45 protein-coding genes (1 of these 45 cut by a window edge) are annotated in these 54,921 nt (G+C 57.7%); 29 read left to right on the forward strand and 16 right to left on the reverse strand.

Annotation, left to right across the window (positions count from 1 at the left end; all coding sequences use genetic code 11):
* From gltA to H663_RS31320, 7 genes are all read right to left on the reverse strand, one after another.
* On the reverse strand, positions 1–310 hold the start of the coding sequence (gltA, locus tag H663_RS31290) for a citrate synthase (protein WP_053173950.1). Its footprint begins 989 nt before the window's first position; the window shows 310 of its 1,299 coding nt (coding positions 1–310); the start codon lies at positions 308–310; the stop codon falls past the left edge of the window.
* A 42-nt stretch (positions 311–352) separates the two neighbouring features.
* Positions 353–661 carry an FAD assembly factor SdhE gene (locus H663_RS31295; protein ID WP_053173951.1) on the reverse strand — a complete coding sequence of 103 codons (309 nt, stop codon included), beginning with the start codon at positions 659–661 and terminating at the stop codon, positions 353–355.
* Positions 661–1,365 (reverse strand): succinate dehydrogenase iron-sulfur subunit, encoded by a 705-nt coding sequence (locus H663_RS31300; RefSeq protein WP_053173954.1) that lies wholly within the window; start codon positions 1,363–1,365, stop codon positions 661–663. The genes H663_RS31295 and H663_RS31300 overlap by 1 nt, the downstream gene beginning before the upstream one ends.
* A gap of 63 nt (positions 1,366–1,428) precedes the next feature.
* Entirely contained in the window at positions 1,429–3,234 is a 1,806-nt protein-coding gene (gene sdhA, locus H663_RS31305; protein ID WP_053173956.1) for a succinate dehydrogenase flavoprotein subunit, read from the reverse strand.
* Between the two features lie 53 nt (positions 3,235–3,287).
* On the reverse strand, positions 3,288–3,653 hold the full coding sequence (sdhD, locus tag H663_RS31310) for a succinate dehydrogenase, hydrophobic membrane anchor protein (RefSeq protein ID WP_053173957.1): 366 nt from the start codon (positions 3,651–3,653) through the stop codon (positions 3,288–3,290).
* A gap of 31 nt (positions 3,654–3,684) precedes the next feature.
* Positions 3,685–4,116 carry a succinate dehydrogenase, cytochrome b556 subunit gene (gene sdhC, locus H663_RS31315; RefSeq protein WP_053173959.1) on the reverse strand — a complete coding sequence of 144 codons (432 nt, stop codon included), beginning with the start codon at positions 4,114–4,116 and terminating at the stop codon, positions 3,685–3,687.
* 130 nt (positions 4,117–4,246) lie between these two features.
* Positions 4,247–5,068: a GntR family transcriptional regulator gene (locus H663_RS31320; protein WP_240620496.1), complete on the reverse strand. Its 822-nt coding sequence runs from the start codon at positions 5,066–5,068 to the stop codon at positions 4,247–4,249.
* Between the two features lie 207 nt (positions 5,069–5,275).
* Between H663_RS31320 and H663_RS31325 the strand changes: the two genes are divergently transcribed.
* The 6 genes from H663_RS31325 to H663_RS31350 all read left to right on the forward strand — a co-directional run bounded on the left by H663_RS31325 (position 5,276) and on the right by H663_RS31350 (position 11,590).
* Positions 5,276–6,262 (forward strand): malate dehydrogenase, encoded by a 987-nt coding sequence (locus H663_RS31325; protein ID WP_053173961.1) that lies wholly within the window; start codon positions 5,276–5,278, stop codon positions 6,260–6,262.
* Positions 6,263–6,372: 110 nt separating this feature from the next.
* The gene (locus H663_RS31330) at positions 6,373–7,299 is read left to right on the forward strand and encodes an HpcH/HpaI aldolase/citrate lyase family protein (RefSeq protein WP_420844049.1); all 927 of its coding nucleotides are present in this window, start codon (positions 6,373–6,375) and stop codon (positions 7,297–7,299) included.
* A gap of 29 nt (positions 7,300–7,328) precedes the next feature.
* The gene (locus H663_RS31335; protein ID WP_240620497.1) at positions 7,329–8,012 is read left to right on the forward strand and encodes a hypothetical protein; all 684 of its coding nucleotides are present in this window, start codon (positions 7,329–7,331) and stop codon (positions 8,010–8,012) included.
* 34 nt (positions 8,013–8,046) lie between these two features.
* The gene (gene acnB, locus H663_RS31340) at positions 8,047–10,638 is read left to right on the forward strand and encodes a bifunctional aconitate hydratase 2/2-methylisocitrate dehydratase (RefSeq protein ID WP_053173966.1); all 2,592 of its coding nucleotides are present in this window, start codon (positions 8,047–8,049) and stop codon (positions 10,636–10,638) included.
* 188 nt (positions 10,639–10,826) lie between these two features.
* On the forward strand, positions 10,827–11,099 hold the full coding sequence (locus tag H663_RS31345; protein ID WP_053173968.1) for a type II toxin-antitoxin system TacA family antitoxin: 273 nt from the start codon (positions 10,827–10,829) through the stop codon (positions 11,097–11,099).
* Positions 11,096–11,590 carry a GNAT family N-acetyltransferase gene (locus H663_RS31350; protein ID WP_053176732.1) on the forward strand — a complete coding sequence of 165 codons (495 nt, stop codon included), beginning with the start codon at positions 11,096–11,098 and terminating at the stop codon, positions 11,588–11,590. The genes H663_RS31345 and H663_RS31350 overlap by 4 nt, the downstream gene beginning before the upstream one ends.
* A gap of 29 nt (positions 11,591–11,619) precedes the next feature.
* Here H663_RS31350 and H663_RS31355 read toward each other — a convergent pair whose 3' ends face one another.
* The 6 genes from H663_RS31355 to H663_RS31380 all read right to left on the reverse strand — a co-directional run bounded on the left by H663_RS31355 (position 11,620) and on the right by H663_RS31380 (position 16,164).
* The gene (locus H663_RS31355; protein ID WP_053173970.1) at positions 11,620–12,210 is read right to left on the reverse strand and encodes a 2-hydroxychromene-2-carboxylate isomerase; all 591 of its coding nucleotides are present in this window, start codon (positions 12,208–12,210) and stop codon (positions 11,620–11,622) included.
* 17 nt (positions 12,211–12,227) lie between these two features.
* On the reverse strand, positions 12,228–12,977 hold the full coding sequence (locus H663_RS31360; RefSeq protein ID WP_053173972.1) for an SDR family oxidoreductase: 750 nt from the start codon (positions 12,975–12,977) through the stop codon (positions 12,228–12,230).
* A 9-nt stretch (positions 12,978–12,986) separates the two neighbouring features.
* The gene (locus H663_RS31365) at positions 12,987–14,144 is read right to left on the reverse strand and encodes a saccharopine dehydrogenase family protein (RefSeq protein ID WP_053173974.1); all 1,158 of its coding nucleotides are present in this window, start codon (positions 14,142–14,144) and stop codon (positions 12,987–12,989) included.
* 334 nt (positions 14,145–14,478) lie between these two features.
* On the reverse strand, positions 14,479–14,877 hold the full coding sequence (locus tag H663_RS31370; RefSeq protein ID WP_240620502.1) for a tetratricopeptide repeat protein: 399 nt from the start codon (positions 14,875–14,877) through the stop codon (positions 14,479–14,481).
* Between the two features lie 163 nt (positions 14,878–15,040).
* A complete protein-coding gene (locus H663_RS31375) occupies positions 15,041–15,484 on the reverse strand; it encodes a hypothetical protein (RefSeq protein WP_240620498.1) in 444 nt (147 codons plus the stop codon).
* On the reverse strand, positions 15,481–16,164 hold the full coding sequence (locus H663_RS31380; protein ID WP_083451239.1) for a glutathione S-transferase N-terminal domain-containing protein: 684 nt from the start codon (positions 16,162–16,164) through the stop codon (positions 15,481–15,483). Before H663_RS31380 ends, H663_RS31375 begins: the two co-directional genes overlap by 4 nt.
* A 358-nt stretch (positions 16,165–16,522) precedes the next feature.
* Between H663_RS31380 and H663_RS31390 the strand changes: the two genes are divergently transcribed.
* The 5 genes from H663_RS31390 to H663_RS31410 are packed head-to-tail and all read left to right on the forward strand — an operon-like array spanning position 16,523 to position 22,164.
* Complete coding sequence (locus tag H663_RS31390) at positions 16,523–18,052, forward strand: acyl--CoA ligase (protein WP_053173982.1); 1,530 nt, start codon at positions 16,523–16,525, stop codon at positions 18,050–18,052.
* Positions 18,053–18,102: 50 nt separating this feature from the next.
* The gene (locus tag H663_RS31395; protein WP_053173984.1) at positions 18,103–19,107 is read left to right on the forward strand and encodes a Bug family tripartite tricarboxylate transporter substrate binding protein; all 1,005 of its coding nucleotides are present in this window, start codon (positions 18,103–18,105) and stop codon (positions 19,105–19,107) included.
* An 8-nt stretch (positions 19,108–19,115) separates the two neighbouring features.
* A complete protein-coding gene (locus tag H663_RS31400; RefSeq protein WP_053173986.1) occupies positions 19,116–19,634 on the forward strand; it encodes a tripartite tricarboxylate transporter TctB family protein in 519 nt (172 codons plus the stop codon).
* Positions 19,634–21,154, forward strand: coding sequence for a tripartite tricarboxylate transporter permease (locus tag H663_RS31405; protein ID WP_053173988.1), 1,521 nt, complete (start codon positions 19,634–19,636; stop codon positions 21,152–21,154). Before H663_RS31400 ends, H663_RS31405 begins: the two co-directional genes overlap by 1 nt.
* Complete coding sequence (locus H663_RS31410) at positions 21,151–22,164, forward strand: 2-dehydropantoate 2-reductase (RefSeq protein WP_053173990.1); 1,014 nt, start codon at positions 21,151–21,153, stop codon at positions 22,162–22,164. Before H663_RS31405 ends, H663_RS31410 begins: the two co-directional genes overlap by 4 nt.
* On the opposite strand, the gene H663_RS31415 is transcribed toward H663_RS31410, so the two are convergent.
* Together H663_RS31415 and H663_RS31420 are read right to left on the reverse strand one after the other, a co-directional pair.
* Positions 22,147–23,040, reverse strand: coding sequence for a fumarylacetoacetate hydrolase family protein (locus tag H663_RS31415; RefSeq protein WP_240620499.1), 894 nt, complete (start codon positions 23,038–23,040; stop codon positions 22,147–22,149). The two genes, H663_RS31410 and H663_RS31415, sit on opposite strands and share 18 nt — an antisense overlap.
* A 1,237-nt stretch (positions 23,041–24,277) precedes the next feature.
* A complete protein-coding gene (locus H663_RS31420) occupies positions 24,278–24,733 on the reverse strand; it encodes an Lrp/AsnC family transcriptional regulator (protein WP_053173994.1) in 456 nt (151 codons plus the stop codon).
* 283 nt (positions 24,734–25,016) lie between these two features.
* Between H663_RS31420 and H663_RS31425 the strand changes: the two genes are divergently transcribed.
* The 4 genes from H663_RS31425 to H663_RS31445 all read left to right on the forward strand — a co-directional run bounded on the left by H663_RS31425 (position 25,017) and on the right by H663_RS31445 (position 31,721).
* Entirely contained in the window at positions 25,017–28,589 is a 3,573-nt protein-coding gene (locus H663_RS31425) for an indolepyruvate ferredoxin oxidoreductase family protein (RefSeq protein WP_053176736.1), read from the forward strand.
* 266 nt (positions 28,590–28,855) lie between these two features.
* Positions 28,856–29,311 (forward strand): ferritin-like domain-containing protein, encoded by a 456-nt coding sequence (locus tag H663_RS31435; RefSeq protein WP_053173997.1) that lies wholly within the window; start codon positions 28,856–28,858, stop codon positions 29,309–29,311.
* Positions 29,312–29,596: 285 nt separating this feature from the next.
* Entirely contained in the window at positions 29,597–30,559 is a 963-nt protein-coding gene (locus H663_RS31440; protein WP_053176738.1) for an MBL fold metallo-hydrolase, read from the forward strand.
* 166 nt (positions 30,560–30,725) lie between these two features.
* Positions 30,726–31,721, forward strand: coding sequence for an aldo/keto reductase (locus tag H663_RS31445; protein WP_053173998.1), 996 nt, complete (start codon positions 30,726–30,728; stop codon positions 31,719–31,721).
* Here H663_RS31445 and H663_RS41615 read toward each other — a convergent pair.
* A complete protein-coding gene (locus H663_RS41615) occupies positions 31,685–32,059 on the reverse strand; it encodes a DUF2917 domain-containing protein (RefSeq protein WP_165803904.1) in 375 nt (124 codons plus the stop codon). The two genes, H663_RS31445 and H663_RS41615, sit on opposite strands and share 37 nt — an antisense overlap.
* Before the next feature lie 194 nt (positions 32,060–32,253).
* Here H663_RS41615 and H663_RS31455 point away from each other — a divergent pair, with 194 nt between their 5' ends.
* From H663_RS31455 to H663_RS31520, 14 genes are all read left to right on the forward strand, one after another.
* Positions 32,254–33,711, forward strand: a complete 1,458-nt coding sequence (locus H663_RS31455; protein ID WP_053173999.1) for an aminotransferase-like domain-containing protein — start codon at positions 32,254–32,256, stop codon at positions 33,709–33,711.
* A 143-nt stretch (positions 33,712–33,854) separates the two neighbouring features.
* Positions 33,855–34,118 (forward strand): type II toxin-antitoxin system Phd/YefM family antitoxin, encoded by a 264-nt coding sequence (locus tag H663_RS31460; protein ID WP_053174001.1) that lies wholly within the window; start codon positions 33,855–33,857, stop codon positions 34,116–34,118.
* Between the two features lie 3 nt (positions 34,119–34,121).
* Positions 34,122–34,571 (forward strand): type II toxin-antitoxin system VapC family toxin, encoded by a 450-nt coding sequence (locus H663_RS31465; protein WP_053174002.1) that lies wholly within the window; start codon positions 34,122–34,124, stop codon positions 34,569–34,571.
* Positions 34,572–34,632: 61 nt separating this feature from the next.
* The gene (locus H663_RS31470; protein WP_053174003.1) at positions 34,633–35,817 is read left to right on the forward strand and encodes an FAD-dependent monooxygenase; all 1,185 of its coding nucleotides are present in this window, start codon (positions 34,633–34,635) and stop codon (positions 35,815–35,817) included.
* 135 nt (positions 35,818–35,952) lie between these two features.
* Positions 35,953–41,274 carry a DEAD/DEAH box helicase gene (locus H663_RS31475; protein ID WP_053174005.1) on the forward strand — a complete coding sequence of 1,774 codons (5,322 nt, stop codon included), beginning with the start codon at positions 35,953–35,955 and terminating at the stop codon, positions 41,272–41,274.
* Positions 41,271–44,117: a helicase-related protein gene (locus tag H663_RS31480; protein ID WP_053174007.1), complete on the forward strand. Its 2,847-nt coding sequence runs from the start codon at positions 41,271–41,273 to the stop codon at positions 44,115–44,117. The genes H663_RS31475 and H663_RS31480 overlap by 4 nt, the downstream gene beginning before the upstream one ends.
* Positions 44,118–44,135: 18 nt before the next feature.
* On the forward strand, positions 44,136–48,512 hold the full coding sequence (locus tag H663_RS31485) for an Eco57I restriction-modification methylase domain-containing protein (RefSeq protein ID WP_053174009.1): 4,377 nt from the start codon (positions 44,136–44,138) through the stop codon (positions 48,510–48,512).
* Positions 48,513–48,515: 3 nt separating this feature from the next.
* The gene (locus H663_RS31490) at positions 48,516–49,685 is read left to right on the forward strand and encodes a HEPN-associated N-terminal domain-containing protein (RefSeq protein WP_083451240.1); all 1,170 of its coding nucleotides are present in this window, start codon (positions 48,516–48,518) and stop codon (positions 49,683–49,685) included.
* A 188-nt stretch (positions 49,686–49,873) separates the two neighbouring features.
* Positions 49,874–51,172, forward strand: a complete 1,299-nt coding sequence (locus tag H663_RS31495; RefSeq protein WP_053174013.1) for an AAA family ATPase — start codon at positions 49,874–49,876, stop codon at positions 51,170–51,172.
* A 14-nt stretch (positions 51,173–51,186) separates the two neighbouring features.
* Complete coding sequence (locus H663_RS31500; protein ID WP_205872717.1) at positions 51,187–51,696, forward strand: hypothetical protein; 510 nt, start codon at positions 51,187–51,189, stop codon at positions 51,694–51,696.
* Between the two features lie 83 nt (positions 51,697–51,779).
* The gene (locus H663_RS31505) at positions 51,780–52,403 is read left to right on the forward strand and encodes an RNA ligase family protein (RefSeq protein WP_240620500.1); all 624 of its coding nucleotides are present in this window, start codon (positions 51,780–51,782) and stop codon (positions 52,401–52,403) included.
* Between the two features lie 159 nt (positions 52,404–52,562).
* A complete protein-coding gene (locus H663_RS31510) occupies positions 52,563–53,630 on the forward strand; it encodes a hypothetical protein (RefSeq protein WP_133240010.1) in 1,068 nt (355 codons plus the stop codon).
* Positions 53,631–53,813: 183 nt separating this feature from the next.
* Complete coding sequence (locus tag H663_RS31515; RefSeq protein WP_133240011.1) at positions 53,814–54,518, forward strand: DUF262 domain-containing protein; 705 nt, start codon at positions 53,814–53,816, stop codon at positions 54,516–54,518.
* A gap of 91 nt (positions 54,519–54,609) precedes the next feature.
* Positions 54,610–54,921, forward strand: a 312-nt coding sequence (locus tag H663_RS31520; RefSeq protein WP_133239963.1) for a transposase family protein, incomplete at its 3' end; no start/stop codon positions are given.

Genomic DNA, 54,921 nt, shown 5'->3' on the forward strand with positions numbered 1-54,921 from the left:
GCTGGCCCACGGGCAATTCGCCGTTGAGCAGCAAGTAGCAGGTGTCCAGGTAGTCGGCCTTGTTGGCCAGTTGCTCGATGGGGTAGCCGCGGTACAGCAGCTCGCCTTTGTCGCCATCGATGTAGGTGATGGCCGATTGGCAAGAAGCCGTGGACAGGAAACCCGGATCGTAGGTGAACATGCCGCTTTGTGCGTACAGTTTGCGGATGTCAATGACGTCTGGACCGATGTTGCCTGAGTACACGGGCATCTCGATGCTGGGGCTGCCGTTGGTGAACGACAGGGTGGCTTTGTTATCAGCGAGTTTCATGGTGGGTTTCCTCAAAATATCCAGGTATGAACCGTTTCAGGCTCACGCTCTCAGCATGTCCAGGACTTCGCACACCTCTTCGGTGTTGATCTCGGGCTGTAGCGCCTTACGGCGCAACAGCAAGTCCATGAGATCGTTGTCTGACAGGTCCATCAGCACATACATGCCCCGGGCCTGGCCAACCGTCAACTTGTCTGCATGACGGTTGAAGAAGCGCTCGATGAACAAATCGTTCTCGAGCAGCCCGCGCCTGCTGCGCCAGCGCAGCTTGCTCAGGGACCGCTCGCTCAAAGGGGCGAGGCGGTCAGCGCCAAGCAGGGACGCGTCTTCCAGGATCGGGGTAACAGTCATCAGGCAGCGCGGCGAACCATCATCTCTTTGATCTTGCCAATGGCCTTGGTGGGGTTCAAACCCTTGGGGCAGACATCGACGCAGTTCATGATGGTGTGGCAGCGGAACAGACGGTAGGGGTCTTCCAGGTTGTCCAGGCGCTCAGCGGTGGCTTCGTCGCGGCTGTCGGCGATGAAGCGGTAAGCCTGCAGCAAACCGGCCGGGCCCACGAACTTGTCGGGGTTCCACCAGAAGCTGGGGCAGCTGGTCGAGCAGCTGGCGCACAAGATGCACTCGTACAAACCGTTCAGCTCGTCGCGCTCTTCAGGGCTTTGCAGGCGCTCGGTCTCAGGCGGGATGGTGCTGTTGATCAGGTAGGGTTTGATCGAGTGGTACTGCTTGAAGAACTGGGTCATGTCCACGATCACGTCGCGGATCACGGGCAGACCGGGCAGGGGTTTCAACACGATGGTGCCGGGCAGCGTGTTCATGTTGGTGAGACACGCCAGACCGTTTTTGCCGTTGATGTTCATCGCGTCAGAACCGCACACGCCTTCGCGGCAAGAGCGGCGGAAAGAGATGGTGGGGTCCACGGCCTTGAGCTTCATCAGGGCGTCGAGCAGCATGCGTTCATTGCCGTCCAGTTCGACCTGGATGGTTTGCATGTAGGGCTTGGCGTCCTTGTCAGGGTCGTAGCGGTAGATCTGGAAAGTGCGTAGGGTCATGAAAGAACTCCTGGTGTATTCGGGTGATGGACCGCCACTGGAAGTGAGTGGTCCAGGCAATCTTTAGAACGTGCGGACCTTGGGTGGCACAGAGTCCACAGTCAGGGGCTTGAGCTTGACCGGCTTGTAGGTCAGGCTGTTCGACTGGCTGTGCCACAGGGTGTGTTTCATCCAGTTGGCATCGTCGCGGCCCAATGGGGCAACGGCGTCATCCACTGGACGCTCGTAGTCGCTCACGGTGTGGGCACCACGGCATTCGTGGCGGGCAGCAGCAGACACCATGGTGGACTGCGCGGCTTCGATCAGGTTTTCCACTTCCAGGGCTTCGATGCGGGCAGTGTTGAACACTTTGGAGGTGTCCTTCAGGCCAATCGCATTGACGCGCTCACGGATGGCAGCGATCTTTTGCACGCCTTCGTCCATGGAGGCTTGGGTGCGGAAGACGCCAGCGTGTTGCTGCATGGCCGCACGCATGTCGTTGGCCACGTCCTGGGCGTATTCGCCGCCACGGCCTTCGAGCTTGTTCAGGCGGCTCAGGGTGAAGTCTGTGGCGTCCGCGGGCAGTGGCTTGTGGGCCTTGGTCTTGCTGGCGAAGTCGACGATGTGGTTGCCTGCGGCGCGGCCAAACACCAGCAAATCGAGCAGCGAGTTGGTGCCCAGGCGGTTGGCCCCATGCACCGAGACGCAAGAGCATTCGCCCACGGCATACAAACCGTTGACCACGGCGTTGTGGTCGGTGGCATTTTGCGTCACGACCTGGCCATTGATGTTGGTGGGAATACCGCCCATCTGGTAGTGGATGGTGGGCACCACCGGGATAGGCTCACGTGTGATGTCGACGTTGGCGAAGTTGACGCCGATTTCGTACACCGAGGGCAGACGCTTGTGGATGGTTTCCGCACCCAGGTGGTCCAGCTTGAGCATGACGTAGTCTTTGTTGGGGCCGCAGCCACGGCCTTCCTTGATTTCCTGGTCCATGCAGCGGGACACGAAGTCACGCGGTGCCAGGTCTTTCAGGGTGGGCGCATAACGCTCCATGAAGCGCTCGCCATTGCTGTTGAGCAAGATCGCGCCTTCGCCACGGCAGCCTTCGGTCAACAACACGCCCGCACCGGCCACGCCGGTGGGGTGAAATTGCCAGAACTCCATGTCTTCCAAAGGAATGCCGGCGCGAGCGGCCATGCCCAGGCCGTCACCCGTGTTGATGAAGGCGTTGGTGGAAGCGGCATAAATGCGGCCTGCGCCACCGGTGGCCATCAGCACGGTTTTGGCGTGCAAGACGTGCAGGTCGCCAGTTTCCATCTCAAGAGCTGTCACGCCCACCACGTCGCCTTCGGCGTCACGGATCAGGTCCAGCGCCATCCACTCGACGAAGAAGCTGGTTTTGGCGGCCACGTTTTGCTGATACAGGGTGTGCAACATGGCGTGACCGGTGCGGTCAGCCGCAGCGCAAGCGCGTTGCACCGGCTTTTCGCCGTAGTTGGCGGTGTGACCGCCAAACGGGCGCTGGTAAATTGTGCCGTCTGGATTGCGGTCAAACGGCATGCCCATGTGCTCCAGGTCATACACGACCTTGGGCGCTTCGCGGCACATGAATTCGATGGCATCCTGGTCGCCGAGCCAGTCGGAGCCCTTGATGGTGTCGTAGAAGTGGTAGTGCCAGTTGTCGTCGGACATATTGCCCAGCGAAGCACCAATGCCTCCTTGGGCTGCCACAGTGTGGGAACGGGTGGGAAACACTTTGGAGAGGACAGCCACATTGAGGCCCGCGCGGGCCAGCTGCAGCGAGGCACGCATGCCCGAACCACCGGCGCCGACGATCACGACGTCAAACTTGCGGGTGGTGATGTTGTCTTTGGTATAGCTCATGGTTTAACTTGGTTGGTGTGATTTCAGCGCAATGACAGGCGAGGGCTGACGCCTCACAGGCGCCACAGGGCCTGAACAGCCCAGCCGGCACAGCCGACCAGCCAGACGAGGGTGAAGACGTGCAAGACCAGGCGCACGGCCAGGGGCTTGACGTAGTCCATCCAGATGTCACGCATGCCCACCCACACGTGGTACAGCAGGGAAAGGATCACGCAGAAGGTCAGGACCTTCATCCACTGGGACGCAAAAATGCCAGCCCACTCTTCGTAACCGATAGGGCCAGCGGTGAAGATCACCTGAGCCAGCAAGATGACGGTAAACAGGGCCATCAGGGTGCCGGTCACGCGTTGTGCGAGCCAGTCACGGAAGCCATAGCCAGCACCGGTCACGATGCGTTTGGAGCCGTAGTTCACGGACATAGTTCAGTTTCCTTTGTTGTTATGGGGCAGATCAGTACAAACCAAACATCTTGGCGCCGAGCACGGCGGTCAGGCCGATGCTGAGCACCAAGGTGGCGATGGCAGAGGATTTGCCGAACTCTTTGGTCACGGCATGGCAGATGTCCATGTACAGGTGACGCAGGCCAGCAATGAAGTGGTGCAGGTAAGCCCAGATCAGGGCCAGTGCGATCAGCTTCATGAACCAGCCGGGCACAAAGCCGATGCCGACGTTGAAGGCAGCCGAGAACTTGGCAAATGAAATTTCGGATGTGATCGAGTTGTCAAACATCCAGATGATCAGGGGCATCAGCAAAAACATCAGGAAACCGCTGATGCGGTGCAAGATGGACACGATGCCAGCCAACGGCAAACGGTAAGTCGGCAAGTCTTTCAGGGCGTTGATGTTGCGGAATTCTGGCCGCTTTTTGGCGAGTTCAGTCATGTAAGCACTTTCTGGGAGGTAACTCGGTTGTAATTTTGAATGACAAACCGTCGGATTCTATTGCAACGCAGCAAACTGACATGAGCATTTCAGGCGAGTATTGAAAAAAACGTTCAACCGTGCTTTTTTGTCAGTTCAGCGCATTGCGGTAATGGTGACTGTCGGTGCGGTAGATGCCCCGGCGCAACTCCATGGGCGTGTCGTTGTAGGTGTAGGCAATGCGCTCGACGCTCAAAAGCGGGGAGCTGTTGGGGACTTGCAGCAGCTGGCTCTGGGTGTCGTCGGGCAAAACAGCTCGGATTTTTTCGTCAGCCCGCACCATGCGCACGCCAAATTCGGTTTCAAACAAGGCATACATGGGGCCATGGTAATCGGCCAGGCGCTCGGCCGTCAGACCCTTGAAGGGGCCGCCGGGCAGCCACAGGTCTTCCAAAATGGTGGGCACGCCTGCAAAAGACAGCACCCTGCGAACCTGCAAAACGGCATCACCCGCCCGTAAAGCCAGCGCCCGTGCAATTTCGGCCGAGGCCCGCAGTCGCTTGCAGTCCACGATCACGCGCTGCGCGGGGCCTTCGGTGTTGAGGTCGCCCCCCTGGTCGGGCACGAGTTTGAGAAAGCGGTACTGCACATGCTGCTCGGCATGGGTGGCCACAAAAGTGCCTTTGCCTTGTCTGCGCACCAGCAGGTTGTCGCCAGCCAGTTCGTCGATGGCTTTTCGCACCGTGCCCTGGCTCACCCGGTAGCGCGCTGCCAATTCCATTTCGCTGGGAATCGACTCGCCGGGCTTCCATTCACCTGTTTGCAGACTTTGCAGGATCAGGCCCTTGATCTGCTGGTACAGCGGACTGAACGCCGGGGCAGGCGTGGGCAGGTCTGCCGCAGGAAGATTGGAATCGGTCACGTTGAAGCTGGGGTGTGTTGAGGGCTTGTCCGGCATGTCGGTCAGGTGCATGTCAGGTATGACATCATATCTTATATAAGACATAAGACAAATTGACGAGTCAGGGTTTTCGCGGGTACACTTGAAGGCTGTTTGCTTGCGTGGGGTCTCCGTTGAGAGGCTGTTTTGCGCAAGTCCGGTGCGCCGGACAGACCGGCCGATATGTTTGTCGGCCAAGGACTGCGACCCTTGTTTTCAATACTTCTGGAGTTTTCCACCATGAGCAAAAAGCCCGTCCGCGTTGCCGTCACCGGCGCAGCAGGTCAAATCGGTTACGCACTGTTGTTCCGCATCGCCTCCGGCGAAATGCTGGGTAAAGACCAGCCCGTCATCCTGCAATTGCTGGAAGTGCCCGTCGAAGGCCCCCAAAAAGCGCTCAAGGGCGTGATGATGGAACTCGAAGACTGCGCGTTCCCATTGTTGGTCGGCATGGAAGCCCACGGCGACCCCATGACCGCCTTCAAGGATGTGGATTACGCTTTGCTGGTCGGTTCGCGCCCACGCGGCCCCGGTATGGAGCGTGCCGAGTTGCTGGCCATCAACGGTGCCATCTTCACCGCTCAAGGCAAGGCCCTGAACGCTGTCGCTTCGCGCAACGTTAAAGTGTTGGTCGTGGGCAACCCCGCCAACACCAATGCCTTCATCGCCATGAAGGCCGCTCCGGACCTGAAACCCGGCAACTTCACCGCCATGCTGCGTCTGGACCACAACCGCGCCCTGTCGCAAATCGCAGCCAAGACCGGCAAAGCCGTGGCCGACATCGAGAATTTGTGCGTCTGGGGCAACCACTCTCCCACCATGTACGCCGATTACCGTTTCGCCACCATCAAGGGCGAATCTGTCAAGGCCATGATCAACGACCAGGAATGGAACGCCAACGTGTTCTTGCCCACCGTGGGCAAGCGCGGCGCAGCCATCATCGAAGCCCGTGGCCTGTCTTCGGCTGCCTCGGCTGCCAATGCGGCCATCGACCACATGCGCGATTGGGCCTTGGGCACCAACGGCAAGTGGGTCACCATGGGTATTCCTTCGCAAGGCTGGTACGGCATTCCCAAAGACGTGATGTTCGGCTTCCCCGTCACTTGCGAAAACGGCGAGTACAAAGTCGTGGAAGGTCTGGAAATTGACGCCTTCAGCCAAGGCTGCATCGACAAGACGCTCAAAGAGTTGACCGACGAGCAAGCTGGCGTCGCTCACCTGATCTGATTTAAGGCCGAGAAGTCCAAGTGAGCCATCCTCGCGACGTCCTTTTGGGGGCACAAGCCGCAAGCGTGCAGCTGCCGGTTTGTGACCATTACAGCGGTGTCGAAGCGAGGATGCGCAAAAGCCTGCAATTGCAGGTGGACATGATGCAAGAGTTCGGCGCTTGCGTTTTTGATGTCACTCTGGATTGCGAAGACGGCGCGCCAGTGGGGGGCGAAGCCGAGCATGCGGCCTTGGTCACCGAGCTGGCATTGGCCGCCACGGCTGCCAACCCCGGGGCCCGTGTGGCCGTGCGTGTCCATCCTGTCGATCACCCCTCTTTTGATGCCGATATGGCGCTGATTGCTGCCCGGGCTGGTTCATGCCTGTCGCACATCATGGTGCCCAAGGTGGAAACCGTGGCCGATGTTGAGCGTGCGCAAGCGGCCCTGTTGCAAGCAGGGGCGAGCGATTTGCCGCTGCATGTTTTGATTGAATCACCTGCTGCTGTGCACCGGGCGTTTGACATTGCCGCCCACCCCCGTGTGCAGTCGCTGAGCTTTGGCCTGATGGACTTTGTCTCGGCCCATGGCGGGGCCATACCCGCTGAGGGCATGGGCATTCAGGGGCAGTTCACGCACCCCTTGGTGCTGCGCGCCAAGCTCGACATCGCCAGTGCCTGCCACGCGCACGGCAAGGTGCCTTCGCACTGCGTGGTGACCGAATTCAAGAACGCCGATGCCATGCGCATGGCTGCCAAGAAAGCCGCATGTGAGCTGGGTTACACACGCATGTGGAGCATCCACCCGGACCAGATCCGTCCCATCCTGGAGGCCATGGCCCCCAGCGAGGCGCAGATCGACCAGGCCAGCGAGATCATCGAGGCGGCCCATGCTGCCGAATGGGCACCCATCAGCCATGCGGGCCAGTTACACGACCGGGCCAGCTACCGGTTTTTCTGGCAGTTGCTGGAGCGCGCCCACCAGACGGGCCGTCCATTGACTCCATCCATTCAGGCGTTTTTTGCCGCATCTGGTCAATTGACCCTGCGCGGTTCATGATGGTGCCTTCTTCCATGAAAGGGCTTCCCATGATCAAAACAGCCATTGTGCTGACCTGCGTGTGTTGGGCAGGTGCTGCATGGGCGCAAGCGCCTGCAAAAATCACCCAACCGTCAAGCACCAAAGCCCGCACATCGCCCAGTGACACTTCTTCGCTGTCCAGTGCCGAAGCCACTGCCCGCCTTCAGGCTCAGGCCAATGCGCAAGCTTTGGCCAGTCCGCCGTCCAAGCCTTCTGCGGCACCTATCCTGGCGACTCCGACTTTGATGGCTGCTGCACCCTCTGTTGCGGCTCAGACAGCCGTGCCTGCATCTCCCGTTCAGACTGTGCGCACCGCCTCGGGTGAGCAGCCCATGGGCACCGAAGAGCTGGCCATTGCAGATCGTGTGCACAAGGGCCAGCTGTCTTGCGAATTGGGCGCTACTGTTCGTGTGGATGCAGATCCCTCGCAACCGGGCTATTTCAATTTGCGTGGCAAAGGCTTTCGTTACCGCATGCACCCGGTGGCGACCAGCACTGGCGCCATTCGCCTTGAAGACAAAAAAGCCGGAGCCGTCTGGCTTCAGCTGGCCAACAAGTCCATGTTGATGGACCAGAACAAAGGCCGACGCATTGCCGATGAATGCGCGCACCCCGAGCAAGTTGCCTTTGCCCAAGACATGAAACACAACCCACCGCCCAAGCTGTTCGACACGACCGGCATGGGACGATGACTGATCCCCATTTTGTTTGACCGGAGAAAAAACCATGTTGAAAGCCTACCGTGAACATGCAGCAGAACGCGCTGCCCTGGGCATTCCAGCACTGCCGCTGGACGCCAAACAAGTCGCTGACTTGATCGAGTTGATCAAGAACCCGCCCTCTGGCGAAGATGCGTTCTTGATGGACTTGTTGACCCACCGCGTGCCACCTGGCGTGGACGATGCGGCCAAGGTCAAGGCCTCTTTCCTGGCGGCTGTGGCCCACGGTGAGGTCGCAGTCGGCCTCATCTCCAAAGCCAAAGCGACCGAATTGCTGGGCACCATGGTGGGCGGCTACAACGTGCACCCGCTGATTGAGCTGCTGGACGACGCTGAAGTCGCTGGTGTGGCCGCTGAGGCCCTCAAAAAGACCTTGTTGATGTTTGACTTTTTCAACGATGTCGCTGAAAAAGCCAAGGCCGGCAATGCCAAGGCCAAGGACGTCATGCAAAGCTGGGCTGACGCCGAGTGGTTCACCACCCGCCCCGAAGTCGAGCAAAAAATCACGGTCACCGTGTTCAAGGTGCCCGGCGAAACCAACACCGACGACCTGTCGCCCGCACCCGATGCCTGGAGCCGTCCTGACATCCCCTTGCATTACTTGGCGATGCTCAAAAACACCCGCGAAGGCGCAGCCTTCAAGCCCGAAGAAGACGGCAAGCGCGGCCCTATGCAGTTCATCGACGACCTGAAGAAAAAAGGCCATCTGGTGGCTTACGTCGGTGACGTGGTCGGTACAGGTTCGAGCCGCAAGTCGGCCACCAACAGCGTGATCTGGGCCACCGGCCAAGACATCCCCTTCGTGCCCAACAAGCGTTTTGGTGGCGTGACTTTGGGTGGCAAGATTGCCCCCATCTTCTTCAACACGCAAGAAGACTCTGGCGCACTGCCGATTGAAGTGGACGTGTCCAAGTTGGAGATGGGTGACGTCATCGATATCTTGCCCTACGACGGCAAAATCGTGAAGAACGGTGCCACCGTCACCGAGTTCAAACTCAAGAGCGACGTGCTGTTTGACGAAGTGCGCGCCGGTGGCCGCATCAACCTGATCATTGGCCGCAGCCTGACGGCCAAGGCCCGCGAGTTCTTGGGCTTGCCAGCCTCCAACGTGTTCCGCTTGCCCACAGCGCCTATTGCGACCAAAGCCGGTTTCACACTGGCCCAGAAAATGGTCGGCCGCGCCGTTGGTTTGCCAGAAGGCCAGGGCGTGCGCCCCGGCACTTACTGCGAACCCAAGATGACCACCGTGGGTTCACAAGACACCACCGGTCCGATGACCCGCGACGAGTTGAAAGACCTGGCTTGCTTGGGCTTCTCGGCTGACATGGTGATGCAATCCTTCTGCCACACCGCCGCTTACCCCAAGTCGGTGGACGTGAAGACGCACCGTGAACTTCCTGCCTTCATCAGCAACCGAGGTGGTGTTTCATTGCGTCCAGGTGACGGCGTGATCCACAGCTGGCTCAACCGCTTGCTGCTGCCCGACACCGTCGGCACCGGCGGTGACTCGCACACCCGTTTCCCCATCGGCATTTCTTTCCCCGCCGGTTCCGGTTTGGTGGCCTTTGGTGCAGCCACCGGCGTGATGCCCCTGGACATGCCCGAGTCCGTGTTGGTGCGCTTCAAAGGCGAAATGCAGCCCGGCGTGACCCTGCGTGATTTGGTGCACGCGATTCCGCTTTACGCCATCAAACAAGGTCTGCTCACCGTGGCCAAGTCCGGCAAGATCAACGAGTTCTCTGGCCGCATCCTGGAAATCGAAGGCCTGCCCAACCTCAAGGTCGAGCAAGCGTTTGAGTTGTCCGACGCCTCTGCCGAGCGCTCGGCCGCTGGTTGCACGATCAAACTTAACAAAGAGCCGGTCGAGGAATACCTGAAGTCCAACGTGGTGCTCATGAAAAACATGATCGCCGACGGCTATGCCGACGCCCGTACATTGGCTCGCCGCATCGAGAAAGTCGAAGCCTGGTTGGCCGCGCCCAACCTGCTCGAAGCTGATCAAGACGCCGAGTACGCGCACGTCATCGAGATCGACATGAACGAGATCAAAGAGCCGATCCTGTGCTGCCCCAACGACCCGGACGACGCCAAGTTCTTGTCCGACGTGGCTGGTACCAAGATCGACGAAGCCTTCATCGGTTCGTGCATGACCAACATCGGCCACTTCCGCGCCGCAGCCAAGCTGCTCGGCGGCAGCCGCGACATCCCGGTCAAGCTGTGGGTGGCACCACCGACCAAGATGGACGAGAGCGAGCTGATCAAGGAAGGTCACTACGCCAACTTCGGCGCCGCCGGTGCCCGCACCGAAATGCCCGGCTGCTCGCTGTGCATGGGCAACCAAGCCCAAGTGCGCGAAGGCGCGACGGTGGTGTCCACCAGCACGCGTAACTTCCCCAACCGCTTGGGCAAGAACACCAACGTGTTTTTGGCCAGTGCCGAGTTGGCAGCGATTGCGTCCAAGCTGGGTCATATCCCGACAGTGGCCGAGTACCACGAAGCCATGGGCATCGTGAACAAGGACGGCGCTGCGATCTACAAGTACCTGAACTTCAACCAGATTGAAGAGTACGTGGAGAACGCGAAGGGTGTGACGGCCTGAGTGGTCACGGCTCCTTGAATGAAAAACGGCCCTTTGGGGCCGTTTTTCTTGCTGGTATGAAGGCCAATCTCGCCCAGTTCTATGGTGTGACTGGTCGCCAGCCAACAAGGCATAGTGCGTATTGACAACAGCTACACGTCCGGCTATTCTTTGTATATCTATTGTCTATGCGCTAAAGGGAGAGAACCATGCGTGACGCCGCTATCAATCTACGGGCACTGCCCGCTCAGCGAGACTTGATTGATCACGCTGCAACTTTGCTGGGCAAGAACCGTTCGGACTTCATGCTCGAGGCCGCCTGCGACAAAGCGCAGGCGGTCGTACTTGACCAAGTGTTCTTCAGTTTGGATGCCGACAAGTTCCAGCAGTTCAAGGCGATGCTCGACGCCCCGCCCAGCCACAATCCAGGGCTTGAGCGCCTCATGGCCGTGGGGGCACCTTGGGCCACGGTCAAGGCATGAGCTTGCAACTCAATGCACCTCAGCCGCTCGCGGCCACCCACATTTTTGATGAATTTGAGTGTGGCGAGGCCGTTCTCGACGAGTGGCTCAAGCGCCGCGCAATCACCAACCAAATCAGCGGTGCCAGCCGCACGTTTGTAGTGACGGATCAGGACAGCCGTGTTTATGGCTACTACGCCATGGCAGCGGGTGCTGTCTCGCACCAGATGGCCAGCAGCTCGGTCCGCAGGAATATGCCTGATCCAGTTCCGGTGATGGTGCTGGCTCGGTTGGCGGTTGATCATCGCGCGCAAGGTATCAAGCTGGGCGCATCCCTCCTGCAGGATGCCGTCAACCGTGCGGTGGTGGTTTCTCAGAACGCTGGTGTTCGAGCATTGCTGGTGCATGCGCTTCACGACCGCGCCAAGGCGTTCTACGAACACTATGGCTTTCAGTCATCGCCCTTGCATCCGATGACGCTGATGCTCAGATTGAATTCCAGCAAGCCCTGAGCCCTCATGTTTGCTTTGAACAAAACGACTCAAGCCTTCAGTGCGGCCTTGACCTGCTCGATACGGTCTTGACCCCAGAACATTTCATCGCCTACAAAAAAACTAGGGGCTCCAAACACGCCGCGCTCCACGGCCTTCATCGTGACGGCCTTGAGTTGGTCTTTGGTGGCTTGGTCATTTGCCATGGCCAGCAAGGCAGCAGCGTCATATCCGGCTGCGGTCAACACCTGACTGACGACGGCCGGGTCGTTCAAATTGAGTGCATCCACCCAAATCGCTCGGTACACCACATCCATGAAAGCCTGCAAACGCGGGTCGTTGTTCATTTGCAATGCTGTCACCATCCGCATCAGCGTGGTCGTGATGATCGGGAAGTGGGGATTCGTGTTCAAGGGCACGCCATACCCATCGGCAAAGCGCTTGAAGTCCACAAAGACATACCGCCCCTTGGCGGGCACGGTCATGGGCGAGGCATTGCCCGTGGCCTGAAACACCCCACCCAGCAGCATGGGCAGCAAGTTGGCTGAGGCCCCGGTGTCGGCACACATCTTGGGCAACTGGGTGTGGGCCAAGTAGGAGGCCAAACTGCCAAAGTCAAAGTAAAAGTCAAAGGTTTTCATGTGTGTCTCCTGCGTTTTCAAAACTTTTCCATGTAGGGGCGCAAATCGAGTTCATGCGTCCAAGCATCGCGTGGTTGCTGGTGGAGCATCCAGTATGCGTCGGCGATGTGGTCGGGGTTCAAAATGCCGCCTTCGTCCTTGAGTGCGTAGCGCTGTGGAAATTGCGTGCGGATGAACTCGGTGTCGATCGCCCCGTCGATGATGGTGTGCGCCACATGAATGCCCATGGGTCCGAGTTCGCGGGCCATGCTTTGTGCCAGAGAGCGCAAAGCCATCTTGCCACCCGAAAAGCCTGCAAAGTGCGCGCTGCCTCGCAGCGAGGCGGACGCGCCCGTGAAGATGATCGTGCCTTTGTGGGCCTTGCCGCTCACAGCCAATTCTTCTCGACTCACCATGCGCTTGGCCACTTCACGGCCGGTGAGAAAACCCGCCAAACAGGCCATCTCCCACATTTTGGTGTAACGCCGCGCGGTCTCGGTCAAGATACTGTTGGGCGAGTTGGCACCGATGTTGAACACCATCACCTCGATCGGACCGATATTGGCTTCGATGTGCTCGACCAATGCGATCACATCGTCCTCATTGCGCGCATCGGACCCGAACCCATGGGCCACACCCCCGCCTTGTCGGATCTGCGCCAACAGGGGCTCTAATTTGTCCAGTGTGCGGCGGGTGGCGCAGACGGTGTAACCCTCTCGTGCAAAACGCCTGGCCACCGCACCCCCCGTGGCATCACCAGCACCAATGACCAGACAAACATTGGACATGGAAACTCCTTATTCCACGCGAAACGTCAAGCCTGCATGGGCCTGCAAGCGGTCGATCAGTTTTTGTCCCATGTTGGAGGCTGGGGTCCAGATGCCGCCCGGTGTTTGGGTGGCGTCTTGGAGCAAACAGATGGCCGCTTCGCTGATCATTTTGGAGGTGCTGCCATAACCCGGGTCGCGATCGCCTTGCACGCTCACGCGGCAGGTCTGACCTGCAAGGTTGTGGCCGATGAACAAAACGTCGTAAGAGCCGGCATCGCGCTCCGCCCGCGAAGGGCCTTCGCCGGGTTGCAGAACATCGGCACCGCTCATGCTTTTATCCGCAGCAATCGCCTCGGCCACAGCCTGGCCTTTGTCGCCCGGGCCGGTGATGACCATTTCGTCGTAGACAAAGTCCGCACCCCACGCTTGCTTGAGCAAAAAGTTGGAGCGGTGCACATTGCGGGTGTTGATGGTGGCCATCACAAAGGGGGCTACCCACACATCCAGCACCTCATCGACCATGGGTTTGTGCGCGGTTGGTTGCTTGGGGCCGGTAAATCCAGGAGTCAAAGAGAATGGATTTTTCAGCAAGTCCAGCACACCAGGCTGGCTGGCAGCGGCCGCCATGGTGGCCTTGAAGCTGGCCGCCGTGCCCCCCGAAAAGGTGCCCTTCATCTTGCGCACACGACCCCGCACGCGCGAGGCCGGCGTGCCAAAACGCTGTTGCATTTCACCCTGCAGCATCAACACCCCCAGATCAAAGGGAATGGAATCAAAACCGCAGGAGAACACAATTCGCGCCCCGCTGGCTTGCGCTGCGGCATGGTGTGCGTCGATCATCTGGCGCATCCAGGCCGGCTCGCCGCACAGGTCCACGTAGTCGACACCGGCTTCGGCGCAGGCTTTGACCAGGCCGCTGCCGTACAACTGGTAAGGCCCCACCGTGGTCAAGACCAAGCGGGTGCGGCTCATCAAGGCCTGCAGGCTGGCCGGGTCTTCGCTGTCGATCACCACCAAAGGCGTGTCAGCGGGGGCACCCACTTCGTCCCGCACGGCCGCCAGTTTGCTGGCACTGCGCCCGCCCATGGCCCAGCGCAGGCCGGATGGTTGCTTGAGTAAATATTCAATCACCAAACGGCCCGTGAAGCCGGTGGCACCATGCACCACGATGTCAAATTCTTTCATTCATGCTCTTTCATTCATGCGTCAAGCAGGTCGTGCCATCCCTGGTTCTTGTTACAACGCCAAAACAACAACTGCGCTGTTGGCCTTGGGCGAAAAATTAATCCTATCACTTCATTTTTTAAGGCAAGTCCCCTAAAGCAATTGCGGGGAGCCGTTAAAACGGGGTGTTTGTCACTTCATCTGTACAGGTGAAACTCTGGCATCTGCTTTGCGCATGCCGAGCGCAATGCTACGCACCGAAGTGCCGCGCCTCATGGACGGTGAAGCCGATCTGAAAGTGTGGCTGCTTGCAGAAGTGGGCTTGGGGCCCCATTGGGAACAGGCGGACTGAAGATCATTTCTTGGCTTTGAAATCCGCCACACTTTTTTTCAGATCACGGAGTTCTTCGCACCCAAAAAAGCATGCTTTTTCCAGCCGTTTCAGCAGGGCTTCAGCGCCTGGTAAATCATTCTTCAACAGCAACAATTCACCGTAATACTCCAATGCGCCACGGTGTTTGGGGTCTTTTTCCAAAGCCATCTGGTAATGCTTCTCGGCAGCGGGCAAGTCTGGCGGTGTCTTTTTGCGCAAACTGTAACCCATCAAGTTATGCCAGTCGGCAGAGGATTTCTCATCGGATTGACTCAGCACTTTGACGGCCAAATCGTAATTTTTCACCTCTATGGCTTGCCGAGCTTGTCCAATCCCAGTGGATGTGGCAGGTCCGGAAGAGGGTGAAGAGTCGGCGGCCATGCTGGCCAAGGTGACGGCCCAAAGAATTGCAACAGCGAATGGTTTTTTCATTTTGCGGTGTCTCAGTTAGAGGTGGGTTCAAGTAAAAACATTATCAAAATTCCCTGTTGGCTTTTTCTGCATGGCATGCAAACAGAGGGATGGGTTTTCAAAACACTGAAGATCATTTCTTGGTTTTGAACTCTGCGATGCTTTTTTGCAGATCGCGCAGCTCTTCGCATTCTGAAGTGCAAGCCCTTTCAAGCCGTTTCAACAGGGTTTGTGCGCCTGGCAAATCATTTTTCAGCAAAAGCAGTTCACCGTAATACTCCAGGGCACCGAGGTGCATGGGGTTTTTTTCCAACGCAACTTGGTAATGCCGTTCAGCCATCACCAACTGAGGGGGTGTTTTCAGGCGCAAGCTGAAGCCCATCAGGTTATGCCAATCGGCAGATTGTGTGTCGGGGGCTTGGGAGAGGACTTGGATCGCCACATCGTAGTTCTTCAGCTCAATGGCTTGGCGTGCCTGGGTGAACCATTCGGGAGGGGAAACATCAGCGGTGGAGTCTCTGGCCATGCAAGACCAAGACAAAGCCCCAGCAGCGCAAAGGATCAGCAGTTGTTTCATGTCGGGGTGTCTGCAGATTGAGGGGTTTTTTCATGAACTTGATCGGCTTGCCACAAGGCTACTTTTTGCATGGCCTTCAGAAAGCCGGGAGAGTTTTCGAAGTTTTCGAGCCAAACATGCAATGCTGACCAGCCTTGAGCTGCGAACCAATCGGCATCGACATGCGCAAATTGCCGGACAAAAGGTGCCAAGGCCGCGTCCGTCAGGCCCCAATGCTGACCGTTTAAAAAGGCATTTTTTTGCAAATCCGCGTTGATCTGCCAAAGAAACACAGCGCCCAAATCCCTGTCCTGAATGCCGGTGCTGAGCTGAAAACGAAGGGGGTATTTGTAACGATCCAAGTGTTTTTTGAAGACCTCATCGTTCAAGGCAATCCGCGCCAAAGCCGCAGCCCTGTCTTCTGGCGATGCAGGCAGCCAGCGTAAGGGGTCATGTTGATCCAGTGCCCAGAGCATGATGTCCAGACTTTCGTCCAGCACCTTGTGACCTGGCGCATCTGCAAGCCAAAGGACGGGGACCGTGCCTTTGGGGGACAAGGCGAGCATGTGCTCGGGCTTATCTCTCAGCAGGATTTCGCGGTGTTCGTAGGCTACCTGGCTCACTTGCAAGGCCATTCGGGCCCGCATGGCGTAAGGGCAGCGTCGAAACGAGTACAAAACAGGCGTTGCAGTGTTGTGCATGGGGGCAGTTTAAGGGGGGCAGCTTTCTGCGCCAAAAAGTGCTTGTCCGCTGTTGTGCCCGGTCTGCGGTGGCCAGTTGCGCATCAATTGGTCAGCAGGCAAAACAGCGCGATGACCAACCCTGGGCGGCAGGTTGGGCCAGCCCAGCGGTCGCAATGGGTTGTTATGGATGCCAAAGTCAAAGCTTTTGGCCCTGATGGGCTTGAATTTCGTATCCGTCACCCTCGGCCTTGCACACAATCCCACAACGAATCGTGCGTCGGCGCAAGCACGGGAATTCCCTAGTCAAGTATTGCGCACGAACGCTGCGCAGTGAAGTCATTCCGGTATAAACCGATATAGGCTTAAGGGAGTAGTCATGTCGATAGTTTTGCAAGATTTGCTTGCCTGTGGTGCCAATCATGCGCCAGCGATTTCAGCCCCAGCGCGTTTACCGCTGAATTTTGACGCCTTACGTACGCTGATTGCCACCACCATTGAGCAGCTCAATGCGCTGGGCATTGGCCGCAACGACCGGGTGGCGATCGTGTTGCCCAACGGCCCTGAGATGGCGACTTGCTTCATGGCCTGTGCCAGCGGTGTGACCAGTGCGCCCTTGAATCCGGCTTATCGCGCCGATGAATTCGAGTTCTATTTGAATGACCTTCATGCCAAAGCGCTGATTGTTGAGCGGTCCAGCACCTTACCGGCCATTGCCGTTGCTGAAAAGCTGGGCGTGCGCATCATTGAACTGGTGGTCGAGCCGGAGCAAGCTGCTGGCCACTTCACCCTGACGCCGCGAGACGGCAAACCAGCCGGATCTGCCGCAGCGCACGGTGGTTACGCATTGCCTGGGGACGTGTCCATGGTGCTCCACACCTCGGGAACCACGTCGCGGCCCAAGATTGTGCCGCTCACCCAAGGCAATTTGGTGGCGTCTGCCACCAACATCCGCAACAGTTTGCAGTTTGTGCCCGAGGATTGCGGCCTCAACGTCATGCCGCTGTTTCACATTCACGGCCTGATTGCCGGCGTGCTGGCACCATTGGCGGCGGGCTCGCAAGTGTTTTGCACCCCTGGCTTCAATGCCCTGAAGTTTTTCGCCTGGATGGACGAGGCCCGACCGACCTGGTACACCGCTGTGCCGACCATGCACCAAGCGATTGTGAGCCGGGGCAAAGGCAATGCCGATGTCATCGCGCGCAACCCGCTGCGCTTTTTGCGTTCGTCCTCGTCGTCCATGCCGCCGCAGGTGATTCAGGAACTTGAAGCCCTGTTCCAAGCGCCGCTCATCGAAGCCTATGGCATGACCGAGGCAACGCACCAAATGGCCTGCAACCCGCTGCCCCCGGGAGTGCGCAAGCCGGGCATGGTGGGCATTGCCGCCGGCCCCGAGATCGGCATCATGGACACCGAGGGCAGCCTGTTGCCGCGTGGTTCTGTAGGCGAAATCGTGATCCGTGGCGCCAACGTGACGGCCGGATACGAAAACAACCCCAAAGCCAACGAAGAGGGTTTCACCCACGGGTGGTTCCGCACCGGCGATCAAGGCGTGATGGACGCAGACGGCTACATCAGCATCACTGGGCGTCTGAAGGAAATCATCAACCGCGGTGGCGAAAAAGTCAGCCCTCGCGAGGTGGACGAGATTTTGATGGACCACGCCGCCGTGGCCCAGGTGGTCTGCTTTGGTATGCCGCACCCCAAATTGGGTGAAGAAGTGGCTGCAGTTGTGGTGCTGCGCGAGGGTCAGAGCGCTACCGAGCGTGAACTGCAGGCCTTTGTCAGCTCACGGGCCGCTGAGTACAAGGTGCCCAAGAAAATTTTGTTCATGGACGAAATCCCCAAAGGCGCCACTGGCAAGCTTCAGCGCATCGGGCTGGCGGCCAAGCTGGGACTTGGCGGCTAGAGGGTCTGATCGCCAGGGCATCGATTTTTCAATCAACAGGAGACTTGGCTATGCAGTTGCAAAAATGGATCAGCACGGTGCAGCGAACTTTTGTCTTGGCTGCCGCTGCCCTTGGCTGTGCAGCCCATGCCTGGGAGCCCACCAAGCCGGTTGAGTTTGTCGTGCCCGCAGGCACGGGTGGCGGAGCGGACCAGATGGCCAGGTTCATCCAGGGCGTGGTCGCCAAGAACAAACTCAGTCCCCAGCCCATCATTGTGGTGAACAAATCAGGCGGTGCGGGTGCCGAGGGCTTCCTCGACGTCAAGGCCGACAAGGGGAACGCACACAAAATTGTGATCACGCTGTCCAACCTGTTCACCACACCTTTGGCGACTGGCGTGCCGTTCAATTGGCGCGACCTCACCCCAGTGTCCATGTTGGCGTTGGACCAATTTGTCCTGTGGGTCAACGCAGACACACCTTACAAGACCACCAAGGACTACCTTGCAGCCGTCAAGGCTCAGCCTGACAAGACCTTCAAAATGGGCGGTACCGGCTCCAAGCAGGAAGACCAGATCATCAGCGTGCTGTTGGAAAAGACGCTGGGCAAGAAGCTCATTTACATCCCGCTAAAGGGGGGTGGCGATGTGGCGGTGCAATTGGTGGGCAAACACATTGATTCCACAGTGAACAACCCCATTGAGGCCGAATCCCACTGGCGCTCGGGCGCGCTGCGCCCGCTGTGCGTCTTTGACAAAGAACGCCTGCCCTTCAAAGCCAAAATCACGGCCACGCAATCCTGGAGTGATGTGCCCACATGCGGCTCTGCAGGCTTGCCCGTGGAGTACCTGATGCTGCGCGGCATCTTCATGCCGCCCGGCGTATCTGCTGCCCAGACCAAGTACTACGTGGACCTGTTTCAAAAAGTGCGTGCCTTGCCTGAGTGGCAAGAATTCATGCAAAAAGGTGCCTTCAAGCAGACCGCGATGTCAGGCAACGATTACTTCGAATGGTTGGGTCGCAACGAGCAATTGCACCGCGAGCTGATGAAAGAAGCTGGCTTTATTGCCAAGTAAGGCCTGCAATGACTGAAAACGCCAACAAACCGGACGCAGAATCCGCGAACGACCCCAAGACGCGTGGGCCCGAGGTGGCTGTCGCCTTGCTGTTGCTGGCCCTGGGCGTGCTGGTGGTGGTGGACAGCTTGCGCGTGGGCATTGGCTGGGCCGATGACGGTCCACGCTCGGGCTATTTCCCGTTTTACATTGGCCTGGCCTTGTGCGCTTCCAGTGCCGCAATTTTGGGGAGCACCCTGTGGCATTGGCGCTCATTGGACGAGGTTTTTGCCGAGCGCAGCCAGATCGCCACCGTCATGGCCATGCTGATCCCGATGGTCATTTACATCGTGACGATGTTGTGGATGGGCATTTACCTCCCCTCCGCTTTGCTGATCGGCTACTTCATGCGTCGCCACGGGCACTTCGGCTGGCGCGTGACCGCGGCGGTGTCCCTGACGGTGCCAGTCGCATTTTTTCTGGTGTTTGAACGCTGGTTCCTGGTGCCCTTGCCAAAAGGTCCGCTGGAAAGTTTGCTGGGGCTTTAATGGAAGAAGTCAACAACCTGATGCAGGGTTTTGCAGTGGCCATGACACTGCCCAACCTGGCCTATATGCTCATTGGCGTCACCTTGGGTGTACTCATTGGCGTGCTTCCCGGCCTGGGGGGGGCCAACGGCATTGCCATCTTGCTGCCGCTGACGTTCACGATGAACCCGACCTCGGCCATCATCATGCTGTCGTGCATCTATTGGGGTGCACTGTTTGGTGGTGCCATCACGTCTATTTTGTTCAATATCCCTGGAGAACCGTGGTCGGTGGCGACCACCTTTGACGGCTACCCCATGGCCCAGCAGGGACGTGCGGCACAGGCACTCACAGCAGCGTTCACCTCGTCCTTTGTGGGCGCGCTTTTCGCGGTGGTCTTGATCACCTTCCTGGCCCCTGTGCTGGCCAAATTCGCCCTCAAGTTCGGGCCGGCCGAATTCTTTGCGGTGCAACTCCTGACCTTTTGCAGCTTTGTGGGCATGAGTAAAGAACCCGCCGCCAAGGTCATCGCCGCCATGATGTTGGGGTTTGCGCTGGCTGCGGTGGGCATGGACACGGTCACCGGGCAATTGCGCATGACCTATGGCTATCCCGAGCTGCTCAAGGGCTTTGATTTCCTGATTGCGGTGATCGGCCTGTTTGGCATCGGAGAGATTTTGCTGACCATGGAAGAAGGCCTGGCCTTCAAAGGCAAAAGTGCCAAACTCAACCTGCGCGTGGTGCTCCAGACCTGGGCCGAGTTGCCGCGCCAATGGCTCAACTTTTTGCGCTCGACCGCTGTGGGCTGCTGGATGGGCATCACACCCGGCGGTGCCACACCTGCGTCGTTCATGAGCTACGGCATGGCGCAACGCATGTCCAAAGACCCAGCGTCCTTTGGCAAAGGCAATATTGAGGGGGTGGTGGCACCCGAGACCGCGGCGCATGCGGCCGGCACATCGGCGCTGTTGCCCATGCTGACGCTGGGTATTCCAGGCTCACCGACGGCCGCTGTGCTTTTGGGCGGCCTGATGATCTGGGGCCTTCAGCCCGGCCCCATGCTCTTTGTGGAGCACAAGGACTTTGTGTGGGGGCTCATTGCTTCCATGTATTTGGGCAACATCGTCGGGCTTGTGGTGGTGCTGACCACCGTGCCGTTCTGGGCGGCATTCCTGCGTATTCCTTTCTCGGTGATTGGCCCGGTGATCGTGGTCATCTGTGCCATCGGTGCTTACACCGTTCACAGCTCATTGTTTGACGTGGTGATGATGCTGGTCTTCGGGGTCATGGGCTACCTCTTCAAAAAGCTCAAGTACCCGCTGGCACCATTGGTCCTCGCGCTGGTGTTAGGTGATATGGCCGAGGCGAGCTTTCGGCAGTCCATGCTCTTGTCCCAGGGCAGTTTGTCGATCTTCTGGTCCAACCCGCTGGTGGGTGTCATCACGGGCCTGGCTTTGTTGTTGTTGCTCTGGCCGCTGGTCAGTGCAGTTAAGGGTATGCTGCTGCAAAACAGCAACGTAAAGGCAGGGTCTTCCCAATGAAAATAGCGGTGGTCGGTGCGGGCGCGATTGGGGGTTATTTGGGGGCGAGGCTCTCAGCCGCCGGAGAAGACATCACTTTCATCGCGCGCAACCGCAATTTGGCGGCGATTCAGGCGAACGGCTTTCGCCTCATTTTGGAAGACGGAAGCACGCTTGACGCACCTGCGGCCAAAGCCGTAGAGCGCATGTCAGACGCTGGCGTGCAAGACGTGGTGCTGCTCACCGTCAAAGCCCACCAGGTGGTTGACCTGTTGCCAGAACTGGGCGCACTGCTGGGCCCCAAGACGTTGCTGGTGACCATGATCAACGGCATTCCCTGGTGGTACTTCCAAAAACTGGAAGGGGACTATTCCGGGCGCAGCCTCGAGAGCGTAGACCCCAACGGACGTCTGGCGCAGGAGATCGCGCCCGAGCACATCATCGGCAGTGTGGTCTACCCGGCAGCCGAGCTGATCGAGCCAGGTGTCGTGCGGGTCATTGAAGGCAACCGCTTCACACTGGGGGAGCTCGATGGCAGTCGCAGCGAGCGCATCGAGGCGCTTTCTCAAGTGATGATGCGCGCTGGCTTCAAGGCCCCTGTCTCGAAAGATATCCGCAGCGAAATCTGGCTCAAGCTGTGGGGCAATCTGAGCTTCAACCCCATCTCTGCCCTGACCCATGCGACGCTGGAAGACATCTGCACCTTCGGTCCGTCCCGCGAGCTGGCCGCCAACATGATGACGCAAGCGCAAAGCGTCGCCGAAAAACTGGGGGTGCAGTTCAAGGTATCGCTCGACAAACGCATTGCAGGCGCGCAGGCGGTGGGCGCGCACAAAACATCCATGTTGCAAGACGTTGAAGCTGGCAGGGCCTTGGAGCTCAATGCACTGGTGGGCTCGGTTGTTGAATTAGGCCGTATCACGGGGACACCGACGCCAACCATTGACGCGATCTATGCGGCAACGCAACTGCTGGCCCACACGATGGCCCAGCACAAAGGCCGCCTGCAGCTTCTACCCATACCGGTTTGACAAAGTGCCGATGCCGTCGATCAGCACCTCCACCGTGGCCCCGGCTTTCATCGGCAAAACACCGAGCGACGTGCCGCAGTAAATGAGATCGCCTGGCTCAAGCGTCATGTCGTGCGAGAGGTGGGACACGATCTGAGCAGGACTGAAAAACATGTCGCTGAAGGCATAGTTCTGGCGCTCTCGGCCGTCTACCAGCGTGCGCAGATGGCCATTTTCGGCATCGAAATCAGTGTCAATCACCGGCCCGAAGGCCGCAAAGCCGTCAAAGCTTTTGGCGCGCGTCCATTGGGGGAATGAGGCGTCGCGGTGGATGAGCTCGAGCGCCGTGACATCGTTACCGCAGGTGTAGCCAAAAATGTGTTGGGGTGCATTCTGTACAGTGACTTGGCGCGCGGTGGTGCCCATCACCAGCACAAGTTCTCCCTCAAACACCACGCGCCCGGGATAGCTCGATGGCACGGCAATCGCTTGCTGGTGGCCCGCCGCTGCGCCGGGTGATTTCATGAAATAAAGGGGTTCTGTGGGTGCCGACCAGCCATTTTTTTCTGCGGCAGCTCGGAAATTGTTCCAGAGCCCGATGATTTTTCCTGGCATGCACGGGGGCAACCATTGCAAGCCGTCAGCCGCCACTGTGTTGCCGGTCGGCTTGAAGGTTTCGAACAGGGCACCGCCATGCTCATGAACCGTCTGCTGCTCCAGCACGCCTGTCATTACCTTGCCATCTTGTAGGTACCGCAACCACTGCATCGCATGCTCCCTGGGTATATGCCATATGTCAGTGTAATCAATCCCGACCTGCGATATGGCATGGCTCACACATTGATGTTGCAGGTCGGCGGTCGAAGACTCCGACATGGGCCTGCGTTGAACCAACAATGTCGGACTCTGCGAGTACCGACCTACAAAATGGCATGTCTTACACATTGATGTTGTAGGTCGGCGGTCGAAGACTCCGACATGGGCCTGCGTTGACCCAACAATGTCGGACTCTGCGAGTACCGACCTACAAAATGGCATGGCTCATGCATTGAAGTTGTAGGTCGGCGGTCGAAGACCCCGACATGGGACTGCGTTGAACCAACAATGTCGGACTCTGCGAGTACCGACCTACAAAATGACTTGTCTCACACATGGATGTTGTAGGTCGGCGGTCGAAGACTCCGACATGGGACTGCGTTGAACCAACAATGTCGGACTCTGCGAGTACCGACCTACAAAATGGCATGGCTCATGCATTGAAGTTGTAGGTCGGCGGTCGAAGACCCCGACATGGGCCTGCGTTGAACCAACAATGTCGGACTCTGCGAGTACCGACCTACAAAATGGCATGGCTCATGCATTGAAGTTGTAGGTCGGCGGTCGAAGACCCCGACATGGGACTGCGTTGAACCAACAATGTCGGACTCTGCGAGTACCGACATACAAAATGACTTGTCTCACACATGGATGTTGTAGGTCGGCGGTCGAAGACTCCGACATGGGACTGCGTTGAACCAACAATGTCGGACTCTGCGAGTACCGACCTACAAAATGGCATGGCACATGCATTGATGTTGTAGGTCGGCGGTCGAAGACTCCGACATGGGACTGCGTTGAACCAACAATGTCGGACTCTGCGAGTACCGACATACAAAATGACTTGTCTCACACATGGATGTTGTAGGTCGGCGGTCGAAGACTCCGACATGGGACTGCGTTGAACCAACAATGTCGGACTCTGCGAGGACCGACCTACAAAATGGCATGGCTCATGCATTGAAGTTGTAGGTCGGCGGTAGAAGACCCCGACGTGGGCCTGCGCCGAAACCCATCATGCTGGACTCTGCGAGTACCGACCTGTGAGATGGCACTTCTCACACATTTCACACTTCAGCGTGCCGTATCAATAGACACAGATGAGGTACTGCCGCAGAGTAATCGAGTCAGTCTGAATTTTTGTGTACTTTCATGGCTACTCACTGTTTTCAGCTGATTTCCGGTTCTTGAAATGACAGTTCCGACCCATAACGGCGGGTCACATCTCCTGAAGCCTTGCCTTGTTGGCAGTGACAGCGACCCGTCTTGCACTAGCCGGGACGCTGGCATTCCCCCGCGATCCCAAGCAATGACTTGTTCAAAGCGGCAGCACTGAAACCTGTTTGATGTCCCGCAACACGATGCTCGATCGCACATGCGCCACTGCGGGCAGCTTGAACAAGGTTTTCATCAAGAAGTGTTCATACGCCTCAATGTCTTGCGCCATGATGGTCAACACATAGTCCGATTGGCCCGTGGTGGAGTAACAGTGCACGATGTGCGGCGTGGCCTGCACGGCAGCCTCAAATTCGGCCACTGTTTTTTCGGTGTGCTGGGTGAGGTTGATTTCGGCCATCACCATCAAATTCAGCCCGACCTTTTTGCGATCCACCTGAACGGTGTAGCCGGTGATGACGCCTTGGGTCTCCATCTCCTTGATGCGTTTCCAGCATGGCGTGGGTGACAGACCGACCCGCTCTGAAATTTGCTGCACGGTCATGCGCGAATCCAGTTGCAAGGCTTCAAGGATTTTCAGGCTGTAAACGTCTTTCATTTTTCCATCTTATTCTTTTTGAGAAATTATTTCTCAATCCAGTGGCTAATTCGATCTTGAAAAGTGTTTTATTCGCCAACTAATGGCCTATTCTTACTTCTCTATTGATTTGGGTCAATGAGGTTTTCAATGCTCAAAGAGGTAGCAGGTCGGCGGTCAAAGACCCCGACATGGGCCTGTGCCGAAACCCATAACGTCGGACATTGCGAGTACCGACCTACGAGACGACATCTCGCACCCATTTCAATCTTCAGCGTGCCGGATCAATAGTGTGGAGACACAAATGACACATAAGCCCCAGACCCCCGTCACCCCGCCTGCGGATTTGCGCGATTACCAGCTCAAGGACAACGTCTGGGCGCAGCAAGGCGCGGTCTTTATGTCGGGCACGCAGGCGCTGGTGCGGCTGATGCTGATGCAGCGCCGCTTCGACGAAAGCCAGCAATGGAACACGCGCGGTTTCATCAGCGGCTACAGGGGATCGCCACTGGGGATGGTGGATCAAGTCATCTGGAAACAAGGTGAAAAGTTCAAGGAAGCGGGCATCGAATTTGTGCCCGCCATCAACGAAGAGCTGGGTGCCACACAGGTGCTGGGCACGCAGCGCGTGGAGTCTGACCCAGAGCGCACAGTCGATGGCGTATTCGGACTGTGGTACGGCAAAGGCCCGGGTGTGGACCGCGCAGGCGATGCACTCAAACACGGCAACGCCTTTGGCTCATCACCGCACGGCGGTGTGGTGGTGGTGGCGGGCGACGACCATGGCTGTGTGTCGTCGTCCATGCCGCACCAGAGCGACCAGGTGTTTCAGTCCTGGCACATGCCAGTGGTCTCTCCAGCTGATGTATCGGAGTTGCTGAGCTTCGGTTTGTATGGCTTTGCCTTGTCACGTTATTCGGGTGCCTGGGTGGGCCTGACCGCGCTGTCAGAGGTGGTGGAAAGCAGTACGACGGTGGATCTGGACGCCATCAATGCGCAGCAGGGTCTTTGGAAGCGGCCACAAGAAGTGCAAGACCTGACGGGACATGTTGCGCCTGCCGATGGCCTGCACTACCGCTGGCCTGATTTGCCGTCCTTGCGTCTCGAATCGCGCCTGCACGACAAGCTGAGCGCAGTGGCCGCCTTTGCACAAGTGAACAGCATTGACCGCCAGGTGATCGTCAGCCCGCAGGCCCACATTGGCATTGTCACGGCGGGCAAGGCCCACCACGACCTGATGGAAGTGTTCCGGCGATTGGGCTTGAGCGAAGCCTCACTGGCCGCTGCCGGTGTGCGTGTGATCAAGTTAGGCCTGACCTTCCCGATCGAAACCACCCGCATGCATGCCTTTGCACAAGGCCTTCGAGAGATTCTGGTCATCGAAGAAAAAGCGCCCATCGTCGAGCAGCAATTGCGCGATCTGTTGTACAACGCGCCTTCGCGCCCTGTGATCGTGGGCAAACGCGATGCACAAGGCCAGGCGCTCTTGTCAGCGCTGGGCGAATTGCGCCCCTCTCGCTTGATCGTGCAAGTGGCTGACTGGTTACGGCAGCACACGGGAGGGGTGCTGAACATTCCGTATCTGAAGGTTCTGGATTTCGTGCCCGCTGACATGCTCAGTAACGCCAGCGATGCGGTCAAGCGGCTGCCCTACTTTTGTGCCGGCTGCCCGCACAACACATCGACGAAAGTGCCCGAAGGCTCTACCGCGCGTGCAGGCATTGGCTGCCACTTCATGGCCAACTGGATGGAGCGCGACACCGCTGGCCTGATCCAGATGGGAGGCGAAGGGGTGGACTGGGTCTCGCACTCGCGCTTTACCCGCACGCCGCATGTCTTTCAGAATCTGGGCGACGGAACGTATTACCACTCGGGCTATCTCGCCATTCGGCAAGCGGTTGCGGCCAAGGCCCGCATCACCTACAAAATTTTGTTCAACGATGCGGTGGCGATGACAGGCGGACAACCCGTCGATGGTGTCATCAGCGTGGATGCCATTGCACGCCAGGTCGAGAGCGAGGGCGTTGAAGCCCTGGCGATCGTGAGCGATGACATCGCAAAATTCAACGCCATCAAAAACCGCTTTCCGTCCATCGCCACATTCCATCCGCGTGAAGATTTGGACCTTGTGCAGCGCCAGTTGCGCGAAGTCACGGGTGTGTCGGTACTGATTTACGAGCAGACCTGCGCCGCAGAGAAACGTCGCCGCCGCAAGAAAGGTGAGCTGAGCGATCCTGCGCGTCGCCTGATGATCCACGAAGGGGTATGCGAAGGCTGTGGTGACTGCGGTGTGCAAAGCAATTGCGTGGCGGTGCTGCCGCAGGAGACGCCATGGGGTCGCAAGCGCAAGATCGACCAGACGCATTGCAACAAGGACTATTCGTGTGCCAATGGCTTTTGCCCGAGTTTTGTCAGCGTGATCGGAGGACGTCAACGTCGCAAGACGGGCGCTTCCCCGCAAATGCGCCAGCAGTTCATGGCGCACGCGGCACGCTTGCCAGACATCCATCCCCGCAGCACCGATAGCCCCTGGGACTTGCTGATCACCGGAGTGGGCGGCACCGGTGTGGTGACGGTGGGCGCGGTCATTGCCATGGCTGCGCACCTGCAAGGGCAGCACGCCAGCGTGCTCGACTTCATGGGCTTTGCCCAAAAAGGTGGCTCGGTGCTGAGTTTTGTACGCATAGCGCCCACACAAGAACTGCTCAACCAGGTGCGCATCGATACCCAACAAGCAGATGCCTTGCTGGCCTGTGATGCGGTGGTGGCTGCCTCTGCTGAAGCACTTCAAACCATTCGCCATGGCCGTACACGCGTGCTGGTGAATGTGCATGAAACACCTGTTGCCGATGCTGTGCGCAACCCGGATGCGCAAGTGCAAACCGACTTGCTGGTCGAAAAAATCCGTTTTTCTGCGGGCGATGCGCAGGTGGAAACCTTTGACGCACAGGCACTGGCTGAGCAGGTACTGGGCGACACACTGGCCGCCAACATCTTGGCCATGGGTTACGCCTGGCAGCGTGGGCTGGTGCCTGTCAGCTTGGCGGCGCTGGTGCAGGCCATCCGCTTGAACAATGTCGCCGTGGAAGCCAACTTGCTGGCCTTCACCGTGGGTCGACTGGCAGCCGCAGATCCCATGGCGTTGAGCATGTCCGCCAAAGCAGAGGCTTTGCCAGAAGACCTGCACAGCTTCATCGAACAGGCCAGCCAGCATCTCGCGGCTTACCAGAGCAAGGCTTGGGCACAACGCTACACGCGCTTGATGCGTGATGTTCAGCGGGCCACGCAAGCAGCTGGCTTGAGCGATGACACCTTGGGCATGACGGTAGCACGTAGCCTGCACAAATTGATGAGCTACAAGGATGAATACGAAGTTGCCAGGTTGTTCAGTGACAAGGCCTTCCAAGCGCAACTGGATGCGCAGTTTGAAGGCGACTACCGCCTGGCATTCCACATGTCACCGCCCGCGTTGTTCAAAGAATCCGATGGAAAAGCACCCCGCAAAGTCACTCTGGGTGGCTGGATGCGCCCCGTGTTGGGGCTTTTGGCCAAGGGGAAAGTGTTGCGCGGCACGATTTGGGACCCGTTTGGCTACTCGCACGAGCGGCGTATGGAGCGTCATCTGATAGATGCCCACATCACACTGGTGCAAGAGTTGTTGCCCTTGGTCAACACAAAAAATCAAGACTTGATGCGCGACATTGTTGCGCTGCCGCTGTCCATGCGAGGCTTTGGCCATGTGAAGGCCCGCAACATACGCGCCGCCCAGAGTCGTCAAGCTTGGCTGCTTCACCGGATCGATCCCACCCGTTACCCACGTCCGCCGCAAGACACTGGTTTGCAGCAATTTCGGGGCGTTGCGATTCGCAGCGTTTGAGTGCTGCGACCTGAAGTGGGTGCGCATCATTTAGCCTGTTGGGGTCCTAGGCACAGATGAACACCGAAAGCTCACCCATCACCCCTGATGGGCAATGTCATCCCCAAAATACTGCCATCGAAAATGAGCATGGCTGACCGCTTCTGGCCGGTTTTGGTGAGTGGGGTGAACATGGGGTGTTTGCGCAATATGTTTGCTAACGCACTTAAATTTAATTCTTCATTACTTACTATTTGAGTGCTCTTAAAAACCGAGAAGGACTTCAAATGGAAATTAATGAAAAACCAATGGTGATTCAGGCACTCAATCTCATCTTGGAGTTGGAGTTGGCCGGTGTCGTCAAATACACCCATTACGCCCTGATGGTCTATGGATTTAACCGCATCCCTATTGTGTCGTGGTTAAAAGAAAACGCCGAAGAGGGCTTGCAACACGCGCACAAAGCGGGGGAGTTGGTGACCCTGTTGGGTGGGCATCCATCCTTGAAAATAGGCCCTTTACTCGAGACTGAAAAGCACGATCTGGGCGACATTTTGCGAGAGAGCTTGGAGCACGAAAAATGCACGCTCGATGCCTATTACAACTTGCTGAAAATCGTGGAAGGCCACAGCGTTTTGCTGGAAGAGTATGCGCGTGAAATGATCGTCCAAGAAGAACTGCATCGCGACGAAGTGAACAAAATGCTGCGTAAACCCGGTGCCATCGATTCGTTCAAAAGCTGAACAATGACCCATAGCCAGGGCTGTTCAACCGAGTTGATCGATCAGGTCTGTCAATCAGCTTCAGAAGGTGGCGCAGCGTGCTGCGGTCTACGAGTGCGTGAACTTCAGCTTTGAATCCCGACCCCCTTAATGGTCTGCCCCCAGCCCCCGAGCCGACAAGCCCGGGGGCTTTTGGGGGCATGCGTCATTCAATGACCCTGCATCCACCGTGGGCAATCACACCTCAAGCTAGCCATTGGCAAGTGCCGCGTATTCTGAGCACCCCATTGTTGAAGGATGCAAAGCATGTTGAACCGTCGTCATTTTTTGGGTGCAGGCATGGCCGGTGCCTCTGCGCTGACCTTTTCGTCTGTCTGGTCGCAAAACACACCCCAATTGGGCGCGCCCGAATTGCCCTCGGTGGGTTTCAAGCGCATGAAGCTCGGCTCCATGGAAATCATTGCCCTCAACGATGGTGCCTTGCGCCGCCCTCTGGGGCAAGAATTTGTGCCCGCTGTGCCGCTCGACCAAATCAAGGCGCTGTTGGCCACACAAAATCTGCCCACCGATTACATCGACATTCCTTTCACCCCGTTCCTGCTGGTCAACGGCAACCAGCGCTATTTGTTTGACACCGGTTTTGCCGACAACGGCCCGCCCACTACCGGCAAACTGCTGGGTAACTTGGCGGCGGCGGGCTTCAAGCCCGAGGACATCAACAACGTGGTGCTGAGCCACTTTCATGGCGACCACATCAATGGCTTGCGCTTCAAAAACGGCAACCTGGTCTACCCCAATGCCCGTGTGCATGTGCCTGCACCCGAGCACGCCTTTTGGACAGACGAAACCCGCATTGCGGCAGCACCAGCAGGCATGCAAGGCGCTTTTGGGGCTGTCAAACGTGCTTTGACGGGTTTGACCGCAGACCAACTGGTCAAGTTCGAACCTGGCAGCAACGTGGCCCCTGGCATCCAGTCGGTCGCCGCCTTTGGTCATACCCCGGGCCACACCTTGTTCACGGTGCGCTCTGAAGGTCAGTCCTTTGCCTACGTGGCTGACATCACCAACGTGCCGTCCCTGTTTGCCCGCAACCCGGATTGGGCCGTGCTGTTTGACATGAACCCCGAAATGGCCCGCCAAAGCCGCCGCAAAATCTTTGACATGCTGGTCAAGGAAAAAATGATGGCCGGTGGTTTCCACTTCCCGTTCCCGGCCTTTGGTTCCATCACGCCCTCGGGCAATGGTTACCAGTTTGTACCGGTGGCCTGATTCACCACATCAGCCGCACGCAACCAGAGCCCGGGTCTGACAGCCCGGGTTTTTTTGTGTCCGTTTTGGACAGTGGTAGGCCGAGTGCTTGGCTACGATGTGCGATGTGCTCAGCGACAGGACCCCAAGGGGGCTTTGCATCCCCAGTTTTTTCGGAGACCCCACCATGAAAACCACCACCCTGGGCAAAAGCCCCCTGACAGTGTCCCGCCTGTGCTTGGGCACCATGATGTTTGGTGACCAAACGCCGTTGGAAGATGCGCGCGCCATCGTGGCCGATGCGCAAGAAAAAGGCTGCAACTTCATCGACACTGCTGACGTGTACACGCTCGGAAAATCCGAAGAAATCGTCGGTCAGGTGCTCAAAGGGCAACGCCATCACTGGGTCTTGGCCAGCAAAGTGGGCAACGCGATGTCGGAAGAACCCAACCACAAGGGCTACTCGCGCAGCTGGATGTTGCGGGCCTGCGAGGGCAGCTTGCGCCGCCTGGAAACCGACCACCTGGACATTTACTACCTGCACCGCGACTACAACGGCATGAACCTCGAAGAGCCCCTGCGGGGCATCGAGGCTTTGCTGCGCGACGGCAAGATCCGCTACTGGGGCGTGTCCAATTTTCGGGGCTGGCGCATTGCCGAGATGGTCAACATGGCCCGCCAGATGAACATGCCCGGCCCCGTGGTGTGTCAGCCTTATTACAACTTGCTCAACCGCTTGCCCGAGGTGGAAATTCTGGAAGCCTGCGGCCATTACGGCCTGGGCGTGGTGCCCTACAGCCCGATTGCACGCGGGGTGCTCACGGGCAAATATGCACCCGGCCAGACGCCCGCAGAGGGCAGCCGTGCTGCCCGGGGTGACAAGCGCATTCTGGAAACCGAGTTCCGCGAAGAATCGCTGCAGATTGCGCAAACGCTGCGGCAGCATTGCGAGGCCAAAGGCGTATCGCTCGCACACTTTGCCACCGCCTGGGTGCTGGCCAACCGCCATGTGAGTGCGGTCATTGCTGGCCCCCGCACGCTGGCGCAGTGGCAAGACTACGCGGGCGCACTGGATGTGGAGATCACCGCCGAAGACGAGGCCTTGGTCAACAGCCTGGTGGCCATGGGTCATCCCTCTACGCCAGGTTACAACGACCCGTCGTATCCCTTGAACGGTCGCTGAAAGAGCCCGAAGAGTGGCGCAGTGCCAAGCTTCCGCCAGGTTGCAGCCAAGCCCGGCACATGGGCTCGCCACTTGGCGGGAGCATCGGGCCTTCTCGCCCTTGCAAATGGCGTGTTGGCAGTGGGCGTCCAAACGATCAGGCTGTCTTCTTGTGCCTCGATCACAACCCGCTCAGTGTGCAAACAGAAGCTGTCTCCAGCTTGCAAAAAGTGGTCAGTGGGGTCACGGCTTTCGGTCAACCACACGCAGCCAGAGAGCACGCGCAGTTGCAAGGCAGACGGCTTGCGCAGTGTCAGGATGCCCTGCGCTGGCAAGGTTTGAGTTTGTGCTGAGTTCATGGCGGTCTCCTGAAACAATGTGGATGCTGAGGCCATGACTGTCGCCCACAGGCTCCGAGAGCGGTAGATACAACGGGCACACATGACGGACATGACAAGCCCGCTCGAAGCGCAACTGTAGGGTGCAAATGGGGTGGATCTGTACTGGTACTGGGTCCCGATGTCCGCAAGCGCTGATGCACAATGGCTAAGCCATGAATGCACCACTTTTGTCCTCATCCGCCCCGATTCAGCCCAAGTATGTGCAGATGGCCACGCGCATGGCCGCGCTGATCGAGTCCGGTGCTTTTCTGCCCGGGCAGCGCCTGCCCTCGGTGCGCGACACTGCCGCCCAAGAAGGCGTGTCTATTTCCACGGCCATGCAGGCGTTTCGCTGGCTTGAAGACAAGGGGCTGGCGCACGCCAAGCCCAAGGCGGGGTATTTTGTGCGCAAGCAGCGTCAGCGCATTGCGCTGCCATTGGTGGGGCAACCACCCCCACACAGCGTGCCCTTGGCGCCGCGCAGCCGTTCCGATGTGCTTGACCGTGAGGGTCGGAATCTGATGGCTGTGAATCTCACTGGCTATAGACCGCGTGACTCCCAATTGTTTGATGAAGACCGGCTGCGTGTGGCGGTGGCGCGTGCCGCCCGTTTGCATAGGCGCACTTTGGTTGATTATTCCAACGAGACAGGCACGCAAGCCCTGCAAAACGCCGTGGCCCAGCGAGCCTTGCATCTGGGGTGCTCGCTCAGGGGTGAAGACGTGGTGATCACCGCCAGCTGCATGCAGGCCATTAGCCTGTGCCTGATGGCCGTGACCCGCCCAGGCGATGTGGTGGCCCTGGAATCGCCCACCTTTTTGGGATATCTGGACTTGCTGGAATCGCTCAATTTGCGTGTGGTCGAAATTCCATCGCACCCGCGCACGGGTTTGTCTTTGCCCGCCTTGCAGCTGGCGCTGGACACCCAGCCGATCAAGGCAGTGCTGGCGGTGCCCACCTTGTCCAACCCTTTGGGAGCCATCATGCCTTTGACCGAAAAAAGGGCCTTGGTGCGCCTGTTGGCCCAGCACGGCCTGCCGCTGATTGAAGATGTGGTGTTCAACGATTTGCTGGCGTCTGACGAACGGCGTCGGGCCGTCAAGGCCTTTGATCAGGATGGCACGGTCATGGTTTGCGGCTCGTTTTCCAAAACCATTTCGCCTGGAGTCCGTTTGGGCTGGGTAGAAGCTGGCCGCTGGAAAGAGCAGGTGACCACCCTCAAACGCGTGCAGGGTGCAGCCACCAACGAAGTGATGGAACATGCCCTGGCTGACTTGCTGACCCAAAGCGCTTATGAATCCCAAATGCGGCGTTTGAGCGCCACCATGAAAGCACGCTTGCAAGAGGCCCGGCGATGGGTGAGCGCGCATTTTCCCAAGGGTACGCGGGTGAGCGACCCACCAGCGGGCTACACCTTGTGGGTGGAGTTGCCCGTGGCGGTGGACAGCATGCGCTTGTTTGAAGTCGCGGGCGGCGAGGGCATTTCTTTCATTCCGGGGTCTTTGTTTTCTGCCACGGGCCGGTATGCCCATTGTTTGCGCCTGAGTTTTTCAGGGGCTTGGGGCGAAGCTGAGAAAAAGGCGCTCAGTCGTTTGGGGCAGATGGCCCAGGCGCTGCTTGAGGGACGGTGAGCGTTGTATGACAGCTGCGCCAGCAGCTCATGCCAAGCACTCCCCAGCGCGAAAGGGTCCCAGCCCGATCCCTCCATACAGGCACTTCTTGACATCAATCCCTCAAATTCTGTACAGTCTGTACATTAATCAAGGAGTTGGCCATGTCAGATACCCCGCAATACGGACTCGAACAAGCCCGGGCGCAGCTGCCGCTCATCGCCTCGGAGGCCGTGGCGGGATACAGCACTGTGATCACGCGCCACGGCAAACCGGTGGCGGTGGTGGTGCCGGTTGAGCAGTGGCGTGACCAACAGGCCCGCTCGCTGCGGCAAGGCGGTGTTCTGGCCTTGCGTGGTTCGGGGCGCGGCTTGTGGCCAGAGGGTGCGGCCCCAGCGGTGGCCCAACTGCGCGATGAGTGGGCCTGAGCGTTGGCGACCCGTGCCCGTGCTGCGGCGGCGCTTTGGGGTGGTCTGAGCGAGGGGGCCACGGTGCTGGTGGACACCGCGCCCTGGATTTATCTGCTCGAAGACCATGCGGAATTCGCGCCCCGTTTTCTGGGCCTGTTTGAGGCCGCAGAGCGCGGCCAGATCCAACTGGCCTTGAGCACCGTGACCTTGGCCGAGGTGCTGACCGGGCCTTTCAAGGTGGGCCAAACGGCCTTGGCCAAACGCTACGAGACGGCTTTGGGCGCTTACCAAGTGGTGCCTTTGTCGGCCGCAATTGCCAGTCTGGCAGCGCAGTTGCGGGTGCAATACCGCCTCAAGCTGCCCGATGCGGTGCAGCTGGCCTCGGCGCTGGAAATTGGCGCTGCAGCCCTGGTCACCCATGACCGGGACTTTTCTGCGGTGCAGGGCTTGCCGGTGTTGATGGGCGCCTGATGCACGCGCCTTCGATCAAGTGCGTGAGATTTGGAACTTGGGCTTATCGCACAATCCCAGCATGACAAGCAATGAGCGCAAACAGGTGGTGATCGCGGGCGGCGGTATTGGCGGCCTGGCCGCTGCTGTGGCGTGTGCGCAGCGCAGGGTGCCTGTGCAGTTGCTCGAGCGCGCTACGCAGCTGAGCGAGGTGGGCGCGGGCATCCAGATCGGCCCGAACGTGACGCGCATTTTGCAAGCCTGGGGCTTGGGTGCGGCGCTGGCGCAGGTGGCGGCTTTCCCGGAGCAGTTGCAAGCCCGTGATGCCCAAACCGGGCAGGTGCTGGGCACGCTGACTTTGGGCGCGCGGGCGCAGGCACGGTATGGCGCACCTTACGCCACCATCCACCGGGCCGATTTGCAGGCTTTGTTGCACCGGGCAGTCCAAAGCGCCGGGGTGGACCTGCAGTTGGGGCAGACCGTGCAAGGCTGGCAGGACAGCGAAGCGGCTTTGCAAGTGAACACGGCGCAAGGCCTCAGCCTTCAGGCCAGCGCCTTGATCGGGGCCGACGGCGTGTGGAGCGCGGTGCGCCAGCATCTGCTGGGCGATGCTCCGGCACGCTTTACCGGGCACTTGGCGTATCGGGCGCTCGTGGCGCAGGCCGATTTGCCTGCGCACTTGCGCAGCGACCAAGTCACCGTGTGGATGGGGCCGCGACTGCATGTGGTGCATTACCCGGTGCGCAGTGGGCAATGGCTCAATTTGGTGGCCATCGTGCACGGTCCCAAACCCGAGCAATCTCAAGACTGGGACCAAGCTGGGCACACCCATGCGCTGATGCAGGCCATGGGCGCGGTGGGCCGTGATTTGCACGAGCGCTTGGCATCGGTGCCTGCTTGGCGGCAATGGACGCTGCACGACCGAGAGCCCTTGAGCGCGTTCCGCCAGATGGCCCAGGGCCGCGTGGCTTTGCTGGGCGACGCGGCGCATCCCATGCGGCCCTATTTGGCGCAGGGCGCGGGCATGGCGATCGAAGATGCGCAGGTTCTGGCGCAGAGCCTGAGCGCACACAGCGCATCGGTCACCCAGCAGCTGCAGGCTTATGCCGAACAGCGCTGGGCGCGTAACGCACGGGTGCAAGCACGCGCCATTCGCAACGGACGCATCTTCCACGCCACTGGCCCCGTAGCTTGGGGACGAAACCTGTCGATGCGACTGATGGGCGAGCGGTTGATGGATGTGCCGTGGTTGTATGGGGGCGGTTGATTACTTTTGTCGGAGTTGTCAATTATTTAAAAGGTTTGGGTGGGGCAACAATCGGCGGATCGGTTGACCAGAAACCTCGTTTTTCCGGGCTAGACTCATCAAATTCTTTGCCGCCAAAAACCTAGCAAAAACCCTATGGAAAATGTCTTCAATTTTCGAGACCAGCTGGTCAGTGAATACAGCACCTTTTCCAGAAGTTTTTCCAAAATTCATGCTCCAGACATCTTGGACAAAGTCGAGCGTGAATACAGCGAGGGCCGTTATTGGCCCGAGCCGCTGATTCAAATCAACCCCAACTACCGTAGAAGCGCCACCGTTCAGCAGTTGGCCGCCAAGGGCGATTTGCATACCGCCTGTGCCGAGTTGTTCAAGGCCAAAAAGCCCGAGGGCACGCCTGTCGATTTGTTTTTGTACGCACACCAGATGGAAGCCTTGGCCAAAGCCGGGCAGGACAAAAGCTATGTGGTGACGACCGGCACAGGTTCTGGCAAGTCGCTTTCGTTTTTTATCCCCATCATCGACCGCATCCTCAAAGCCAAGCAGGCCGATCCCAAACCGCGTACACGCGCCATCGTCATTTACCCGATGAACGCACTGGCCAACAGCCAGTTGGAGGAGCTCGACAAGTTTTTGCACGGCTACGCACCGGGCCAGCAGCCCTTCACGGTCGCCCGCTACACCGGACAGGAAAGCGCAACCGAGCGCGAACGCATCAAGAACAACCCCCCCGACATCTTGTTGACCAACTTCATGATGCTGGAGCTGATCCTCACGCGCCACGAAGAAATTGACCGTGGTGTCGTTGACCACTGCCAAGGGCTTGAGTTTTTGGTGTTGGACGAATTGCACACCTACAGGGGGCGTCAAGGTGCTGACGTGGCCATGCTGGTACGTCGCCTGCGCGAGCGCTTGCAAGCCAACAAGCTGGTTTGCATTGGCACATCCGCCACCATGTCATCCACGGGCACCCAAGCTGACCGCAACAAGACCGTCGCCGAAGTGGCCTCCAAACTCTTTGGCACCACCATCACCGAGCACGATGTCATTGGTGAAACACTGGACCGAGTGACCAATCGTGCCAAAAACGTAGACGCCATCAAGCCCTACCTCAAGTCGGCTTTATCTCAAACAAGCTTCTCATGGCCCAATTACGAGGCTTTTCAAGACGATCCCTTGGCCATCTGGGTCGAATTGAACCTGGGTATTGAGCTGCCTGCACAAGAAGCGCCGCGCCGCGCCAAGCCCATGACTCTCAAAGACGCGGCGGCCAGGCTGGCCGAAGATGCGGGTTGTGACTTCAATCTGGCCCGTGCAGGCCTGCAACTTTTTTTGGTGGCCGCACACGAAGTCAAGACCGAACAAGGCCGCCCCCCATTTGCGTTCAAGCTGCACCAATTCATCAGCGGTCCAGGCAAAGTACTGGCCACGCTAGAGCCAGCGGGCAAGCGCCACATTACCTTGGACGCGCAGCGTTTTGCGCCTGGCCGACAAGCAGAAGAGGTGCGCCTGTATCCCGTGCACTTCTGCCGCGATTGCGGGCAGGAATACCACCCCGTCTGGCGCTCCGGCAATGCCCAGCAGGAATACAGTCCACGCGAAATTGACGACATCTCTTCCGATGAAAACGAAGACGCGCATTACGGCTTCCTGTGCCCGCAAACCACAGGTCAGACCTTCAACGGTCAACTCGAAGAGTTGCCCGAAACTTGGCTCGACCTGAGCAAAGCCGAACCCAAAATCAAAAGCACATACCGAAAAGCCGTGCCGCAACCGGTCACCTTGGGGCCAGATGGCCTGCACGGGCGGGGCGGTGAAGACTTCTGGTTCATTCCCGGAAAGTTCAGGTTTTGTCTGCGCTGCGGTCTGTCGCATGAGGTCCATGGCAAAGACATCAATCGACTGGCCAGCTTGTCCGGTGAAGGGCGCTCATCTGCCACCACCATCCTGACCTTGACCGCCATTCGTCAGTTGTTTGCTGAAGGCGATCCGCAGACGGATCAACCCGATCCCCGCAAAATTCTGGGCTTCACCGACAACCGTCAAGATGCCGCTCTGCAAGCGGGCCACTTCAACGACTTCATCTTTTTGCTGACCCTGCGTGCAGCGCTCATTGGCGCACTGCAAAACAACCAAGGCTTGCTGTCTGAAGACGTATTGGCCAGCCAAGTTTTCAAAGCGCTGGGGTTCGAACAAGTTGATCAAGGCACACTGACCGAATACCTCAAGAACCCCAAGATCATGGGCCTTGCCCGGCAAGATGCCCAGAAGACCTTGCGCTTCATCATTGGGTACAGACTGATGCGCGACCTGCGTCGAGGCTGGCGCTTTAACAACCCCAACCTGGACCAGCTCAACCTGCTGAACATCCAATACCGCGGCATTGCTGAATTTGCTACCGAAGAAACCTTGTTTGCAGACAACCCGGTTTTGTCAAAGCTCTCGCCCCAACACCGAACAGAGCTTTCGGTGTGCCTGTTTGACCACATGCGTCGCGGTCTTTGCTTGCAAAGCATGTACCTCGACCCCATCGAGCAAGAGCGTGCCAAGACCACCGCCTTCCAATACCTGAACGACCGCTGGGCATTCGCGTACGACGAAAGCCTCGAAACATCCAAATACCTCATCTTGGGCAAGCGCCCAGAATACCGAGGAAAGCCTCGAACAGACCTGGTACCGGGTGGACCACGAACCCGCTTGCTGAAAGACATCAAGCTGTCCCATTTGTGGAAGAGCAGCCCCGCAGCCGCTGTGGTCAGTGGCTGGAAAGACCCGCAATGGACAGCCTTCATTGAAGACCTGCTCAAGGCCGCATCCAATTACGGCTATGTACAAAAGTTCGAGATCGACTCCCAGTTGCTTGGCTGGCGCCTGAACGCCAGCAGCATGGACTGGCTGCTGGTGCGCGACGATGACATAGACACAGACACCCGCCACAACGCTTACTTCCGCAACCTGTACCTGGCTGTTGCGCAGACCTTGCAGCAATCCCAGCACGCACTCTTTAACTTCGAGGCGCAAGAGCACACCGCGCAAGTCGACGCCGGACGCCGCCAGCTGCTGGAGCAGCGTTTCCGTTACACAACAAAAGACCGCCAGGACTGGGCAGAAAACCCCGCCAACGACGCGCCATTGCAGCGTTTGCCCGTCATGTTCTGCTCGCCCACCATGGAGCTGGGTGTGGATATTTCGGCACTTAATGCCGTCTATTTGCGCAACGTACCGCCCACCCCGGCTAACTATGCTCAGCGCAGCGGCCGTGCAGGCCGCTCCGGCATGCAGGCGCTGGTCATCACTTATTGCGCAGCTCTTAGCCCGCACGATCAATGGTTCTTTCACCACGCCACTGACATGGTGCACGGCATCGTCAAGGCGCCCACACTGGACTTGGCTAACCGCGACCTTGTCGAAAGCCATCTCCACGCCATCTGGCTCTCAGCAGCACAAGTCCAGCTCGACACCAGCATCGCACCCATGCTGGAGCTGGACAAAATAGACCAACCCCTCAAAGACGCTTTGTGGCAAAAAATCAATTCGCCCGAAGTGAACCAACGGGCTGCCCAAAGCGCACAGGCCTTCATGAAGCAGGTGGTGACAGAAGTCCAAAGCAGCCCATGGTATTCGCCCGAACATGCGAAAAACACCATTGATAAAGCACCGAAGGACTTTTCTGATGCATTCCAGCGTTGGCGTACCCTGGTCGAAGCAACGCGCAAGCAAATGGACATGGCCAACACCGTCAGCCAAAGCTACACCAGCAGCAACGCTGAGAAACTCAACTCACAGCGCCGCTATGGCGATGCCGCCAAGCAATACGCTTTGCTACTCAAAACCGGTAACGCCCAAAACAACGACTTCTACACCTACCGTTACCTGGCCAGTCAAGGCTTTTTGCCCGGCTACAACTTCCCGCGTTTGCCCCTCATGGCGTGGATACCGGCCAAAGGTGGAGCAGGGGGCAAGGACGACGATGGCAGCATGGTCAGCCGACCGCGCTTTCTGGCTCTTTCGGAATTCGGCCCTCGCAGCCTCATTTACCACCAGGGCCGCATGTACCGCGTGGTGCGTGCCAAGCTCAACGTCGGGAACACCGACCACATCTCGGGCAACAGCTCTCTGGCTACCGTCACCAGCCGTGTGTGCAGTGCTTGTGGTTATGCCCATATGAGCCAGCTGGGTGGCAGCGACCCCATCGTGGACCGCTGCGAAAACTGCGATGCCCTCTTGACCGACAACGACTGGGTCAAAAACCTTTACCGCATCGAAACGGTCGAGACCATGGCCGTGGAACGCATCTCCATCAACGACGAAGACCGCCAGCGTCAAGGCTTCGAGCTACAAACCACCTACCGGTTTTTGCCCGGCCCCAACGGCCAAATTTCCAAGGTCAAGACCATCGTCCAGTCGAGCGTGGATGCCAACGAGCCGGCGTTGGCCGAATTGACCTACGCCCCCGCCGCACTCATCTGGCGCATCAACAGGGGTTGGCGTCGCCGCAAAGACAAAAACCAACTGGGCTTTTACATCAACCCCGTCACGGGGCAGTGGAGCAAAAAAGACGAACCAGGTGCAACCGAAGCCAACGAAGCTGAAGACAACTTGCTCGACAAGGTGCCCAACCAGCAAATCGTTCCGTTCGTAGAGGACTACCGCAACATCCTGATCCTGCAGCCTGCAAAGCAAACGCTGGACCTGGAAACCATGGCCACCTTGCAAGCCGCCCTCAAGCGCGGCATCGAGATGACCTATCAGATCGAAGAATCCGAGTTGGTGGCCGAAGCCCTGCCCACGCAAGACAACCGGCAAGCCATCATGTTCTACGAGGCAGCGGAGGGTGGTGCAGGTGTGCTCACACGCTTGGCCACCGAACCCCAAGCCCTCGCCCAAGTGGCTGCATCGGCCCTCAAGCTGTTGCACTACAACGCGCCCACGGGCACGTGGAAGTTTGATGAACTGCCCGCCCTAGAGCAACTGGACAAAAACGGTCATCACATTTGCGAAGCAGGCTGTTACCAATGTCTGTTGTCTTATTTCAACCAACCCGACCACGACAACATCAACCGCCGCAATGAAGATGCGCTCAAGCTTTTGGTGGCATTGGCCAATGCTCAAGTGATGCCAGCGCCGCAAGGCGCATCCACTTTGCCCACAACCCTCGCACCTGTTGACGATGGAACCGGGGCAAGCTTGCTCAATCAGTGGCAACAAGCCTTGCAGGCAGGTGGTTTCGCCATGCCCACCAGTGTGAATGTGCCCATTTCTGGCACCAACGCCGTTTCAGACGCCTTTTACAAATCGGCCAGAACAGTGGTCTTCCTCAGCGCGGTCAGTGATGACATCGTTGGCCACCTCCGCGACAAAGGCCGTGAAGTGTTGGTCATGTCCGAACCGGCCCAATGGCCCGAACAATTTGCAGCCTACCCACATGTGTTTGGCTCCGGAAACCAGAACAACTCATGACCACAGCCACCGCACACTTCCAACCCGGCAACCTGGTTCGCGCCCGTGGGCGCGAATGGGTCGTTCAGGCCGACTCCTCTTTTGACGAAGCCACCACCCTGCTTCGCTTGCGCCCCTTGGGCGGGTCTGACGAAGACACCATCGCCCTGATTCCTGAGCTGGAGTTCACCCCCGTCGAGCCCGCCACCTTTCCTTGGCCCGACGCCACCCAACCCGGCAACCACGCGGCCGCGCTGCTCATGCGCGACGCCCTACGACTCAAGTTGCGTGCAGGCGGTGGTCCCTTCCGCTCGTTCGGCAACATCGCGGTAGAGCCCCGCGCTTACCAACTGGTGCCCTTGCTCATGGCCTTGCGTCTGAACACCGTGCGCCTGTTGATTGCCGACGACGTTGGTATCGGTAAAACCATTGAAGCGGGCCTTATCGTGCGCGAGCTGATGGACCGTGGCGAAATCACCCGCTTTGCCGTTTTGTGCCCCCCGCACTTGGTGGAGCAATGGCAAAGCGAACTGCTCAGCCGCTTCAACTTGCAAGCCGTGGCCCTCACATCGGCCAGTGCCAGCCGTGTGGAGCGCGAGCTACCCCATGGCGTCAGCCTATTTGACCATTACCCCATCGTTGTCGTCAGCTTGGACTACATCAAGAGCGAACGCCACCGCGAGCACTTCTTGTCCATTGCGCCCGAATGCATCATCGTTGACGAAGCTCACACGTGTGCCAGCAGCGGCGCTGTTAAGCAACTGCGCTTTGAGCTCTTGCAGCGCTTGGCCAAAGACGAAGCACGCCATTTGCTCTTGCTCACCGCCACCCCGCACTCGGGTGACGAAACTGCGTTTTACAACCTGCTGTCTTTGCTCAACCCCGAGTTCGCGCAGCTGCAAAACCGCACCTCTGCACAAGACCCGCTGCGAGTGCTGCTGGCTCGTCATTTTGTGCAGCGCCGTCGCAAAGACATCGTGGAATGGCAAGCCCAAACCCAAGACTTGCGCGGCTTTGCCCGTCGAATGAAGACAGAGCAAACCTACAAGCTGACGGGCGATTGGGGCGCGTTTTTCGACAACGTGCAAACCTACTGCCGTGAAATGGCCGAGGCTATCGAGACCAACGAACAAGGCCAAGCTACTGGTCAAGCCCGCCTGATTTGGTACGCCACCTTGGCCCTGTTGCGCTGTGTGGCTTCGTCTCCCGCCGCTGCCGTCAAAGCGCTGACCACCCGCCTGGAAGGCAAAACCGGCACCGCGCTGGAAGCCGATGGCGAAGACCTGCTGGAAGACGACCGCCTGCACGACGGCGAAGCCGACGACATGGCCGGCACCGATCTGGAGCCCGCTGGTCAGCTCAGCCCGCAACTGCAAGATGCCCAGCGCTTGCAAGCCCTCATTGCAGACGCAAAGCGCTTGAGCGGCAAGTCGGGCGACCCCAAACTCGCCAACCTGATTGCCCACTTGGATGGTTTGGTGAAAGAAGGCTTCCACCCCGTGGTGTTCTGCCGCTACGTGGCCACGGCCCATTACGTGGCCGACGAACTGCGCAAACACTTCAAACAAGCCACTGTTTTGTCCGTAACTGGTGAACTCAGCCCCGAAGAGCGCCGCGATCGGGTGGAGAACATGGAAGACGCCGACACGCGCATTTTGGTGGCCACCGACTGTTTGTCTGAGGGCATCAACTTGCAGCACCTGTTCACCGCCGTGGTGCATTACGACCTGGCTTGGAACCCCACCCGCCACGAACAGCGCGAGGGCAGGGTAGACCGCTTTGGCCAGCAGGCCCCCGAAGTGCGTTGCACCATGCTCTACGGCCAAGACAACCCGGTCGATGGCTTTGTGCTCAACGTCATCTTGCGCAAAGGCGAAGCCATCCAGAAAGAGCTTGGCGTGCTTGTGCCCATGCCCGAAGATAAAACCCGCATCAACCAAGCCATGGTCAAAGCGGCGCTCATGAAGCGCGTCAGCGCCGAAAGCCGCCAAATGGGTTTGGGTTTTGAAGAAGCCGAAGAAATTTTGGCTCCATTGCAAGCGCAGTGGACCGACGCACTCGAAAAAGCCAAAGCCAACCGCACCGTGTTTGCCCAGCGTGCCATTCGGCCCGAGGAGGTCATGCCCGAATGGCAAAAGCAGCAACAAGCCCTCGGCACCCAAGACGATGTGCAGCGCTTTGTGCAAAGCGCCTGCGCCCGCTTGAACGCTCCGTTAGAAAAAGCCCGTCGCCAGTCCTTCAAGTTGCCCACGGTCCACTTGCCTGAGGCCCTGCGTCAACGCCTGGATGATGAAGGTTTGGTCAAAGAGGGCGATACCAAAGGCTTGCTGATCGACTTTGCCGAACTGCACCGCAGCCACCCGCTGGTGACCGTGCTGGCCGACCACCTGATCGAAACCGCTTTGCAGGGCGAAACCAGCATCACAGCCCGTTGCGCTGCAACCGAGACCGATGCCGTGCAGGTGGTCACCACGGTTTACTTGCTGCGTTTGCGCCACCAGCTCAGCTATGTCCGCCGCAAAGAGCCCTATCAAATGATGGCCGAAGAAACTGTGGCGGTTGCCGTGCAGGGCCGCACCAACCCGGTTTGGCTCAGCGACGAAGGCGTGGCCCAGTTGCTGCAAAGCACACCCACCAGCAACTTGCCGCGTGAGCTGATCACCCGCGAGATCCAGCAATCGCTGGACTTTGCGCAGGCCAATCAAGAATACCTTGGTCAATTGGCCAAAGAACGTGCCCAAGCATTGTTAGAAGACCACCGCCGCGTGCGCGAAGCCGCTCGCGACGTGGGTCAATACAGCGTCAGCCCCTGCCTTCCAGTGGACGTGATCGGCGTCTATGTGTTGCTGCCCGAATTGCTGTGATCTGAATAGAACAAAAACATGAAACGCGTCACCCGCCACAAGCTAGCCACCCTGAACCTGCCCACCCTTCGCCTGGAAGGTGGCTTGTTCTTGCCCGACGTGCTCGAAAAAGCCGCCCTCGGCAACGCCCGCCTGCAAGCCGATGCCGACTACGGCATTCCCAAAGGCTTGAAGCAAAAAGACGAATACAGCCGCGCCTTTCAAATCGCATCTGCCCAGTGGAAGCATTTTGAAAAGCAAATGGAACGCGCCGACCTGGACGCTGCGCACACCACCGCCACCTTTGTGACCGAGCTGCTGCGCGACGCCTTGGGCTACCCTGCCGTTGGGGCCAGCACCGGCATCACCGTGGGCGACCGGCATTACACCGTCACCCACATCGCCAGCAACGGCTTAGGCGCACAGCTGCCCATCGTCATCGCTCCGCACAACCTGGGCCTTGACGAAGCTGACCCGCGTTACGGCGTGCGCCATGCCGACGGCTCGGCCAGTGGCACCCGCAAAAAGTCCCCCTTCCAGTTGATGCAAGAACTGCTCAACGCCAGCCCTGACCACCAATGGGGCTTGGTCACCAACGGCAAAACCATTCGCCTGTTGCGCGACGCCGCCACGCTCACCCGGCCCAGCTACCTCGACATCGATATCGCGGACCTGCTCAGCGGCCAGCGCTACGCCGAATTTGCCTACACCTGGCGCTTGCTGCACGCCAGTCGCGCAGGCTTGCAAGCCACCAGCGACAGCCAGGCCAACGCACCTGTGGTGTGGGAGGCCTGGCGAGAAGCCGGGCAAGAAGAGGGCACCCGCGTGCGCAACGGCCTGCGCCTGGGCGTCACGCAAGCGCTGCTCACCTTTGGCAACGGCTTTTTGCAGCACCCCGCCAACGACGCACTGCGTCTGGCCCTGCAAAACGGCGATCTGACCAAAGAAGCCTACTTCGCCCAGCTGCTGCGGCTCATTTACCGCCTCATCTTCGTTTTCAGCATCGAAGAGCGCGGCTTGCTCAAAGACGCCAATGGCCAAACCAACGCGGCCTACACCCAAGGCTATGCCTTGGCGCGTCTGCGGGACATGGCCCTGCGCCGCCGTGCCCGCAACCGCTTTGACGACTTGTGGCAAAGCATGCGCATCGTGTTCAAAGGCCTCAACCATGGCGAGTCCCGCTTGGGCCTGCCCGCCTTGGGTGGCTTGTTCAACAATAACCAATGCCCCGCGCTGGATGGGGCCGAGCTGAGCAACGCCCACCTGCTGGCCACCATGCAAAGCATGCGCTGGGCCGCGCAAGCGGGTGGCAGCCTGGCCCCCATCGACTACCGCAACATGGGCGTGGAAGAGCTGGGCAGCGTGTACGAAAGCTTGCTTGAACTCGTGCCCGAGGTGGACCTGCCCGCCCGCACTTTTGGCTTTGTGGGCCTGACCAGCGAGGGCAGCACCGCCGGTAACGAACGCAAGCTCACCGGCAGCTACTACACCCCCGACAGCCTGGTGCAAGAACTCATCCAGTCCGCACTGGTGCCCGTGATAGACCAGCGCATTGCCGCCCAACCTGACAACCCAGTGGACGCACTGCTCAGCATCAAGGTGTGCGACCCGGCCTGCGGCAGCGGACACTTTTTGCTGGCTGCGGCCCGCAAACTGGCCGAGCGCCTGGCCGCACTGCGGTCTGACGACGGCGTGGTCACTCCCGCCGCCTACCGCCATGCCCTGCGCGAAGTCATTGCCCGCTGCATCTACGGCGTAGACCGCAACCCCATGGCCATCGAACTGGCCCGCACCGCGCTGTGGCTGGAAGGCTTTGAAGAGGGCAGGCCGCTGAGCTTTTTGGACCACCACCTGCAAGTGGGCGATGCGCTGCTGGGATTGACCGACTTGAACGTGCTTGAAAAAGGCATCAGCAAAGATGCCTTCAAACCTTTGGCGGGTGATGACAAAGAAGTCTGCAAAGCCCTGGCGAAAACCAACGCTGTGGCGCTGAAGCAAATTCAGCGTGACCTGGACTCGGGCCAGCTGAGCTTGGCATTTGGTGGCGAGGCTGGCCTGCAAGCACTCAAGTCCATTGAAGCAATGCCTGCGGAAAGCACGGACGAGGTGCATGCCAAGGAAGAGGCCTACCGCCAGTTTTTGGCGCAAAACGAAGACAGCAACGTGGCCCATGCAGCCGACTTGTTTGTAGCCGCATTTCTGACGCCTAAAACGAATGAAACAGGGGAGCAGGTGCCCACAACGGCGACCCTGATTCACGAGCTCAGCCCCCATGACAAAAGTGATGCACATCAGGCTTTGGTTGCCAACGCCAAGGCTATGTGTGAGGCTGCCTATGTGTTCCATTGGCCATTGGCTTTCCCCCAGGTGTTTGCCGTGGGTGGCTTCGACTGCGTGTTGGCCAACCCCCCGTGGGAGGTATCACAAATGGGCGAAGAGGAGTTCTTCGCCTCCCGTGCCGCAGAAATTGCGGCCTTGCAGGGTGACAACCGCAAAAAAGCCATCAAGGAACTTGAAAAGACCAACCCCCAGCTGTGGAGCGATTACCAGAAAGCCGGGCAGCTCATCGCCGCGACCAACACCTTCTATCGCGAATCTTCGCGTTACCCTATGACTGCGGTGGGCAAGCTCAACACCTATCCGCTGTTTTCTGAAACTATTTTGCAAATCAAGTCGGCCGCAGGGCGGGCGGGCTTCATCGTTCCCACGGGCATTGCCACCGACGACAGCACCAAGCTGTTCTTTGGCCACATCTCGCAGACGGGGCAACTTGCGAGTTTGTACGACATTGAAAACAGAGCCAAGCTTTTCGAGGCAGTGGATAGCCGTATGAAATATTGCCTGCTCACAGTGGGCCAGTCACCTGCTGCTGAATTTGTCTGCTTTGCCACACAAACCAGTCAACTCACCGATCCCCGCCGACGCTTCAGGCTCACGCCGCAAGAGTTTCAGCTCATCAACCCCAACACGCTCACCTGCCCGATGTTCCGCAGCGAGCGCGATGCAGAACTGACCAAGAAGCTGTACAGATCAGCGCCTGTTCTTATCAAAGAGGCGGTATATGCAGAAGAGGGCGGTAAACGAAAACTGGTCGCACCAGAAGTTAACCCCTGGGGCATCCGCTTTTCGCAAGGCTTGTTCAACATGACGAGCGACAGTGGTTTGTTCAAGAACGAGCCTGCGCCAGACCGCTACCCACTGTACGAAGCCAAGCTGATTCACCAGTTTGATCATCGATTAGCCACCTTCATCCCAACTGCGGGCGTGAAAAACGCAGACTGGCCATCGCGTGACCTTACGCTCGACGAAAAGACGACGTTTGATAACGCCTTAAGCCCGCGCTACTGGGTGGACAAGCGCGAAGTCTGGCTACAGGTAGCCCGATTGCCGGACGGACTGCTCAAAGCGATCAAAGACCGACATGAACCGGGCATCGTGGTAATGATCGCCTGGCTGCTGTTTGGTCAATGGCTCAGCCGGGATGTCGGGCAGGGCGTGTATCCGGCTTGGCGGGCCTTTGCCAAGCACCATCCATTTGCCCACGCCCTATCACCGGTGTCTATGGGCTTGTGTGGAGACAATCCCGCCTGCTTAACCCCCCTTAACGACAACTATCTGCCTGGGCAACCCACAGCCGAAGTAGAGGCCGCCAATGATAGTCAACAGCCTGGATGGTTCTTGGTGGAAGATAGGTGTCTGAGCGATATGCTTCAAGCCACACAGCGCTACGGACCGTTGTTTAAGGATGAGCCAGCCCTACAAACTGTCGATGAGGCTTTGGCCTTTGCTGAACAGATACTGGAAGAGTCTTGCCCGCAGTGGTTGATGGGGTGGCGGGACATTTGCAGGGCGACCGACGAGCGGACGGTGATTTCGTCAGTGGTTCCTCTGTCTGGAGTGGGAAATCAAATGCCGTTGGCACTGTTCGCCGGAATCAGCAATAAGCGAGTGATCGGCGCCTTTTATGGCAATTTGTGCTCCTTAGTTTTTGATGTAGTTGCACGCCATAAGACTGGTGGTACGCACATGAACTATTTCATCTTCAAGCAGTTGCCTATCCTGCCCCCCGACCGCTACACCGAAGGTGACCTGGCCTACATCGTCCCCCGCGTGTTGGAGCTGACCTACACCGCCCATGACATGGCTGCCTGGGCCAAAGACCTCGGCCACAACGGCCCGCCATTCCCCTTCAACCCCGAGCGTCGCGCAATACTGCGCGCCGAACTAGACGCCTACTACGCCCGCCTCTACGGCCTGACTCGCGACGAACTGCGCTACATCCTCGACCCCGCCGACGTCATGGGCGACGACTACCCCAGCGAAACCTTCCGCGTCCTCAAAAACGGCGAACTCCGTGAGTTCGGCGAATACCGGACGCAGCGCTTGGTGTTGGCGGCTTGGGATGCTTTGGAGTGAAGCATGGGTAGAGCAAAACAAGCATGGATGGAAGCGCAAGAGCGTGGGTGGGATGGATTGGACAGGCACGTATGTGTTGACTGCGTAGATGATGTTTATCTGGCCAGTTTGGTAGATGCGTCAGCACACCACACGGGCTGTGACTACTGCGGTAACAGTGGCGTGTCAACAGCTGAGGTCAGTTGTATTTTGGATGCAGTAAAGACTGGCATTCACTATGCATTTAATGACGAAGCTAATGCCGGAGCACCTTACAGCAAGGACTTTCCAATTGAGTACTTGTCGACGCAAGATGTGCTTGAAGGAACATTGAGTAACGAAGGTGTGAATTGGTGCAACGAGCTGATTGAAGACGTAGCGGGTGCACTGCATGAAGTAGGTTGGGTTGAGGCACTTGAAGGTGATTTTTTTGGAAGCTACGGACATCAACGGTATCGGTGGTCATGGTCTGCTTTCGTCAGCGCGGTGAAGCACCAAAGCCGATTTCATTTTCATGTTGACAAGTCCGTTGATGAGTACGGCGAACGGCCTATCAGTCCTGCAGAGATGCTGGGCTTTCTGGGGCACGTGTTTGAGCACAACCAGATGGTGCAAACCATTTCAGCAGATGCAGTGTTTTTGAGGGTTAGAAAAGGTGTTTGGCCTTTGCTTGCAGGTGAAGCTGGACCACCGCCGCACACCAAAGCCACTGGAGGTCGCATGAACCCAGCGGGCATCCCCTATCTGTACTTGGCGTTTGATCAAACAACGGCGCTTCACGAAGCGCGTGCTGTAGTTGGTGATGCCGTGACTGTCAGTCGTTGGCAGCCCAGCAGAGAACTTCGGGTGTTAGACCTGACACACCAACCGAAGTGCATGTCCATTTTCGAGGGGCGTGATCCCACACAGGACTATGCAATCTTTCTGTGGCATTTTTTAGAGGACATCTCTAAGCCTTTGTGCAAAGACGACGTTCCTGAAATTGAGTACGTGCCTACCCAGCTGGTTTGCGAATATCTCGCCCAAGTCTTTTCCCCTGATGGAAAACCTTTGGATGGGCTGATTTACCCCAGTGCTTTAACAGCGGGAAAAAACTTTGTGCTTTTTCCTGAGCGCGGTCAGCGGTATGTGAAGTCTTCACTCGAACGTTTTGGAATGGTGAAGTTTCAATCTGCCGAGGTCATCAAGGCTTGACATGATTCCTATTACTGAACCCCTCAACCTCGAATTAAGAGAGAACGCAAGCGCCTGTCTGGTGCATAGCTGTGGCTTGGTGCGGAGGCAGCTGGGCAAACCACGGTGGCTAATACCGGCCACATAGGGCTGGCGGTCATGGTAACGGCTCGAGATGTCATGGACAATATGGAATAAAAGGAAGCATTATGTTGAAGCATTTACAACTCAAAAACTTTAAAGCTTGGTCTGATACAGGTGATGTCGCCCTCAAGCCGGTCACCATGCTGTTGGGTACCAATTCATCTGGTAAATCAACCCTCATTCAAAGCCTCTTGCTATTGAAGCAGACGGTGCAGTCTCCAGACCGAACGATTCAGCTCAATTTGGGAGGCGATGAGTTGAATGACTTCTTCAACTTTGGTGAATTTGAGAATGTCCTGAAACAAGGGGCATCTCCACGTCACTTCGAAATCCAGTTTTCCTACGAGCGCCCTGGCAAGGAAGAGCGTATCAACAGTGGTCAATTTCGAGCCGTATACGGACAAGCCGGTTCAGGTGCTGTGGCCATCCAGTCCATGCAACTAACGACAAGTGTCAAAGATCAAGACTTTTCATACCGCGCTGAACGACGAGATAAGGGCGCTTATTCGTTGTTTGTCAATCAGGAAAGTCAGTCCCGTGGTGCAAAACGAGATTTCGCACCTGAGCGGTCCATTGCGCTGTCCGCACATGCAATTCAGACTTTGGGTACTGATGGTGCCTTGATGGAGGATTTGAGCCTTGCAGTGCGTCGCGAATTGGAGGGGTTAATTTATTTAGGACCACTTCGCCGCAAGCCTGAGCGTGACTACGTCTGGAACAAATCTAAGCCGGGCGAAATTGGTATTGACGGACATAAAGCGATTGACGTGCTGTTAGCCAGTGCTTTGCTTCGATCAGATGAGCGTAACTTGACCCTGGACAGCGTGTCTGGGTGGCTGAAGAAGATGAAGGTTGCTGACAAGCTGGAAGTACGTCAGATTGGCCGTTCAAGCCGTTATGAAGTTGTTGTTCATAAAGATGGTGTTGTGGCCAATTTGCGAGATGTGGGTATTGGCGTTTCGCAGGTGCTTCCGGTGTTGACTGTGGCATTTTTTGCACCAGAGGGAAGCACGGTTTTGCTAGAGGAACCAGAAATCCACCTTCACCCCTTGGCACAGTCGATGTTGGCTGAGTTGTTTGTTGATGTCAGCAAAAAGCGAAAGGTGCAGTTCATTGTCGAAACCCACTCTGAGCATCTTTTTCGACGGCTGCAAACCTTGGTTGCCAAAGAGACCACTACAACTGAGAAATGCGCAATGTATTTTGTCGAAAAGGGGCGCCAGGGAGCCAAACTCCGTGAATTGATTCTGGACTCCTATGGCCGCTTGACTAACTGGCCCGATAACTTTTTTGGTGACACTCTGGGGGAAACCCGTGAGCAAGCGAAGTTGATGTTTGAACGCAAAAAAAGGGAGACGAAATGAGGGAGAGATATGTTGTGGACACCAATGTATTGATCGCTGCAAGTGCAGCGGATCCGATACATCCCAAAGACATCGATGCAACACCAGATGATCCAGTTTTGCGAGAGCAGGTTTGGAACTGGCTCGACAGATTTCAGCAGAGCGATGCTCGTTTGGTCTTGGATGAGGCAGGGGAAATTTATAAGGAATACAACAATAAGCTTGGATTTAATGACTTTGGAATTCAGGTTGTAATACACAAATGGAGCACTGCCGCAGTTGACGATGTGCCAGTTGACTTCGATAAGCATGGCCATGCCGTACTTCCTAAATCACTAAGCGGGCTTATTCACGATGATGCAGACAAGAAAATAGTTGCTGCTGCCCTTGCTTCGCACCAATTATTTGGTGAGGGTTGTGTTGCGTTCGCAGGCGATACGGATTGGCACGATTGGGAAACGGGTCTGTTAAATCACAATATTTTGCTGGAGCCTCTTATCGCCGCTTGGTCTCGTCAAAAGCATGCAGAAAAGCAGATGCGTTGAATAGATCAATGAGCGATTTTTTCAGATTCCCACATACCCCTCACATTGCTTGGCTTGCAAAAGGCGAACCGCGTGACGATAAGGTGCTTTCAGTCACCGAAGCGCAGGCGCTGCTGTCGCAAGCAGTGGTGGTCGAAGAAAAGCTCGATGGTGCGAACCTTGGCTTTTCTCTCGATGCCCATGGCCGGTTGCAGGCGCAAAACCGTGGGCAGTATTTGCAGGAGCCGTTTGCTGGGCAATTTGCCCGCTTGCCGGATTGGCTGGCACTGGCGGGTGATCGTGTTGAACTGGCATTGCTGGGCCTTGTTGACACACCCGTGATTTTGTTTGGAGAGTGGTGTGCAGCACGCCATTCATTGGGCTACGACCATTTGCCCGATTGGTTTTTGCTGTTCGATGTGTACGACAAAACCCAAGGGCGCTTTTGGAGCGTGCAGCGCCGCAACGCGTTGGCCGAGACCTATGGCTTTGCCACGGTGCCCTGTCTGTTGCAAGGCACGACCAGCTTGGATCATCTCAAACTTATGCTCAAGGAAACGCCCAGTCGCTACCGCAGCGGTTCGCTCGAAGGCGTGGTGATTCGTCACGATTCAGAACAATGGTGCGAAGTTCGTGCCAAGCTGGTGCGCCCCGATTTCACACAAGCCATCGAGGAACACTGGAGTCGTAGGCGGGTCGAGTGGAATCGATTGGCCCACAGACAATAAAAGAGCTTTGAAATGCCACTGTTCACCACACTGACCGAAGAGTCGATTTGCAATGCGATTGATGCTGCCAACAAGCATGTGGTGCTGGCAGCACCTGGCATTGGTGGTGTTATAGCGCAATCGCTTGCGGGTGCCCACCGACGTTTGGGGGCGGATGCCGTGCAAGTCGTGCTGGACATTTCGGCTCGTGTTAGCCGCCTTGGCTATGGCGACCACCAAGCTGTTGAGTTGTTGCGTGCCTCAGGCGTGTCTCTTCGCCATCACGAAGGTTTGCGCATTGGGGCTTTGATATGTGACGACTCTGGCTGGAGTTTTGCCAGCGTTCCCCGCCTGGTCGAGGACGACCCCACTGCCGATGGTGATGCCTTTAATGCCATTGCACTAACCGCTGCGCAGGTCATGGTGTTGCGTTCAGAGCTGCCCCCTGTTGGCGCAAGTACTCAGGCCCCCGAATACCCCGTGGTGGGCAATGAAGTGGTGGATGAACAATCAGTGGCCAAAGTCAAGCGGGCCTTAGAGATTGCACCGCCCCAGCAATTTGATCTGGCTCGCCAAACGCAGGTCTACGCGGCCTTGATTCAATTCGTGGAACTTAACTTTGAAGGTTTCAACATTCAGAGCCGCAGGATTCAGCTTCCCAAATCACTGCCCTTGATTGCCAGCCAGGACAGAGCGCTGAAAGAACGGGTTACTACATCGCTCAAGGTGCTGGACAAAATGGAAAAGCCCAAAGAGCTGCAAGATGTGACTCAGCGGCTGGAAGAACTCCGCGAGGCATTCTTGGTACCAGTCGGTCAGGCAGGTCGGGTAATGCTCAAGTCGAAGCAGAAATTATTTGAAGACGAGTTGGCCAATATTCAAAATGATTTAGATGCTTGCAAAGAGGCTCTGGAAAAAGACTTGCAAGAGGCGCTTGACAAAGTGGTGGCATCCATCGTGCCCGATCTGGCGCGTGCTGTTTTGGCCGATCCGCCACCACGTTTCAAGGGTTTGTTTTCCAACACGCTTGATGCGGCAGCAGATTACGTTCGGGCTGAGTTGGACAAGGCCTTCCCTTCAGCTTCTGCGCTGGTAACAGGCATGAAAATTCACAAGTTTTACAAAGACGTGACCTACGAAACCCTGAAAAACAAAGAGTTCGTTGACCGGGTGATGAGTGAAATTCCCCAGTCGGTATTGGATGGCGCCCTGCTGCAAGAGGGTGTAGCAGTGAAGGCCGGTAAGTGATCGAATTTTTGAATTATCTTGACATGATTCCCCCGCCTGAATCACTCACCATCGATTTCAAAAGCGAACGCAAATGCATGTCGAATGCTGATCAAAAAACAGTGCACTCAGCAAGATCACCGAACAATAGGCGCAGTGCTGAGTGCTGGCTACATGATTTCAATTGACGCCTGGAAATACTAAGTGAAAACCAACAAAAAGCCATTCCCCATAAGTGTTCTGATAATGCCAAAAGGTATTCGGCAGCGGATCGATACCAACCCAGACTTCCAGCGGCCAGCGGTATGGACTGTGGCGCAAAAACGTTTGTTGATTGACACTATCTTGCGCGAGTACGACATTCCCAAAATGTACTGGCGCAAAGTGAATGACAGTCCAGAACGTTATGACGTCGTGGACGGTCAGCAGCGGTTGCGTGCCATTTGGAGTTTTGTAGATGGTGAGTTTGCTCTCGACTCCAGTGCCGAACCCATTGATGGAGTTGCTATTGCAGGTTGCACCTACGAGGGTTTGACGGACGATTTGAAGATTCAGTTTGCGCTGTACACCGTGGATGTGGTGGTCTTGGAAGACACGGACGAAGATGAAGTGCGCGAAATGTTTTTGCGCCTGCAAAACGGTACATCTTTGAAGGCTCAAGAAAAACGCAACGCCATGCCAGGTCAGATGCGTGAATTTGTGAAAGAGTTAACCGTACACCCTGTTTTTGAAAGGACCAATTTCAATAATAAGCGTTTCACGTTTGACCATGTAGCCGCTCAACTGGTGTGTTTAGAGTTGGCGGGTGGCCCAACCAATGTGAAAGACGGCGACCTCAATCGCATGTACCAAACACATGGCTCTTCGTCATTCCGTGTGGAACTTGACTTGAAAAATACAATGCAGTAACCGAGCCCGGTGGTGTTTGTTGGCCACAGGCGCAGTCGGCTGCTCACAAATCCTGATGGCGGATGTCCGTTCATCAACTGAAGATCCGTAAATGGCTATTGGAATCGAATCTTTGTTCACCAGTGCGCTGGGCTTGTCTGCCCCGTGGCGCGTTGAAAACGTCAACCTCGACATGGCCCGCCGTCGCATTGACTTTGATCTCACCTGCGATGCCAAACGTCTGGCCTGCCCCGTGTGTGGCTTGCTCGATCAAGGCATTCATGACCGACAAAAACGCCAATGGCGGCACTTGGACTTCTTCCAATACGAAGCTTGGCTGCACGCCGAGGTGCCACGCGTGGCCTGCAGCGACTGCGGCAAGACAACACAGGCACAGGTCCCCTGGGCGCGCGAGGGCAGTGGC

Origin of the sequence: Limnohabitans planktonicus II-D5, assembly GCF_001270065.2 — a bacterium.
Classification (GTDB): Bacteria; Pseudomonadota; Gammaproteobacteria; order Burkholderiales; family Burkholderiaceae_C; genus Limnohabitans_A; species Limnohabitans_A planktonicus.

Excerpts from the sequence above, each read along its gene's own strand:
- H663_RS31495 (WP_053174013.1), top strand. The coding sequence starts at position 49,874 with ATGTTGAAGCATTTACAACTCAAAAACTTTAAAGCTTGGTCTGATACA.
- H663_RS31400 (WP_053173986.1), top strand. The coding sequence starts at position 19,116 with ATGACTGAAAACGCCAACAAACCGGACGCAGAATCCGCGAACGACCCC.
- H663_RS41615 (WP_165803904.1), bottom strand. The coding sequence starts at position 32,059 with ATGAACTCAGCACAAACTCAAACCTTGCCAGCGCAGGGCATCCTGACA.
- H663_RS31380 (WP_083451239.1), bottom strand. The coding sequence starts at position 16,164 with ATGCACAACACTGCAACGCCTGTTTTGTACTCGTTTCGACGCTGCCCT.
- H663_RS31395 (WP_053173984.1), top strand. The coding sequence starts at position 18,103 with ATGCAGTTGCAAAAATGGATCAGCACGGTGCAGCGAACTTTTGTCTTG.
- H663_RS31330 (WP_420844049.1), top strand. The coding sequence starts at position 6,373 with ATGCGCAAAAGCCTGCAATTGCAGGTGGACATGATGCAAGAGTTCGGC.
- H663_RS31470 (WP_053174003.1), top strand. The coding sequence starts at position 34,633 with ATGACAAGCAATGAGCGCAAACAGGTGGTGATCGCGGGCGGCGGTATT.
- H663_RS31485 (WP_053174009.1), top strand. The coding sequence starts at position 44,136 with ATGAAACGCGTCACCCGCCACAAGCTAGCCACCCTGAACCTGCCCACC.
- sdhD (WP_053173957.1), bottom strand. The coding sequence starts at position 3,653 with ATGTCCGTGAACTACGGCTCCAAACGCATCGTGACCGGTGCTGGCTAT.
- H663_RS31325 (WP_053173961.1), top strand. The coding sequence starts at position 5,276 with ATGAGCAAAAAGCCCGTCCGCGTTGCCGTCACCGGCGCAGCAGGTCAA.
- H663_RS31475 (WP_053174005.1), top strand. The coding sequence starts at position 35,953 with ATGGAAAATGTCTTCAATTTTCGAGACCAGCTGGTCAGTGAATACAGC.
- H663_RS31455 (WP_053173999.1), top strand. The coding sequence starts at position 32,254 with ATGAATGCACCACTTTTGTCCTCATCCGCCCCGATTCAGCCCAAGTAT.
- H663_RS31480 (WP_053174007.1), top strand. The coding sequence starts at position 41,271 with ATGACCACAGCCACCGCACACTTCCAACCCGGCAACCTGGTTCGCGCC.
- H663_RS31355 (WP_053173970.1), bottom strand. The coding sequence starts at position 12,210 with ATGAAAACCTTTGACTTTTACTTTGACTTTGGCAGTTTGGCCTCCTAC.
- sdhA (WP_053173956.1), bottom strand. The coding sequence starts at position 3,234 with ATGAGCTATACCAAAGACAACATCACCACCCGCAAGTTTGACGTCGTG.
- H663_RS31390 (WP_053173982.1), top strand. The coding sequence starts at position 16,523 with ATGTCGATAGTTTTGCAAGATTTGCTTGCCTGTGGTGCCAATCATGCG.
- H663_RS31410 (WP_053173990.1), top strand. The coding sequence starts at position 21,151 with ATGAAAATAGCGGTGGTCGGTGCGGGCGCGATTGGGGGTTATTTGGGG.
- H663_RS31445 (WP_053173998.1), top strand. The coding sequence starts at position 30,726 with ATGAAAACCACCACCCTGGGCAAAAGCCCCCTGACAGTGTCCCGCCTG.
- H663_RS31295 (WP_053173951.1), bottom strand. The coding sequence starts at position 661 with ATGACTGTTACCCCGATCCTGGAAGACGCGTCCCTGCTTGGCGCTGAC.
- H663_RS31375 (WP_240620498.1), bottom strand. The coding sequence starts at position 15,484 with ATGAAACAACTGCTGATCCTTTGCGCTGCTGGGGCTTTGTCTTGGTCT.
- H663_RS31435 (WP_053173997.1), top strand. The coding sequence starts at position 28,856 with ATGGAAATTAATGAAAAACCAATGGTGATTCAGGCACTCAATCTCATC.
- sdhC (WP_053173959.1), bottom strand. The coding sequence starts at position 4,116 with ATGACTGAACTCGCCAAAAAGCGGCCAGAATTCCGCAACATCAACGCC.
- H663_RS31425 (WP_053176736.1), top strand. The coding sequence starts at position 25,017 with ATGACACATAAGCCCCAGACCCCCGTCACCCCGCCTGCGGATTTGCGC.
- H663_RS31350 (WP_053176732.1), top strand. The coding sequence starts at position 11,096 with ATGAGCTTGCAACTCAATGCACCTCAGCCGCTCGCGGCCACCCACATT.
- H663_RS31420 (WP_053173994.1), bottom strand. The coding sequence starts at position 24,733 with ATGAAAGACGTTTACAGCCTGAAAATCCTTGAAGCCTTGCAACTGGAT.
- H663_RS31360 (WP_053173972.1), bottom strand. The coding sequence starts at position 12,977 with ATGTCCAATGTTTGTCTGGTCATTGGTGCTGGTGATGCCACGGGGGGT.
- H663_RS31365 (WP_053173974.1), bottom strand. The coding sequence starts at position 14,144 with ATGAAAGAATTTGACATCGTGGTGCATGGTGCCACCGGCTTCACGGGC.
- H663_RS31405 (WP_053173988.1), top strand. The coding sequence starts at position 19,634 with ATGGAAGAAGTCAACAACCTGATGCAGGGTTTTGCAGTGGCCATGACA.
- H663_RS31370 (WP_240620502.1), bottom strand. The coding sequence starts at position 14,877 with ATGGCCGCCGACTCTTCACCCTCTTCCGGACCTGCCACATCCACTGGG.
- H663_RS31345 (WP_053173968.1), top strand. The coding sequence starts at position 10,827 with ATGCGTGACGCCGCTATCAATCTACGGGCACTGCCCGCTCAGCGAGAC.
- H663_RS31440 (WP_053176738.1), top strand. The coding sequence starts at position 29,597 with ATGTTGAACCGTCGTCATTTTTTGGGTGCAGGCATGGCCGGTGCCTCT.
- H663_RS31490 (WP_083451240.1), top strand. The coding sequence starts at position 48,516 with ATGGGTAGAGCAAAACAAGCATGGATGGAAGCGCAAGAGCGTGGGTGG.
- H663_RS31460 (WP_053174001.1), top strand. The coding sequence starts at position 33,855 with ATGTCAGATACCCCGCAATACGGACTCGAACAAGCCCGGGCGCAGCTG.
- H663_RS31300 (WP_053173954.1), bottom strand. The coding sequence starts at position 1,365 with ATGACCCTACGCACTTTCCAGATCTACCGCTACGACCCTGACAAGGAC.
- H663_RS31320 (WP_240620496.1), bottom strand. The coding sequence starts at position 5,068 with ATGCACCTGACCGACATGCCGGACAAGCCCTCAACACACCCCAGCTTC.
- acnB (WP_053173966.1), top strand. The coding sequence starts at position 8,047 with ATGTTGAAAGCCTACCGTGAACATGCAGCAGAACGCGCTGCCCTGGGC.
- H663_RS31335 (WP_240620497.1), top strand. The coding sequence starts at position 7,329 with ATGATCAAAACAGCCATTGTGCTGACCTGCGTGTGTTGGGCAGGTGCT.